Annotated in this window: 50 protein-coding genes (2 of these 50 cut by a window edge); 40 read left to right on the top strand and 10 right to left on the bottom strand. The window is 47.7% G+C overall.

Annotation, left to right across the window (positions count from 1 at the left end):
• The 3 genes in view from V3C10_19665 to V3C10_19655 are tightly spaced (at most 52 nt apart) and all read left to right on the top strand, a layout consistent with a single transcriptional unit that may run on beyond the window.
• Positions 1-354: the 3' portion of an NAD(P)-dependent oxidoreductase gene (locus V3C10_19665; protein WVP61494.1), read on the top strand. 609 nt of this gene lie to the left of the window's left edge; the window shows 354 of its 963 coding nt (coding positions 610-963); its start codon lies beyond the left edge, outside the window; its stop codon occupies positions 352-354.
• Positions 355-406: 52 nt separating this feature from the next.
• The gene (gene panB, locus V3C10_19660) at positions 407-1267 is read left to right on the top strand and encodes a 3-methyl-2-oxobutanoate hydroxymethyltransferase (protein WVP61493.1); all 861 of its coding nucleotides are present in this window, start codon (positions 407-409) and stop codon (positions 1265-1267) included.
• Positions 1268-2143, top strand: coding sequence for a bifunctional 5,10-methylenetetrahydrofolate dehydrogenase/5,10-methenyltetrahydrofolate cyclohydrolase (locus V3C10_19655; protein ID WVP61492.1), 876 nt, complete (start codon positions 1268-1270; stop codon positions 2141-2143).
• A gap of 200 nt (positions 2144-2343) precedes the next feature.
• On the opposite strand, the gene V3C10_19650 is transcribed toward V3C10_19655, so the two are convergent.
• The 3 genes from V3C10_19650 to V3C10_19640 all read right to left on the bottom strand — a co-directional run bounded on the left by V3C10_19650 (position 2344) and on the right by V3C10_19640 (position 4237).
• Entirely contained in the window at positions 2344-2889 is a 546-nt protein-coding gene (locus V3C10_19650) for an NADH peroxidase (protein WVP61491.1), read from the bottom strand.
• A 154-nt stretch (positions 2890-3043) separates the two neighbouring features.
• Positions 3044-3439: a transcriptional repressor gene (locus V3C10_19645; GenBank protein WVP61490.1), complete on the bottom strand. Its 396-nt coding sequence runs from the start codon at positions 3437-3439 to the stop codon at positions 3044-3046.
• 117 nt (positions 3440-3556) lie between these two features.
• Positions 3557-4237, bottom strand: coding sequence for a TIGR00266 family protein (locus V3C10_19640; protein ID WVP61489.1), 681 nt, complete (start codon positions 4235-4237; stop codon positions 3557-3559).
• A gap of 761 nt (positions 4238-4998) precedes the next feature.
• Between V3C10_19640 and V3C10_19635 the strand changes: the two genes are divergently transcribed.
• From V3C10_19635 to V3C10_19580, 12 genes are all read left to right on the top strand, one after another.
• On the top strand, positions 4999-9846 hold the full coding sequence (locus tag V3C10_19635) for a cytidyltransferase-related domain protein (protein WVP61488.1): 4848 nt from the start codon (positions 4999-5001) through the stop codon (positions 9844-9846).
• Between the two features lie 18 nt (positions 9847-9864).
• On the top strand, positions 9865-11115 hold the full coding sequence (locus V3C10_19630) for a lactate dehydrogenase (GenBank protein ID WVP61487.1): 1251 nt from the start codon (positions 9865-9867) through the stop codon (positions 11113-11115).
• Positions 11116-11159: 44 nt separating this feature from the next.
• Entirely contained in the window at positions 11160-12257 is a 1098-nt protein-coding gene (locus V3C10_19625; protein ID WVP61486.1) for an NAD(P)H-dependent oxidoreductase, read from the top strand.
• Entirely contained in the window at positions 12254-13702 is a 1449-nt protein-coding gene (locus V3C10_19620; GenBank protein ID WVP61485.1) for a phospholipase D-like domain-containing protein, read from the top strand. The genes V3C10_19625 and V3C10_19620 overlap by 4 nt, the downstream gene beginning before the upstream one ends.
• Positions 13703-14554: 852 nt before the next feature.
• Positions 14555-15856 carry a sensor histidine kinase gene (locus V3C10_19615; protein WVP61484.1) on the top strand — a complete coding sequence of 434 codons (1302 nt, stop codon included), beginning with the start codon at positions 14555-14557 and terminating at the stop codon, positions 15854-15856.
• A 3-nt stretch (positions 15857-15859) separates the two neighbouring features.
• Complete coding sequence (locus V3C10_19610) at positions 15860-16705, top strand: DNA-binding domain-containing protein (protein ID WVP61483.1); 846 nt, start codon at positions 15860-15862, stop codon at positions 16703-16705.
• 150 nt (positions 16706-16855) lie between these two features.
• Positions 16856-18043: a sodium/glutamate symporter gene (gene gltS / locus V3C10_19605; protein ID WVP61482.1), complete on the top strand. Its 1188-nt coding sequence runs from the start codon at positions 16856-16858 to the stop codon at positions 18041-18043.
• Positions 18044-18397: 354 nt separating this feature from the next.
• Positions 18398-19750, top strand: a complete 1353-nt coding sequence (gene gdhA, locus V3C10_19600; GenBank protein ID WVP61481.1) for an NADP-specific glutamate dehydrogenase — start codon at positions 18398-18400, stop codon at positions 19748-19750.
• 224 nt (positions 19751-19974) lie between these two features.
• Positions 19975-20919: a D-2-hydroxyacid dehydrogenase gene (locus V3C10_19595; protein WVP61480.1), complete on the top strand. Its 945-nt coding sequence runs from the start codon at positions 19975-19977 to the stop codon at positions 20917-20919.
• 345 nt (positions 20920-21264) lie between these two features.
• A complete protein-coding gene (locus V3C10_19590) occupies positions 21265-22344 on the top strand; it encodes a TAXI family TRAP transporter solute-binding subunit (GenBank protein ID WVP61479.1) in 1080 nt (359 codons plus the stop codon).
• A gap of 121 nt (positions 22345-22465) precedes the next feature.
• Entirely contained in the window at positions 22466-24415 is a 1950-nt protein-coding gene (locus V3C10_19585; GenBank protein WVP61478.1) for a TRAP transporter permease, read from the top strand.
• 266 nt (positions 24416-24681) lie between these two features.
• Positions 24682-25194, top strand: a complete 513-nt coding sequence (locus tag V3C10_19580; GenBank protein WVP61477.1) for a hypothetical protein — start codon at positions 24682-24684, stop codon at positions 25192-25194.
• Here V3C10_19580 and V3C10_19575 read toward each other — a convergent pair.
• Positions 25184-25918, bottom strand: coding sequence for a phosphatase (locus V3C10_19575; protein ID WVP61476.1), 735 nt, complete (start codon positions 25916-25918; stop codon positions 25184-25186). The genes V3C10_19580 and V3C10_19575 overlap by 11 nt on opposite strands.
• A gap of 286 nt (positions 25919-26204) precedes the next feature.
• Here V3C10_19575 and V3C10_19570 point away from each other — a divergent pair, with 286 nt between their 5' ends.
• The 14 genes from V3C10_19570 (at position 26205) to V3C10_19505 (ending at position 41440) form a co-directional block, all read left to right on the top strand.
• Entirely contained in the window at positions 26205-27209 is a 1005-nt protein-coding gene (locus V3C10_19570; protein ID WVP61475.1) for a S1 RNA-binding domain-containing protein, read from the top strand.
• A 74-nt stretch (positions 27210-27283) separates the two neighbouring features.
• Positions 27284-27940, top strand: coding sequence for a GTP pyrophosphokinase family protein (locus tag V3C10_19565; GenBank protein WVP64673.1), 657 nt, complete (start codon positions 27284-27286; stop codon positions 27938-27940).
• Positions 27941-27995: 55 nt separating this feature from the next.
• On the top strand, positions 27996-29813 hold the full coding sequence (locus tag V3C10_19560; GenBank protein WVP61474.1) for a glycerophosphodiester phosphodiesterase: 1818 nt from the start codon (positions 27996-27998) through the stop codon (positions 29811-29813).
• Positions 29814-29829: 16 nt separating this feature from the next.
• Positions 29830-30294: a D-aminoacyl-tRNA deacylase gene (gene dtd / locus V3C10_19555; GenBank protein ID WVP61473.1), complete on the top strand. Its 465-nt coding sequence runs from the start codon at positions 29830-29832 to the stop codon at positions 30292-30294.
• 58 nt (positions 30295-30352) lie between these two features.
• Positions 30353-31765, top strand: a complete 1413-nt coding sequence (locus V3C10_19550) for an aminopeptidase (protein ID WVP61472.1) — start codon at positions 30353-30355, stop codon at positions 31763-31765.
• 170 nt (positions 31766-31935) lie between these two features.
• Positions 31936-33048, top strand: coding sequence for a trigger factor (gene tig / locus V3C10_19545; protein WVP61471.1), 1113 nt, complete (start codon positions 31936-31938; stop codon positions 33046-33048).
• Positions 33049-33118: 70 nt separating this feature from the next.
• Positions 33119-33700: a xanthine phosphoribosyltransferase gene (locus V3C10_19540; protein ID WVP61470.1), complete on the top strand. Its 582-nt coding sequence runs from the start codon at positions 33119-33121 to the stop codon at positions 33698-33700.
• Positions 33693-34484, top strand: coding sequence for an HAD family hydrolase (locus V3C10_19535; protein ID WVP61469.1), 792 nt, complete (start codon positions 33693-33695; stop codon positions 34482-34484). Before V3C10_19540 ends, V3C10_19535 begins: the two co-directional genes overlap by 8 nt.
• Positions 34485-34560: 76 nt before the next feature.
• On the top strand, positions 34561-35214 hold the full coding sequence (locus V3C10_19530) for a carbohydrate-binding family 9-like protein (protein ID WVP61468.1): 654 nt from the start codon (positions 34561-34563) through the stop codon (positions 35212-35214).
• A 573-nt stretch (positions 35215-35787) separates the two neighbouring features.
• Positions 35788-37665 (top strand): DNA helicase RecQ, encoded by a 1878-nt coding sequence (gene recQ, locus V3C10_19525; protein WVP61467.1) that lies wholly within the window; start codon positions 35788-35790, stop codon positions 37663-37665.
• Between the two features lie 121 nt (positions 37666-37786).
• Positions 37787-38425 carry an orotate phosphoribosyltransferase gene (locus tag V3C10_19520; protein ID WVP61466.1) on the top strand — a complete coding sequence of 213 codons (639 nt, stop codon included), beginning with the start codon at positions 37787-37789 and terminating at the stop codon, positions 38423-38425.
• Positions 38426-38782: 357 nt separating this feature from the next.
• Positions 38783-39601, top strand: a complete 819-nt coding sequence (locus tag V3C10_19515; protein WVP61465.1) for an N-acyl homoserine lactonase family protein — start codon at positions 38783-38785, stop codon at positions 39599-39601.
• Positions 39602-39629: 28 nt separating this feature from the next.
• Complete coding sequence (locus V3C10_19510; protein ID WVP61464.1) at positions 39630-40856, top strand: Tm-1-like ATP-binding domain-containing protein; 1227 nt, start codon at positions 39630-39632, stop codon at positions 40854-40856.
• Positions 40853-41440, top strand: coding sequence for a class II aldolase/adducin family protein (locus V3C10_19505; protein WVP61463.1), 588 nt, complete (start codon positions 40853-40855; stop codon positions 41438-41440). Before V3C10_19510 ends, V3C10_19505 begins: the two co-directional genes overlap by 4 nt.
• A gap of 200 nt (positions 41441-41640) precedes the next feature.
• Here the strand turns inward: V3C10_19505 and V3C10_19500 are convergent, their stop codons facing one another.
• Positions 41641-42300 (bottom strand): GntR family transcriptional regulator, encoded by a 660-nt coding sequence (locus V3C10_19500; GenBank protein WVP61462.1) that lies wholly within the window; start codon positions 42298-42300, stop codon positions 41641-41643.
• Between the two features lie 262 nt (positions 42301-42562).
• Here V3C10_19500 and V3C10_19495 point away from each other — a divergent pair, with 262 nt between their 5' ends.
• The 4 genes from V3C10_19495 (at position 42563) to V3C10_19480 (ending at position 46396) form a co-directional block, all read left to right on the top strand.
• Positions 42563-43714, top strand: coding sequence for a C4-dicarboxylate TRAP transporter substrate-binding protein (locus V3C10_19495; protein WVP61461.1), 1152 nt, complete (start codon positions 42563-42565; stop codon positions 43712-43714).
• 37 nt (positions 43715-43751) lie between these two features.
• Positions 43752-44288, top strand: coding sequence for a TRAP transporter small permease (locus V3C10_19490; protein ID WVP61460.1), 537 nt, complete (start codon positions 43752-43754; stop codon positions 44286-44288).
• Positions 44285-45613: a TRAP transporter large permease gene (locus V3C10_19485; GenBank protein ID WVP61459.1), complete on the top strand. Its 1329-nt coding sequence runs from the start codon at positions 44285-44287 to the stop codon at positions 45611-45613. Before V3C10_19490 ends, V3C10_19485 begins: the two co-directional genes overlap by 4 nt.
• Positions 45614-45751: 138 nt before the next feature.
• A complete protein-coding gene (locus V3C10_19480) occupies positions 45752-46396 on the top strand; it encodes a cysteine hydrolase (GenBank protein ID WVP61458.1) in 645 nt (214 codons plus the stop codon).
• Between the two features lie 116 nt (positions 46397-46512).
• Here the strand turns inward: V3C10_19480 and V3C10_19475 are convergent, their stop codons facing one another.
• A complete protein-coding gene (locus V3C10_19475) occupies positions 46513-46731 on the bottom strand; it encodes a helix-turn-helix transcriptional regulator (protein ID WVP61457.1) in 219 nt (72 codons plus the stop codon).
• A gap of 207 nt (positions 46732-46938) precedes the next feature.
• Here V3C10_19475 and V3C10_19470 point away from each other — a divergent pair, with 207 nt between their 5' ends.
• Positions 46939-47178, top strand: a complete 240-nt coding sequence (locus V3C10_19470; GenBank protein WVP61456.1) for a hypothetical protein — start codon at positions 46939-46941, stop codon at positions 47176-47178.
• An 87-nt stretch (positions 47179-47265) separates the two neighbouring features.
• Here V3C10_19470 and V3C10_19465 read toward each other — a convergent pair whose 3' ends face one another.
• The gene (locus V3C10_19465) at positions 47266-48117 is read right to left on the bottom strand and encodes a LuxR C-terminal-related transcriptional regulator (GenBank protein WVP61455.1); all 852 of its coding nucleotides are present in this window, start codon (positions 48115-48117) and stop codon (positions 47266-47268) included.
• A 277-nt stretch (positions 48118-48394) separates the two neighbouring features.
• Between V3C10_19465 and V3C10_19460 the strand changes: the two genes are divergently transcribed.
• The 4 genes from V3C10_19460 (at position 48395) to V3C10_19445 (ending at position 52349) form a co-directional block, all read left to right on the top strand.
• A complete protein-coding gene (locus V3C10_19460; protein WVP61454.1) occupies positions 48395-49729 on the top strand; it encodes a Na+/H+ antiporter NhaC family protein in 1335 nt (444 codons plus the stop codon).
• A gap of 18 nt (positions 49730-49747) precedes the next feature.
• The gene (locus tag V3C10_19455) at positions 49748-51376 is read left to right on the top strand and encodes an amidohydrolase (protein WVP61453.1); all 1629 of its coding nucleotides are present in this window, start codon (positions 49748-49750) and stop codon (positions 51374-51376) included.
• A gap of 109 nt (positions 51377-51485) precedes the next feature.
• The gene (gene spoIIID, locus V3C10_19450) at positions 51486-51755 is read left to right on the top strand and encodes a sporulation transcriptional regulator SpoIIID (protein ID WVP61452.1); all 270 of its coding nucleotides are present in this window, start codon (positions 51486-51488) and stop codon (positions 51753-51755) included.
• A 165-nt stretch (positions 51756-51920) separates the two neighbouring features.
• A complete protein-coding gene (locus V3C10_19445) occupies positions 51921-52349 on the top strand; it encodes a protease complex subunit PrcB family protein (GenBank protein WVP61451.1) in 429 nt (142 codons plus the stop codon).
• 135 nt (positions 52350-52484) lie between these two features.
• Here V3C10_19445 and V3C10_19440 read toward each other — a convergent pair whose 3' ends face one another.
• Positions 52485-52757: a GNAT family N-acetyltransferase gene (locus V3C10_19440; protein WVP61450.1), complete on the bottom strand. Its 273-nt coding sequence runs from the start codon at positions 52755-52757 to the stop codon at positions 52485-52487.
• A gap of 676 nt (positions 52758-53433) precedes the next feature.
• Here V3C10_19440 and V3C10_19435 point away from each other — a divergent pair.
• Positions 53434-54375 carry a hypothetical protein gene (locus tag V3C10_19435; protein ID WVP64672.1) on the top strand — a complete coding sequence of 314 codons (942 nt, stop codon included), beginning with the start codon at positions 53434-53436 and terminating at the stop codon, positions 54373-54375.
• 118 nt (positions 54376-54493) lie between these two features.
• Here V3C10_19435 and V3C10_19430 read toward each other — a convergent pair whose 3' ends face one another.
• The gene (locus tag V3C10_19430; GenBank protein WVP61449.1) at positions 54494-55714 is read right to left on the bottom strand and encodes an Nramp family divalent metal transporter; all 1221 of its coding nucleotides are present in this window, start codon (positions 55712-55714) and stop codon (positions 54494-54496) included.
• A 50-nt stretch (positions 55715-55764) separates the two neighbouring features.
• Positions 55765-56682: a glutaminase A gene (glsA, locus tag V3C10_19425; protein WVP64671.1), complete on the bottom strand. Its 918-nt coding sequence runs from the start codon at positions 56680-56682 to the stop codon at positions 55765-55767.
• A 688-nt stretch (positions 56683-57370) separates the two neighbouring features.
• On the opposite strand from glsA, the gene V3C10_19420 reads away from it, so the two are divergent.
• Positions 57371-57671 carry the 5' end (the start) of an IclR family transcriptional regulator gene (locus V3C10_19420; GenBank protein ID WVP61448.1) on the top strand. It continues 470 nt past the right edge of the window, so the window shows 301 of its 771 coding nt (coding positions 1-301); the start codon lies at positions 57371-57373; its stop codon lies beyond the right edge, outside the window.

Here is a 57671-nt window from a genome sequence, read left to right as displayed (position 1 = left end):
ACACCGCTGACCGACGAGACGCGTGGAATGATCTCGACGAAAGAATTTGAGCAGATGAGAGATGGAACAATCCTGATTAACTGCGCCAGGGGCGGAGTCGTGGACGAATCTGCGGCCAAAGCGGCTCTGACAAGCGGCCGGCTTGCCGGTTTCAGCACGGATGTGCTGGAAAATGAGCTGGCGGGAAAAGGATTGGGCGACAATGCAAAACTGGAATCCGAACTGTTTGGCTCAAAGGGATTTACCGTCAGCCCGCATATCGGCGGCAGCACCCATGAGGCATACGACGGGATAGGGGAACACATTCTGAGCGGGGTTGTGGAATTCTATGGGCTGGATGACAAGGTAAGATAATCAAACACAAAATGAAATAGGACTGAGAAAATATATGAGGAGGAGTACAGGGATGGAAGTAAGAAAAAAGGTGACGCTGAGCTATATTCTGGAGAAGAAGGCGAAAGGGGAGAAGCTGGCGAGAACGGCGCTCTATGATTATCCGATGGCCGTATTAGCGGAGGAAGCCGGAATTGAGATTATCAATATGGGTGATTCCATTGCAACCGTTATGCTGGGACACAAGACGACAAATGAGGCGGATTTGAATATTATGATTGAGCACGCAAAGGCAGTGCGCGCAGGAACGCCAAGCGCATTTATCATGGGAGATATGCCGTTCCTTTCCTATCAGATCAGCGACGAGGAAGCCATAAGAAACGCCGGACGCTATATCCGTGAGGCAGGCATGGACTGCGTTAAAATCGAGGGCGGCATGGAAATCGCCCACACTGTTGCGGCGCTGACAAAGGCAGGTATCCCTGTCATTGCCCATACGGGACTGACCCCGCAGAAGGCGCTTCAGCAGGGAGGATACAAAACCCAGGGACGCGACATGATGGCGGCGGTTGAGCTGATCAAAGAAGTAAAGGCATTTGAGGAGGCGGGAGCCATCGCAATCGTGGTGGAAGCAGTACCGGCCGAGGTTGCCAAGATTATTTATGAGCGCAGCAACATCCCGATCCTGGGAACAGGATGCGGACCTTACAGCGACAGCCCGATGATTAATTTTTATGATTTACTGGGCTTCTATGAGAAAAATGCGAAGTTTGCAAAAAAATATGCCGACGTAAGAGGAATAATCCTGGATGCAGTGGGCCGTTTCGTAGAGGAGTGCCATGACGGCACCTACCCGGCCCCGGAGCACTGCTATAAGATGAAAGCGGGCGAGGAAGAAAAACTTCAGGAACTTTTGAAAGAGCAGGGAGTTTAGATGGCATTTCTGTTGAGAGGAGAGCCGGTCGCGGAAAATGTGCGCCGGAGAATCGGGAAAAAATGTGAAATCCTTCAGAAAAGGGGAGTGGTTCCCACCCTTGGAATTGTTCGGGCCGGCAGCAGGGGAAACGACATCGCCTATGAGCGGGGCGCAATGAAACAGGCGCAAAAGCTGGGAATAAAGGTAAAGCAGATTACGCTTGCAGAAGAAATTTCCGGAGAAGAACTGTGCCGGGTGCTGCAAGAAATCAATACGGATTCCAATATTCACGGCTGTCTGATATTCCGTCCGCTGCCAAAACGGTTCAATGAGGCGAAAATACTGGAGATTCTCAAACCGGAGAAAGATGTGGACGTCATAACAGCAGCCTCCATGGGCAGGATGGTCACGGGGGCGTATAATGAATACGCTCCCTGTACGGCGGCGGCCTGCCTGGAACTTCTGAAGTATTATCAGATCCCTCTGAAGGGCAGAAGAGTAACCGTAGTAGGCAAAGGAATTAATGTAGGCCTGTCGATTTCCCTGCTTTTACTGAACGAGGAGGCGACAGTATCCGTCTGCCATATATTTACGGCACCGGAGGAAGTAAAACGTCTCTGCAATGAAGCGGACGTGCTTGTATCCGCGGCGGGATGCGCCGGGTTGATTGGGGCGGAACATGTACGTCCGGGGCAGATTGTGATCGATGTGGGCGTAAATATGGGAAACGATGGAAAGACGTGCGGCGACGCAGATTTTAATGCGGTTGAGCCGATAGTGGAAGCTATTACACCGGTTCCCGGCGGCGTTGGAGCCGTCACATCCTGCATCCTGATGGAGCATGTGGTGGATGCGGCTCTCCGGGAAACAGAGGATCCGTCAGAAGATGCCTGAACATAGTTTCCCCTGCACCAAATTTTAAATAACAACGAAAAGCACGCTCCGCGGACTTTTCATTGCCACCCAATAAAAAAGTCTCAGAGCCCGGCAGGTAAACCGGTATACTCTGAGACTTTTCTATGTTTAAATGGTGGAGGAGTATTTCACTTTATAAATTGCAAGTTGTTTATAGTAATTGCGCTGTGGTGCTAAAATTATTTACCAAAGTATCTGTTTAACAGACCTTCAAATGCTCTGCCGTGACGGGCCTCGTCTCTGGCCATTTCATGAACTGTGTCATGGATTGCGTCAAGGTTGGCAGCTTTCGCACGTTTTGCAAGGTCAAACTTACCTGCTGTAGCGCCGTTCTCAGCTTCTACACGCATCTCAAGGTTTTTCTTTGTGCTGTCTGTTACTACTTCGCCGAGTAACTCTGCAAATTTAGCAGCATGCTCAGCCTCTTCGTAAGCAGCTTTTTCCCAGTATAAACCAATCTCAGGATAGCCTTCTCTATGAGCAACTCTTGCCATTGCAAGATACATACCAACTTCTTTACATTCGCCTTCGTAGTTAGCTCTTAAGTCCATCATAATATCTTCACTTGCGCCCTGTGCTACGCCTACAACGTGCTCAGCGGCCCAACTCATATCTGCTGCCTGCTCTTTGAACTTCTCAGCCGGTGCATTACATACTGGACATTTCTCCGGAGCTGCTTCACCTTCATGAACATAACCACATACCATACATACAAATTTCTTCATCGTTAATCTCTCCTTTTCTTTACATATATTAATATTAATTTAATTGGTGTTGTGTCTATCAGTAATCAAAATCAATAATGATAATGATTACTGATATTAAGATACCACAACTTGTTTCATCTGTCAATACAGATTTTAAAGATTTTTTTAAATATTACTGGCCGGATGCAGAAGAGCAGTCACCGCAGGTACCATAGAAGAAAATAGTGTGATCTTCAATCGTTCCATTAACATGCTTGCCCGCTTCTTCCTCCAGTCCCTTTGCCGCATTCATAGAGATATCCATGATTTTTCCGCACTGTTTACATACGAAGTGGTAATGAGGGGAGGTATCATAATCAAAGTGGTCAGTTCCATCCCCACAGGAAAACTTGCGTATTTCGCCTAAATCCACCAGGAGATTCAGATTCCGGTACACGGTACCAAGACTGATATTGGGAAACTGTTCCCGGATGCAGGTGTATAAGGCGTCAGCGGTAGGATGATCCTTACGCCCCATCAGGCAGGTTTTAATGGATTCCCTTTGGCGGCTGTACTTGAGTGTTTTCATAAGCAGCCTCTCTTATTGTGATATTAATAATAGTTACTGTTTATATTATGATCCATTCAAGCAGATTTGTCAAATGTTTTTTATTGTTTTACTTTCAATGGCGTCCTCATTTTCTCCTTAATTACTGGAGTGAGGCATATACTGATACATGCACATAGCAGTCTTAGAAACCGGCATAGTCTGTAAAATAATATGCCCTGGCCCCGTAATCACGGTATTAAAAAAGCCTTCGCCGCCAAACAGCATATTTTTTGCCCCCTTTACGGCCTGCAGATCAATGGAGCAGGTTTCGGTCATGGCGGCAAGATAACCGGTATCAATAATCATCTTTTGGCCTGGCGCAAGATCATATTCCACCGCAGCCCCGTCAATTTCAAGGAACGCAGTACCCTGGCCGGACAGCTTCTGCATAATAAAACCCTCGCCGCCGAAGAAACCGGCGCCGGCTTTCTTCTGGAAGAAAACAGAGAGGTCAACCCCAGCTTCAGCCGCCAGAAACCCTGCTTTCTGTACAACAAGTGCAGAATTGGGAGTAATATCAACAGCTCTGATAGAACCGGGGAAAGAAGAAGCAAACGCGATCATCCCGTTGCCGCCGCGGGCCGTATAGATATTCTGAAACATATTCTCACCCGAGAACATCCGCCCAAACATCTTCCCAATCCCACCCCCGGAAGTATTCATCTCCATATTAGGACTCATCCAGCACATAGCCCCGCTCTCATTAAACATAGACTCCCCATTCTCCAGCGAACAGATAACAACAGGAAGATTCCCGCCCTTAATTTCATACTGCATAAAAGACCTCCTTATAATATGTAAAGATAATAAAAAGTTAAAAATAAAAGCATACTGACATTATAGCAGAAAAAGAAGCAGGAAGAGAGAAATTAAGAAAATGGTAAAAAAGAGCTGGTAAAAAGTTACTGTTCACTCCGTGCCCAGTAACACGCTGCGCGATGCACAGAAACGGCAAAAAACGCTGTTGATTGTAATGAAAAGTCCGCATCGCGCATTTTTCGTTGCGTCGCGCCGCAACCCTCGGGTTTTCTGTGACTTTCGCTACGCTCCACTCACAAAATACTACCTGTGGACAGAAACGGTAAAAAGCGTCAGCAAAAGCCATAAAAAGAAAAAAACTGGATTGAGGAGGGGGGAGGTGGTATAATGTACGCGTAAGCAAAGAGCAGGGCCACCAAATATCCAGAACACAATTTGTCTGGGAGCCAGCTCACAAGCAAATTGTGTTCTGGATATTTGGTGATAGGGCGAATGCCCGTGAGTGAGATGGAGCGAAGCGGAATCGAACTCCCCTGCGGAGTAGAGGAACGCCCCAGAAACTCCCGGGAGCCAGCTCACAAGCAAATTGTGTCTTGGATATTTGGTGATAGGGCGAATGCCCGCGAGTGAGATGGAGCGAAGCGGAATCGAACTCCCCTGCGGAGTAGAGAGAAGCAACATTCCCCCCACAGCGTCCCTGGGCCCCGTCCCAGGCAGCATCCCCCCCATCCCCCCCTCTCACGCTTACCCCCCAATCCCACCCCAAGGAGGATCCCCGAATGAGCAAAAAACAAATCCGTCAAATCATCACCGATTTAACCGAACGGCTGTGCCGAAAAGAATTCCTGGAGGAATCAGGGCTCAGCAAGAAAAACATTCTGATGTTAATGAATAAAGAACACTGGGAGGAGCAGCTCACGCGTCTCATCCCGATTAAAAAGCGGGTTTCCTGCCGCACGGTATACGAAATCTGTGAGGAGCCCCTCGCGCTCTTAGGACGCGAACCCGAAGAGGGCTGGATGAAATTCACTTATCAGTATGTCTGCCACATTCTCTATCCCGATGAGGCATTCACGGAAGCCACGGGCAGATTCTCGGCCGGGGCCTTATTCTACCTGGAAGTTCTCCAATATTTCTTCGATATGGAGCGGGAGGTAATTCCTTTTGATTCCCTCTATGATTTTGGCTTCCTGAGCGATGAAGAAGCGCATAAATTTGAATCATTCGAGGAATATATCCGGTTTAAAAATACATTTGCCAAAGAATATATCTACGAAATGATGCGTTTGAACGCGGAGGTAACTCCGTTCAGAACGTTGGAACATATTGCAGGAGTCCACTATGTGGCCATGACGGTCGGACGGGGACTTGCCGAAGCGGGGCTGCCAATCGATTTGACACTGACTTCGGGAGCTGCCGCAGGCCATGATCTCGGTAAATTCGGCTGCAAGCCCAACGAGCGTGTGCCTTATCTTCACTATTATTATACAAACCAGTGGTTCAACAATCACTCCATGGAATATACCGGCCATATTGCGGCCAACCATTCCACCTGGGATCTGGAGCCGGAGAACCTGTCGGTGGAATCCCTGGTCTTAATCTACTCCGACTTCCGGGTCAAACAGAGCCGCGGCGAAGACGGACGGGAAATCACCTATATCTCCAGTCTGGACGAGGCGTTCAATGTCATCCTTTCCAAGCTGGACAATGTGGATGAGACAAAGCTGAACCGGTACCGTTTCGTCTACTCCAAGCTGCATGACTTTGAGGACTACATGCGCTCACTGGGAGTCGATGTAAACCTAGACGGCCACCCGCAGAAACGCGCCGCCCTTCCCGATATTTCACTCAGAAATACGGAGCAGACGATAGAATCCCTGGTATTTATGGGAATTGAACATAATATCGAGATCATGCACCGCATGGCTGCGGAACGGCAGTTCGGAAACCTGCTGGAGGCGGCCAGGAGCGAAAAAAGCTGGAAGAATATTCGTGCATACCTGAATATTTTTGAAGAATATTTCACCTATACAAACGACAAGCAGAAAGAGCAGACACTGGGATTCCTTTATGAACTCCTGATGCACAGAGAGGGCGATATCAGGGCTCAGGCCGCGAAGCTTCTCGGCCATGTCATTGCCCAGTTCAATGCAGGATACCGGAAAGAGAGACCGGCCGATATGCCAGATATTGCCGAAGCCAGGGTGATGGAACTGTGGAATGAATATCTGGAAATGATCATCCGTCCCGACCACAAGCTCACTGTCCAGCAGAAACGCCGTATACGCTATAACCTGAAGGTGGTTCTGGATTCAATCGTAGAGTATGCGGGTGCCGCGGACTTCCATCATTTTCTCCGGGCATTTTTAAAGTGGTATGAGAGGGGAGAGGAACTGGAACCGGGGGAGGCCTTTGTCCTTCTCGACACGGTGCACTTTATGCCGTTTGAACAGTTTAACGAGGAAGAACTGGGCCGCGTCGGAAACTTTGCGGTTTACGAGGCCGGGGCGGACGAACTGGAGGTTCGGATTGCCGCGTGGAGGGCGTTTAAGCTGATTACGGCATACCAGCCGGCCCATCCATGCTGTGAGGCGATCGCTGAGTGCGTGATGAATGCGACCGTGGAAGGAAACATTACAATGACATTCCTTCAGTACCGCGTTTTAAACAATCTGGGTTACGATACGGAGCTTCAGCAGAAAGAGCTTTACGAGCGGGACGTGGTTTCCGATATTTTTCTGGATAACCTGAAGACGTCTACACCCTGGATCATCAAGGCGGTTAACATAAAACTGCTGGTAGATCAGATAGACCACGGGAAATATGAGCACATTCTCCACATTGCCGCCCATTTTTCCAACCTGATCAAAGTCAGTGAGCACGTTGTCGTGCGCCACGATGCGGGCCAGGCGCTTTTGCGGATTATCGAACTTCTGACGCCGGATCAGCGGAACGAAATTTCCGTCGAGCTGGTGAAAGGCCTGGAGGTGGGAGAATATGAATTCTCCAAATACATTCCCCGCTATCTGGGAGAGTCGGCCCTGTGGCTGCCGCCCGAGCAGCTTGATGAGATCCTGGTGTATCTGAGCAGCCTGATGGCCAGCCCCAACGACAGGATTGTCTCGGTGGCTCTTGACACGGTGGGAATTCTGCTGGAATGCTATCCGTGCTACAGGGAGCGGTTTAAGGATGAGCCGGAGCGCTGGGAGCGTCGTCGCAGAAGGTTCCTGGGCATGCTGTTAAACGGACTTGCCAACTACAGGGAAACAGTGCGCCAGGAGGCCCTGCTTGTAATCGGCCAGACCGTGTTTGGGTCAAACCGCCTTACATGCAGTGAAAAGAATGAGATTTTCTCCCTCTGTTTCAGAAAACTGCTGTTCCTGCTCAATGAAAATAAAGGGGATGAACTGACCGCATTTTACCGTGCGGCAGCCCTGTCCAATATCTGCCGTTTCATTACGGCATACCGGCTGAATGAAGGGGAATTCCAAATTGAGGAGAGAAATGAGGTGGCATTTTTCCCGGGAACCTTTGACCCCTTTACGCTGTCCCACAAAGAGATTGTCCGTGAGATTAGAAATATGGGCTACGAGGTGTACCTGGCCGTGGATGAATTCTCCTGGTCTAAAAAAGCGCAGCCCCACCTGATCCGCCGCCAGATTGTCAATATGTCGGTGGCCGACGAATTCCATGTGAACCTGTTTCCGGACGATATTCCGGTCAACATTGCAAACCCGGCGGACTTAAAACGGCTGAAAGAAGTGTTTGAAGGCAGGGAGGTCTATATTGTAGCAGGCAGCGACGTGATAGCCAATGCTTCTTCTTATAAGAAGAAACCCTGCGAACATTCCATCCATACCATGAACCACATTGCGTTCCGGCGTGTCGGCGACAAGCGTTCGGACAACAAATATAACAGAAAGATGATGGAATCCATTACCGGCAAGGTCTTTGAACTGGAACTGCCGGAGCATTTAGAGGATATCAGTTCCACGAAAATCAGGGAAAATATCGATATGAACCGCGATATTTCCAACCTGATCGATCCCTCTGTCCAGGAGTACATCTATTATAACGGATTGTATTTACGGGAACCGGAATATAAACCGATTATACGGGCCAGAGCTATTGCTTTCGAGGAGGTAAAGGAGCCGGAGGAAGCGCTGTTAGAAGAAATTTCGGAGCGTATCCTGAAGGAAGAGGATCACAGGGAACAGCTTATGGAATCGATCCGTATTTCAGGGGATCACCTGCTGCTTCTGAGAAATACCGTGGACGATAACAGGCTGGTGGGAGTGGCAAGGTTCCGCTCTCTGGCGCCGGATGAGCTGTTTACGGTGCTTAAAAAAGTAGATCTGGCAGACTTGGTCCGCCGCCACACATCGGGGGAAATTCTCCTGATATCGGGAATCCATGTGGAAAAGGATCCGATGATATACGATGCGGAACAGCTTCTGCTGGCGGAAGTGATTGCCCGTTCCCTGCCGCTGCGGTGTGGCTACGCCCTGTTTTTCCCGTATGAGGGACGCTGCCCTGAGCGTGTGCTCTCGGCTATCGAACGCCAGGGTTTTGTGAAAGCGCCCGAGTTCCAGGAGGAGGCGCCGCTGTTCCTGGTCGATATGCATGCGCCCCTTCTGTTAATGCAGAACCTGGAGACGACCTTAAAGGAGCCGTTTTCCAGCAATCCGCGCGTGCTGAAGGCGATCTACAAGGCACACCAGGATTTACAGATGGCAATGACCGGATTTTATCCCGGGCAGCTCGTGCTGTCGCTTTCGGCCAGCCTGATTTACCACCGTCTGGTGGATATGATTACTTCCCTGAATGAAGTTCCGAGGGAGCCGGTGGTTCCAAGGAGCCTTGGAGAGGCCATGTGTGTGCCGTTTGGAAAAATCCTCAGGGGAAAGGTCATCCCGAATACGGTTACAAAAACGCTCCATACAGATAAGGTTTTTTCGCCGGACCTGAATGAAGATGCCATCGAGGCATTCCCTTACTATTCACCGTTAAGCAGCCAGATCCGGGCAATTAAGTCGTTTGACCGCCCCGTTATCCTGGTGGATGACCTGCTGCACCGCGGAGGCCGTTTTGAGGCGCTGGAACCGATGCTCAGCGAGGCGCGGGTAGAGATAAAGAAAATCATTCTGGGTGTGATTTCCGGATATGGCCGGGATACGCTGGCAACAAAAGGCGTGGAGGCAGACAGCGTTTATTTTGTGCCGAACCTCAAATTCTGGTTTGTGGAATCCACACTCTATCCGTTTATCGGAGGCGACACGGTGCGCCGCGATACGGTGCAGGTGGCGGGGCTTACGCCTTCCATCAACCTGATACTGCCGTATGCCGTTCCGCCGCTTAAGGACTGCAGCAGTGAATCATTGTTTGAATTTTCCGCCTGCTGTATCAGGAACGCGCGTGATATCCTGCTGGTCCTCGAGGCGGAGTACCGGGATCAGTTTGCAAGAAACCTGACTCTGAGCCGTCTGTCGGAAGCGGTTATCCTTCCGCTCTGTCCGGATAAGGGAGACTGTGTAAGCTATGACCCGAACCTGGCTGCGTCCGTCTATCTGGAAAATGATCTCCAGATGCTTTACCGGACGAAGAAAGCCATAGGGCGGGAATTATAATAATAAGGAGGAGACAGAATGTATTATTATAAAGTGGAGGGACAGCTCTGCTGTTCACTGGAGAAAGATCTGCCCTATGAGAAGGCGGAAAAACCGGAGAAAATCACATCTCTTATCTATCTGTTCGACAGGGAGCCGGGAAGTTGCCGGGCATCCTTCCGGGTAAATGATCCGGCCATGCTGTTTGCAGAGAGTGAGAATGTTTCCTGGCTGAGCAGCGTAAAACTGGCCGAAGCCGCAGAGGGAAAAGAAGTGGATGAAACGATCCGGGAAGTGATCCGGGAAGGTAAGATGCGCGCTGTAAACATGCGTCATCCCCAATTTGCAGAGATTGTAAAGGAGAAGCAGGAAGGCGGCAAAAAACGCGTCAACGTGCTTGCCATCGGTGATGTGGGCAGCACGCTCCTCACGGGGCTCCATCTGCTGGGAGGTGATGTGATAAGTTCCATCGGAATCTGTGATATTTCCGATAAAGTGACGGCAAGATGGGAATTTGAAGAAAACCAGATTGCTTATCCGTGGGATTACGATGCCCTTCCGGAGGTTGACATCGTAAAGCCGGAGGATCTCTTCAAATGTGACGTCTTCGTATTTGTGGCCTCCAAGGGGATTCCTCCCGTTGGCTCCGGTGTCAAGGACGTGAGAATGTACCAGTTTGAAAACAATTCCAAGATCGTCGCCCAGTACGCAAGACAGGCCAGGGCGGAACATTTTAAAGGACTGTTTGCCGTGGTTTCCGATCCGGTGGATCCTCTTGCCAAGACGGCATGGCTGGAGAGCAATAAGAATGAAAACGGGGTTCTGGATCATCAGGGCCTCCGTCCGGAACAGGTCCATGGATTCGGCCTGGGTGTAATGAACGCCCGCGCCGCTTATTATGCAAAGCGCGATGAGAGGTTCAGACAGTTCCTGACGGAAGGACGTTCCTTCGGCCCCCACGGCCAGGATCTGGTTGTTGCGGATTCCATTGAACACTACAATGACGAACTGTCAAAAGAACTGACCGAATTGACCGTGACGGCGAATCTTCATATGAGAGCCATCGGTTTTAAGCCGTTCATTGCACCGGCGTATTCTTCGGGGGCAATCTCTCTTGTGCTGATGATGCGCGGCGCCTGGCACTGCGGCTCCGTTTTCCTTGGCGGCGTCTATATGGGAGTGAAAAACAGGTACACTGCATCCGGGCTTGAGACGGAAGTGCTTCCTCTGCCGGAAAAACTTTATGAAAGAATCGTGTTGGCCGAGGATAATTTGAAGAAAATTGTATAACCTGACATTGATAAACGAATTCCCGTAAGAAAGGAAGCGGTTTTTTGAACAGTTCAGATATAACAGTGATTAAGCTTCAGGGAGAATCCGGCGAGGAGTCCGGACGGCTTGAAGAGGTGCTTTTGGCCGCACTTGACGGACTTAAGGTCCATTTTATCCACAGCGCGGATGAGATGGGATATTTTACGGATAAGACGGCGCAGTACGGCACAAAACGGCTGCTGTTTGCCGTCTGTCTCGGTAAGACGGGCATCAACCCGGAGTATTACAGGGTGTTGCGCTTCCTCAGGGAGAACCCGGAAAGCCTGAACGGCTGGACGGGGGGCGTTGTCATGGACGGTGACAGCGACCTTTACACCAAATCGGCGGCCAGAGAACTTACCTTTACCGCAAACTGCTGTGGCTGTACCTTTGTGGGACGCCCCCTGGTGGAGGGGACGAAAACGCTGTCCAATTTTACCATCGTAGCCGGCAACATGGAAACGGATCTGAAAAGCGCATACAAAAAAAGCGTTGAAATCCTGGTGCATGAAATCATGGAATTTGACCGGCCCCTGTCGGACCGGCCCAATCTCCTGGTTCTTCACGCATCGAGCCACCAGACTTCCAACACATTTGCACTCTGGAATGCGGTCAGGGAACGGCTGGACGGTTTTGACATCACGGAAATCGGGCTGAGAAACGGAACACTTTCCGACTGTTCCGGCTGTCCGTACAAAATGTGCCTTCACTTTGGCGAGAAGGGAAGCTGCTTTTACGGCGGAATCATCGCGGAGGATGTTTATCCGGCGGTTAAGAAAGCGGATGCCCTCGTGATGCTGTGCCCTAACTACAATGATGCCCTGTCCGCCAATCTGACGGCATTTATCAACCGGCTGACGGCTTTGTTCCGAACGACGCGGTTTTATGACAAAGCGCTGTTCGGGATTGTGGTTTCAGGTTATTCCGGAAGCGATATTGTGGCGGAGCAGTTGATTGCCGCCCTCAATATGAATAAAACCTTTTATCTTCCGGGAAATTTTGCGATGCTGGAGACAGCCAACAACGCGGGCACCGCGATGAAATTACCCGGTATCGAAGAGAGAATTGAGCAGTTTGCAGAAAATATTACAAAAACACTGAAAAAAGAGGCAGCAGAATGAAATACCGCAAAAAGGGACGGCTCTGGCTTCTTCCTCTGCTGATCATCCTGTATCTGGCCGTCGGGGCCGTAGTTCCATTCCTCACCTATAAGGAAGTGGAGGAAGGAACGGCGCTGCTTCCGGGACTTGAGGCAATGGTGAGCGGAGAAGATAAGGAAAACAGGTTTTCCGACCGCGCCATGATTCTGGAGACGAATGCAAGCGCCTGGGAGGAACGGCTTCGTCTGATGGATCAGGCGAAAGAGCGGATTATACTCTCAACCTTTGATATGAGGGACGGAGAGAGCACGAAAGATCTGCTCGCCCTGATCCTTGAGAAAGCCGACCAGGGAGTCCATGTACAAATCCTGGTCGACGGATTTTCCGGTCTGGTCAGGATGACGGGAAGGAGCCTGTTTCAGGCCGTCGGCTCCCATCCCAATATTGAAATACGCCACTATAACCCGATTAATCTCCTGGAACCCTGGAAAACCCAGGGACGGATGCATGACAAATATGTGATTGTGGATGACATCGGATATATTCTGGGGGGCCGCAATTCATTCGATTATTTTATCGGGACCTACGGCACGGAGCATGAGAGCCTCGACCGGGAGGTGCTTATTTACAATCCCGCCCATGGGACCGGGGAGGGAAGCGATAGTTCCCTGTATGAAGTTGAGAAGTATTTTGAGGGTGTCTGGAACCTGGACGTGACGAAACCCTTTGCCGACAGCGAAAAGCTGGCAGAAAAAAAGAGTGTGTCAGACGAAAGGGAAATGTTGAGGGAGAGGATGAGAACCCTCAGGAGAGACAATCCGCAACTATTCGAACAGACTGATTATGAAGATCGCACCGTAGAAACAGAGGGAATCTGCCTTGTGTCAAACCCCACAGGAATATATGGGAAGGAACCCATGGTATTTTATCAGCTCACAAAGCTTATGGAGGCCAGGGGAGAGGAGACCGCCATCCACACGCCCTATCTTGTATGCAATACATATATGGAGAAACGTCTTAAAGAAGTAAAAGCGGCGGTCCCAAATATGAAAATCGTCTTTAATTCAGTGGAAAATGGGGACAACTTTTTTGCATCCAGCGATTATCTGTACCGGAAGAAGTCCCTGATTTCCATGGGAATCCCGCTCTATGAGTATGACGGGGGAATTTCGACCCACGGAAAGTCCTTTACGTTGGGGGATGATATTGCGGCGGTCGGGTCCTACAATTTTGATCTGAGGAGCACCTATCTCGACACGGAGCTGATGCTTGTTATCAAGAGTAAAGATCTGACAAAGGAATTGAACGGGAATCTTGAGGCGATTGAGAAGGGATGCCGGAAGGTGATCGATGAGACGGAGTATGAGGTTCCATCCGGAATCACGGTGGCGGAGATTCCAGGCTGGAAAAAGCTTGCGATGAAGGTGACCGGGATTGTGATGGCGCCGTTTCGGTTTCTTATTTAAGGGGGATTAGTTGAGGGAGGAGAACGCCGCCGGTTACGGCTAGGGGGCGGGATGGTGAGAGGGAGGGGGTGAGTCTTCAGTCCCGGTTTGTAGGTTGTCGCGGGTGGGGAATCCGGGCAGAAAAAGTTCCTGCGGGAAACGCTTGCGCTCTTCGGAGTACATAATGGTACTAACCTCGAAAAGACCTCGGTAAGTACCAATGAACTCCCAGGTTCCCTTCGGAATCTTTTTCTCCCTCCTCCCCCATGGGCAGGTTATGGACCGGGACTGAAGACGCGAAGGTTTTTGCCATCCCGATCCTTGGCCTGCGGCCGCTGAATTGTTCTATTTAAAAGTATCTCAACCATGTAGTGGCTGCGACAATACCCCCCCCACACACTTGAGGAAAGAGACAATCAGCTTCTGAAGATGACGAACGGGGCCGACCCCCTTCGCTGGTCTTCAGTCCCGGTCGATAACCTGCCCTGGGAAGGAGGGAGAAAACATTCCGAAGGGGACATTGGAATCCGCCGGTGCTTGCTGAGGTCTTACACGAAGCTAGCATCCGCTGCGCATTCCACAAGCGGGAGCGAGTCCCCGTAGGAATGTTTTCTCCCGGATTCCCTTTACGGTCCCCTAAAATACGGGACTGAAGACTCGCCAACAATCCGCTTCCCCCGTCCGCCATCTTACAGAGGCGTCCCCGCCCCAACTAAATCACTTTACAGACAGTTTGAAAAGAAGTATACTAAAAAACAGGGGTTTGTCCAATTACAGCCGTAAATACTGCAAATGAACCGGGCATCCTGCTTGATAACGGTGAGAAGTTTCCGAGCTTTTACATCATTTTAAGCCGTTAGGAGGACATTACAAATGAACACAGTGGAGATGAATATGAAACCGTGGAAGCGGACACTCGCGATAGGAGTGCTCATAGCTCTGACCTCTCAGCTTTACTGGAACGTATTTGTAAATAATTTTCGTATTTCTACATCGGTAATTCTGTTACCCGTCCTGATCATGACGGTGGGAATTCAGATTCATACAAGGACGATCTGTTTTGTGACGGCCTGTATTATCTATGTTTTCCGGCTTGTCATACTGCTGTTCCAGGGAATGCCGCTGGAACCCAGCCTGATACAGGTGCTCCCCGGAGCTCTGTTCTATATCTGTTATGGACTCATTTTTAAACTCCAGATTAAGAATAAGCATATCGTTCAGATGGAACGTCTGATCGTTGCGATCTTTTTCTGTGATTTCGGTTCCAATGTCTTTGAGGTTTCCCTGCAGGAGCTTCTTCAGAAGGGAGTGCTGCCGGCCTTGTCCGTCATCAAATATCTGATGATGATAGCCGTTATCCGCACCCTGTTTGCCGCGGTTGCGCTGATTGGGGAGCGGCAATACCGTGCCCTGCTTAAGAAAGCGGAGCATGAGAACCGTTATCAGAGGCTGTTTCTTATGACAACGGGCCTTAAGAATGAGATCTACCTGATGCATAAGAATACCGAGGAAATCGAGAGGGTTATGAGCAATGCTTACCGCCTCTATGAGAAGACCCTGACCATGGAAGAACTTCCGAAAGAGATGCAGCAGATGGCTTTGGAGATTGCCAGGGATGTCCATGAGATTAAGAAGGATTATATCAGAATCATTCAGGGGATTGAACAGGAAATAGATGAGGATTACGATGAGGAGAAGATGAATTTTCAGGATCTTCTGCAGATTCTGGAGGCATCCACATATCATATGCTGGCGGAGAAGCGGCTGGACGTGCGCCTATTATATGACTGTCAGGAGAATTTTGTGACGAAAGAGCATTATATCCTGATGGCGGTGCTTAAAAATCTTGTCAATAATGCCATAGAGGCCATTGAGACAAAGGGACGGAGCGGCACAGTCCGCATCGCGGAGAAAAAAGAAGGTGACAGCTATCTGTTTGAAGTGACGGACGACGGTCCGGGTATTTCAGAAAGACAGCTTCCGAATATTTTTAAAATGGGGTATTCAACGAAGTTTGATGAAAAAACGGGTAACATTTACCGTGGGGTGGGACTTGTTGGTGTGAAAAACGCAGTAGAAGAGCAGTTTAAAGGTAGTATCGATGTGGAGTCGAACCCGGGCAAGGGGACGAAATTCCGTATTGTGATACCCGCTGAAATGTTAGAGGAGCCGTAGAAAATGGAAATTTATATTGTAGAAGATGACGTAACCGTAATCAGCATTCTGGAAGATATTATTGAAGACAATGAACTGGGAACAATCTGTGGAACGACGGAGGGAGAGCCTGCCAACGTGGATGAGATCCTGGCTCTTGAGCCCGATGTAATTCTTGTGGATTTCCTGATGCCGGGCAAGGACGGCGTCGAGCTTGTGAGAGAACTGAAGGAAAAGGGATGTAATGCTAGATGCATCATGATATCCCAGGTATCCGCCAAAGAGCTTGTAGGTAAGGCCTATGATGCAGGAATGGAATTTTTTATCAGCAAGCCAATCAATATCATTGAAGTGAAGTCTGTCATCCAGAAAGTGGAGAAGCAGATTGAGAACGAGAAGACCCTGTCCAATATCAAAAAGATGTTCATGGCTGAGATTGCCGACATGCCGAAGGAGAAGAAGCCGGACGACGGTTATGGCAGAAAGGTCCAGTACATTCTCAACAGACTTGGAATGTCGGGAGAAAAGGGCGGAGACGACATTATGAGAATCTGCCAGTATCTGCACAGCAATAAGAGGCCGATTTCCCAGGTGAGCATCGGACAGCTCTGCGAGATACTCAGCGACGCCCCGAAGAATATGGAGCAGAGAATCAGAAGAGCCATAGCGGTGGGCATGTCCAATCTTGCGCATCTGGGGATTGAGGACTTTATGAACGACACGTTTACGGCCTATTCAAGCACGCTTTTCCCATTTGAGGAGATCCGGGCGGAGATGGATTATATCCGTGGAAAGAGAAAGTACGGCGGCAAGGTGAGCATCAAGAAGTTTATAGACAGCCTGATGCTGGCGGCAGACCGGGAAATCTAACGTATTTATACCGTTTCTAAACACGTTATAAACAAAGTTAAAAAAGTGTTATAACTTTTTGAATATATTCTTGAATTATTTTGTAGTTTTTTGAGAGATGTGATTTATACTGCCTTCAACGTAAACAAATAATATATTGGAGGTAGTTGTATGAAAGTTATTGAGCTTGATATGTATCAGGCAACCGCGGTTGCGGCAATCGTTCTTCTTCTGGGACGCGTTCTTGTCGACAAAATTGCGGTTCTCCGTAGATACTGTATTCCGGCACCTGTAGTTGGTGGTTTCATCTATGCGATTCTGCATCTTGCAGTTAGAAGCGCGGGGATCGTTGAAATTTCCGCAGATATGACGTTGAAGAATGTATTTATGGTGGCGTTCTTCTGTAGCGTAGGTTATACGGCATCTTTCAGAATGCTGAAAAAGGGAGGAATCCAGACAATCGTATTCCTTCTGCTCGCAGTAGTAATGGTAGTATTACAGAACTGTCTGGGTGCAGGCCTCGCATCTGCATTCGGTCTTGACCCAAGACTTGGTCTTGCCACAGGTTCCATTCCGATGGTAGGCGGACACGGAACAGCAGGTTCCTTCGGACCGATGCTGGAAGAGCTGGGCGTTGCCAATGCCAACGTAGTGGCTATCGCTTCCGCAACATTTGGCCTTGTTGCAGGCTGTGCAATCGGCGGACCTATTGCATACAACAAAATTCATAAATTTAAATTAAGTTCCGCAGCTTCTGATACAACGGTTGAAGAAATCGTTGAAAAAGACGAAACAGGCGCAATTGATTCCAAACGTTTCCTGGATGCATTCCTTTATCTGATTATTGCAATCGGTGTAGGTACGGTTGTTTCCATGTTCCTTGGCAAGCTGATGACGTTCCCATTCTACATAGGCGCCATGCTGGTCGGCGCTGTAATCCGTAATATTATGGATGTACAGCAGAAAGAAATTCCAATGGAAGAAATCGGAACGCTCGGCGGTTCATGTCTGTCCATTTTCCTTGGCCTTGCCATGATCGATATGAAACTGTGGCAGCTGGCAGAGCTGGCTCTTCCGTTAGTGGTAATGCTTGCGGCACAGACAATCCTTATGTTCCTTTACGCTTATTTCGTAGTATTCAACGTACTCGGAAGAACATACGACGCAGCCGTTATGACTACAGGTTTCTGTGGCTTCGGTATGGGTGCAACCCCGAATGCCATGGCTAACATGCAGGCAGTTACAGGACAGTACGGCCCGGCTCCTACCGCATTCATGGTAGTGCCGCTGGTAGGAAGTTTATTTATCGACTTCCTTAACGCTTCTATCCTGACGGCATTTATTAACTTCTTCCACTAATCAGGAATAAGAATTAATAACTTTTTGATAGAAAGATTCTTTTATAAGAGTTGACTTTTACAGGACGGTGAAGGGTCTGCGGGGCAGGCTTTTCACCTCTTCCTGCGGGGAGAAACAGCCCTGCACGAGGTGGCAGAAAACACCGTTTTTGGAGAATATAAACAAAAAATAATAACAATTATAATGCTAATTCAATTTGCTTATAAATGGGAAATGCGTTATAATAAAAACAGAACAGAAAATTTCACAAAAACAAAAGGAATCGTGAGGGATTTTTGTTTAAGATTTACATAATCTGGTTCCTGTGAGTAGTGAAACTTTTAAAATCATATATCAAACAGGAGGTATATTGCAATGAGCAAGTATGTTGACAGAGTAATCGCGGAAGTGGAAAAGAAATACGCAGATGAGCCGGAATTCTGCCAGACCGTCGAAGAGGTTTTATCTTCCCTTGGCCCGGTAGTAGACGCACATCCGGAGTATGAAGAGGTAGCTCTCCTTGAAAGAATGGTAATTCCGGAGAGAATCATCGAGTTCCGCGTTCCGTGGGAGGATGACAATCACAAGATTCATGTAAACACAGGATACCGCGTTCAGTTCAACGGCGCCATTGGACCGTACAAGGGCGGCTTACGTTTTGCTCCAAATGTAAACCTTTCTATTATGAAATTCTTAGGATTTGAGCAGGCATTCAAAGACAGCCTTACAACACTTCCTATGGGTGGTGCAAAAGGTGGTTCCGACTTCGATCCGAACGGAAAGAGCGACAGAGAAGTTATGAGATTCTGCCAGTCCTTTATGACAGAGTTATATCGTCACATTGGACCAGACGTTGACGTTCCAGCTGGTGACCTTGGTGTAGGCGCTCGTGAAATCGGTTATATGTACGGACAGTACCGTAAGCTCGTTGGTGGTTTCTACAACGGCGTTCTTACAGGTAAAGGAAGATCCTTCGGTGGTTCCTTAGTTCGTCCGGAAGCTACAGGTTTCGGTTCCGTATACTATGTAGAAGCAGTTATGAAACATGAGAACGATACTCTTAAAGGAAAGACAGTTGCACTTGCAGGCTTCGGTAACGTTGCTTGGGGCGCTGCTACAAAGCTTGCTGAATTAGGCGCTAAGGCTGTTACACTTTCCGGACCAGACGGATACATCTACGATCCAGACGGCGTTGTAACAAAAGAGAAGATCGACTACATGCTTGAGATGAGAGCATCCGGACGTAACAAAGTTCAGGATTACGCAGACAAGTTCGGCGTTCAGTTCTTCCCAGGTGAGAAACCATGGGGCCAGAAGGTTGACATCGTTATGCCATGTGCTACACAGAACGACGTTGACTTAGAGCAGGCTAAGAAGATCGTTGCTAACAACGTTAAATACTACATCGAAGTAGCTAACATGCCTACCACAAACGAAGCTCTTAGATTCTTAATGGAGCAGAAGAACATGGTAGTAGCTCCTTCCAAGGCTGTAAACGCAGGTGGTGTTCTTGTTTCCGGTCTTGAGATGAGCCAGAACAGCGAGAGACTTTCCTGGACAGCAGAGGAAGTTGACTCCAAACTTCATCAGATTATGACAGATATCCATGATGGTTCTGCAGCAGCAGCAGAGCGTTACGGCTTAGGCTACAACCTGGTAGCAGGCGCTAACATCGTTGGTTTCCAGAAGATCGCTGATGCTATGATGGCTCAGGGTATTGCTTGGTAATCTGAAGTTTTAAAAGTTATTACATAACAATTGCATATAGCGGTTGTCTGAATGAATGGGCTGCTGCATTAAGCAGAAGAATGCCGGATTGGCATAAGGCTTAAGGCAGCAGCCCATTGTTAAAAATCAGGACAGAGTGGAAAGTACCCGTGGGGGCTTTAGCTGCTGGCCGGAGAAAAGCTGGTATAATAACATAGACTTAAATTCTGAAAGGAGTAATTATTATGAAATGTCTTATCATTGACAGAGTATACGCAGGTATCGCAGAAGAACTCGGCAAGTACATGACTGTAAAAACAGCAGATAATCTTCCATCCTCCAAAGAGCAGCTTATTGCTGAGATTGGTGATGTAGATGTGCTGATCATGCGTGTTGACCCGAAGATTGACAAAGAAGTTCTGGATGCAGCAAAGAACTTGAAGATTATCGGCGTTTGCTCCGTTGGTTTAAACCACATCGATACAGAATATGCGAAAGAAAAAGGAATTCAGATTTTCAATGCACCTGGCATGAACGCTAATGCAGTTGCAGAGCTGACATTCTCCAAGATGCTTGACATTTCCCGTGGAACTATCACAGCAAACTATGATGTTAAAGTAAAACATGAGTGGGATAAATACAAATTCGTTGGCCGTGAGCTTCGCGGAAAGACACTGGGCGTTATGGGCTTTGGCCGTATCGGACGCCGCGTGGGCGAACTGGGACGTGCATTCGGCATGACAGTTGTTGCATACGATCCATTCCTTAAACCGGAAGATTTCGAAAAAGAGCATGCTACAGGCATGACAATCGAAGAGATGCTGAAAGTTGCCGACTTCGTATCCATCCATGTGCCGCTGACACCAGAGACAAAGGATCTGTTCAATGCAAAATCCATCGCTGAGATGAAAGATGACGCAGTTGTTCTTAACATGAGCCGTGGCGGTATTGTAAATGAGAAAGATATGTATGAAGCTCTTAAAGCAGGCAAAATCGGCGGATATGCTTCCGACGTTATGGAGAACGAACTGGCAGGCAGCGGCCTGACAGGCAATGATTCCTTCGTAAGCCCACTGTTTGAGTGCGATAATTTCATCGTATCTCCACACATCGGCGCTCAGTCGGTAGATGCCTCCAGAGATATCGGTATCCTTATTATCTCCAAGATTAAGGAAGCTTTAAGTCTGTAATCCATAATTATTATATTAAAATTTAATTCTGACATAAGTGACAGGTGGTAATTGACAGTTCGATTATCACCTGTCATTTTTTTATCATTATGATCTTCGAGCTTTCGAAAAATCCTTTTGATAAATATGCAAGTTATTCTATTTTTACAAAAAAAAGGAGTCTTTTTTATAGTTTATTTATTGATTTGTTATGAAATGTAAAGGAAAAATAGAAAATAATAATATTTTGTATTGTAATTGGTTAAAAATACCTGTATAATGAAAGCAGCTGATATCCTTTCACATTGTTGTAAAATAGACAAAAAGAAAGGATGTTTAATAATTCACATAAGGGAGGAATTATCTATGAGAAAAAAATTAGCACTTGTACTCGCTGCGGCTATGGTCATGGGAACTGTTTTATCAGGTTGTAGTTCAGGCGGTAAAGAAAGCACTCAGGCAGCTGCTCCAGAAGCAGCCACCGAGGCAGCCAAAGAAGCTGAGACAGAGGGAGCTGAAGCAGCAGCGGCCAGTACTGTCAAAGGAGGAATGGAAGGCGGCACCAGCCTTAACTTCACGACAGGCGGAGATCAGGGTACCTATTATGGTTTTGGCGGCGTTTTAGCCGGTAAGATAGGCGAGAGCACCAGCACGAAGGTTACCGCAATCACCTCCGGTGGTTCTCAGGCTAATATCGAGGCTATGGATGCCGGTGACGCCCAGCTCGGATTTGTACAGTCCGACGTTATGGCATATGCATATAACGGCACCAATCTTTTTGAAGAATACGGCAAGGTAGAGAACTTCTCCACAGTTGCAGCTCTGTATATGGAGCAGGTTCAGATCGTTACTCTGGATCCGAATATCAAGTCCGTTGCAGATTTGGCAGGTAAGAATGTTTCCGTCGGTGCAGCAGGCTCCGGTGTATATTACAACGCAGTAGATGTACTCGGTGCTTACGGAATGGATATCGAGAAAGATATTAAACCTACATATCAGTCATTTGGCGACAGTGCAGAGGCTCTTCAGGATGGCAAGATCGACGCGGCGTTTGTAGTTGCAGGAGCACCTACTACAGCCATCACATCTCTGGCAGCAACCAAGAAGGTTTATCTGGTTGGTCTGGATGATGAACATATGAGCATTCTGCTCGAGTCATCTCCATACTATAGCAAGAATGTAATCCCGGCTTCCGCATATGGCACAGACGGCGACATCACAACAGTAGCAGTAGGTGCAGTTGTAATCGCACGTGACGATGTATCTGAAGCAGATGTTTATAATTTCCTCTATGGTATTTTTGAAAACCTCGAAGGAATCACGGCAGCCCATGCAAAGGGTGCTGAACTGAGCCTTGACTTTGCATCTTCCGTTACTGCAGTTCCTTATCATCCGGGCGCAGCAAAATACTTCGCTGAAAAAGGAATTGAAGTTCCCACAAAGTGATAATGATCTTTCTGAGTGAATGGCAGCTGCGGTGGGCGTGAGCCTGCCGCAGCTTTTATAAACGGTATAACTCATTTTATTGTGATGACTGGGCATGAAAGAGAAAGGGGAGAACGAGAACATGAAAGATGAGAACAAGAAAGAGCCTGTTCCGGTACAGGATATTGATGTAGGAACAGCAGCCGACGTGGAAGCAGTCATGAAAAAGTATGACAGGGAGTCCAACGTCCGTATATGGGAGGGAAAGCCGCTAATTGTCATACGCTGGCTGTCAGTGCTTTTCTCTATCTACTGTATCTACGTGACACTGTTCAGTACAGCGCTTCCGGAGGTTCGACTGACTACCTTCCTCGGGATGATTTTGATTCTTGGCTATCTGAACTATCCGATTAAAAAGGGAGTTACCCGGGTTAACTATATGCCGTGGTATGATGTTGTTCTCATGGTGGCAGGTTCAGCGCCATTTTTCTATTTTGCTCTCCATGCACAGCAGATTATCAAGCTGGCAACCCGCGTTACAAGGGATCCTGTGATGGTGGTAATCGCAATCGTGGCCGTATTGGCGCTGATGGAACTCTGCCGCCGCTGCGTTGGAATACCGATTCTGTGTGTTGTCGGCGCACTGCTGGTATACACGTTTGCAACCGTCCGTTTCGGAAAGGTGATTTATGATCTCTTTTACACGACAACCGGTGTTATGAATACTCCGATTAATGTCTGCGCTAAGTATATAGTGGTGTTTATTATCTTCGGAGCATTTTTGGAACGGACCGGAATATCAAATTTCTTTATTGACCTGGCGAACAGCCTGTGCGGTTCCTCGGCCGGCGGACCTGCCAAGGTGGCGGTTATCTCCTCGGCTCTTTGCGGCATGGTGTCCGGCTCCTCAGTCGGCAACACGGTGACAACAGGTTCGGTTACAATACCGATGATGAAGAGATGCGGCTATAAACCGGAGTTTGCGGGAGCCGTAGAGGCCGCTTCTTCCACCGGAGGCCAGATTATGCCCCCTATTATGGGAGCAGCCGCTTTCCTGATGGCAGAGTATATGGGAGTGCCCTACGCTACAGTAGCAGTGAAGGCAATCCTGCCAGCAATTCTTTATTTTGCCGGAATCTATATTGCAGTACATCTGGAGGCCCAGAAGCTTGGCCTTAGGGGCATTCCAAAAGAAGAACTGCCAAAAATGAGAGTCCTGATTAAGAAAATCTATCTGCTGGCTCCGCTGGTAGTGCTGGTGGCCTTGGTGTCCACCAATACCTATACTATGCAGTTTTCAGCATCCGTTGCTATTTTTATCGCAATCGGTGTAGGTCTCATTAATAAAGATAACAGGATCAATTTTACTAAGATTATCGATGCCCTGGAAGCCGGAGGAAAAGGCACAATCACAGTGGCTGTAGCCTGTGCAATGGCGGGTCTCGTTGCTGGCTGCATCACATCAACCGGTCTGGCATCCAAACTGATTACGGCCATTGTTACGGTATCTCAGGGTAAACCGATTATAGCCCTTTTCCTGACTATGCTTTGCTGTATTGTACTCGGCATGGGCGTTCCAACAACGGCAAACTATAGTATCATGGCTGCGATCTGCGCACCGATCCTGATTTCGCCGGAAATCGGCATCAATCTGGTATCCGCGCATTTCTTTGTATTTTACTTTGGTATTGTGGCGGATATTACACCACCGGTTGCCTTGGCGGCGTACGCCGGTTCGGCCATAGCAAAGGCCCCGCCGATGAAGACGGCCTTCAACGCGACCCGTCTGGCGATTGCGGCCTTCATTGTGCCTTATATTCTGGCCTTTAACCCGGCGATGTTATTCATCAATACGAATGTGGTCCAGGTTATTCAGATTTGTGTGACATCCCTGCTTGGTATTTTCGGCATTGCATCAGCATTGAACGGATTCCTGTTCGGAAAGTTAAATCCGGTATTCCGGGTGCTCCTGATTGCCGGAGGCCTCTGCATGATGGATCCAGGCGCCATGACTGATATGGTGGGGCTTGTTCTGGTAATTGGAACAACATTCTGGCAGTATATGAGTTCTAAAAAAGCTGTATCTGCATAACAGGCCTATGAAACCACTGAAAGATACGAATGTTTCACTGTAATACATAGTATCGTAAGCAACGAAAAGCATGGTTCGCGAACTTTTCATTGCCACTCAATCACAGTACCTGCCCGGCGGGAGCGTATCCTGTCCGGTCGGGTACTTTTGTATTATAGAAAAGTGGCCTTATGATAATATTTGGTAAAATAATTGACAGGTGTTTCAAACCGTGCTATTATCGCAAAATGACTCAGGAAAAATCCTGGGTATGCAGGAGGCAGATTATGAAGAAAAAATTGATTGCAGCAGTTGTGCTGGCTTCGGTGATGGGACTTGGCGGATGCGGCGGTATTGGAAACAGTACAACAGAAACAGTTCAAACAACAGAAGCGCAGACTGCAGAGACAACAGCAGAGGAAACGAAACACGTGGAAGATACAACTCTGTCGGCAGAAGAAGAAAAAAAGATGCTGGAGACAGAGTATAAAGCTCTGGCCAAAGGCGTTCAGAATATCATCGGGGAACGGGATTTGGAGAAGTTAAAGGCAGCGGTCGTTTATCCCTGCTATGTGGGGGTAGGAGACGGGGTGACGGTGGACAGTGAAGAAGAATTTATGGATCTGAACCCGGATGAAGTTTTCACCGACGAGTTAATTGAAGCGGTAAAAGGGGCTGACATAGACTCCCTGAATGTCGTGAAGGCCGGACTTGTAGTCGGCGATCCGTCAGGAAAGCCCAATATTACGATTGGGCCTGGCTCTGACAACCGCGTTGGAATTGTTGGAATTAATTATTAACCTGAAAGGACTTCATGCAGGGGAGATACTCTGCAAGCTTCTTTAAGGATGTGTTAACAACAAGCTCCTCGGGGAAATCCATCTCTTTCAGAAGTTCTGCCGCATAATCGTGGCGTCCGGCGTCCGAGGCACAGTGGGAATCACTGTTCACGATAATGGACACATTGTGCCTGCGGCAGAGCTCCAGCATGATGTGGTAATTCTCCTTTGCTCCCGGCCGTGGGGAACCCGGTTTCAGGGAGCTGTTATTTACTTCCAGAAGAACGTGGTGCTCCTTCGCTCCTTTTACAAGCTCCGTGTAGTCGAGGGGAATATTGGCATTATCGGGATGACCGATAATCTGGACAAAAGGGTTCTTCATGGCGCCTATCGTGGCGGCCGTATTTTCTTCCCTGGTACCGATTTTGTAACAGAGATCATGAATGCTGGCAATGCCGTAATCGATGCGTTTTAAAAGCCATTCCTTCAAATCCAGGGTGCCCTTATAGTCCAGGATATTCAGCTCGCAGCCCATAATCAGTTTTATCCCGTAAAGCTCATTAGGGATGGACTTGAAATTACAGAAGTACATTTCATGGCAGCTTCCGGGAAGGGCCGGTCCGTGATCGGAGGAGCCAAAAAGTTCCATTCCGTTATCGGCCGCAGCTTTGACCATCTCGTACAGGGTATTGTATGCATGGCCGCTTGCAATTGTGTGAGTGTGCAGGTCAAGAATGTCATTCATTTACAAAGCCTCATTTCTAAAATATAATTTCTAAATGTATCAAGTTCTGGCTATCGCCTTGAAACCATGTGTGTTTCATGAATTCCAAATATGAAATCGCTAAGTTCCTGAAACGGCGCTGTTGCCGTTTATGTGCAACGCGGAACGTGTTACTGTGCACGGAGTGAACTGTAACATCTAAATAAAAATATATCATACTTTTTGTCAGAAAACTATAGAAATATGAGGTGGGATATGGTTAAATAGACTAAGGAGAGTAGACCAGCACACAAAAGGAGGAAAAATTATGACTGATGAAATGATATATGGGGCAGAGATGGAAGAAAAAGAACAGAAGGGCACCGAAGAAATACTCGAAGACCGTGAGAATGTAGCGGAAGCGATCGAAGAAGAGCAGAGCCAGGAAACGATGGATGATTATGCGGCGGAACTGGAAGCTTCTTTTCAAAAGGTGCGGGAGGGTGATATATTAACCGGAACCGTAATCGGGGTAACCGATACCGAGGTGCTTCTCGATCTGAAATATTATGCCGAGGGAATCATCGAGAAAGAGAATATGAGCAATGATCCCGATTTTAACATGAAAGAAGAAATCCATGTAGGCGAAGAAATTACTGCTACCGTCATCAAGACGGACGACGGCGAAGGCAACATTGTACTCTCCAGAAAAGAAGCAAATGACAAGATGGCATGGGACAGACTGAGGGCCATGCTGGAAGAGCGCACCATCGTTCCGGTAAAGATCACGGAGATTGTAAACGGCGGAGCCGTAGCCCAGATCGAGGGAATGAGAGGATTTATCCCGGCTTCCCGTCTGGATGCCGCTTATGTGGAGAACCTGGAAGAATGGAACGGCAGAATGGTGGATGTTACCGTTATCACGGCCGATGAAGAGCATAACAAGCTGGTTCTGTCCGGAAGAGAAGCTGCCAGAGAAAAGCTCCAGGAAGAGAAGAAGAAAAAAATTGCCAAATGCGAAGTCGGCGCAATCATGGAAGGCACCGTTGACAGTATTAAGCCATACGGGGCATTTATCAGCCTTGAGAACGGACTGTCCGGTCTTGTGCATATTTCCCAGATCAGCAGCAAGAGGATTTCACATCCCGGCGCAGTGCTGAAAGAGGGCCAGACCGTAACGGTAAAAATTATATCAACAGCCGACAATAAAATCAGCCTCAGTATGAAGGCAGTGGAGCTGGGTGAGGCGCCGGATGAAGAGGTATTCAATTACCATGAGTCGGGTGAGGCTACCACGGGACTGGGAGAGCTGTTTAAGAACCTCAAATTTTAACAGTGACTTAAAGGAGAGGGAAAACATTGAACATTCCCAAATCATATGATCAGCTTGACCAGTGGAAGACGGTCATGTTTTTGTATAATTCGGCTTTAAAAGCGATTAATACAAAGATCGAAATTTTAAATAATGAATTTATCCATATTTATAACTATAATCCCATCGAGCACGTAAAATCCAGGCTGAAGACACCGGAGAGCATTGTAAAGAAGTTAAAGCATGATGGCCGGGATGTGACGATTCCGAATATGATTGATTTTCTGAGCGATATTGCAGGCATCCGGATTATCTGTTCTTTTACTTCCGATATCTACCTGATTGCCGATATGCTGGCCAGACAGTCGGATATTACGGTTCTCTACATCAAGGACTATATAAAGAATCCCAAGCCCAACGGGTATAAAAGCTATCACCTGGTAGTCACCATCCCGATTTACCTGAGTGAGGGGCCGGTGGAGACAAAGGTGGAGATTCAGATCCGGACGGTTGCCATGGATTTCTGGGCGAGCCTGGAACACAAAATTTACTACAAATTTGAAGGGCACGCCCCGGATTATCTGGAGGAGGAGTTAAAAGCCTGCGCTGATATGGTCGATATGCTGGATGCCAAGATGTTCTCTCTGAATGAGGAGATTATGAAGATCAACCAGGACGAGATGGAAGCAGAGACAGCTGCGGAGGCACAGGCGGAGCTTCTGGCCGCGGCCGCCGCAGAGAAAGAGAAGTAAGGATAAGAGCGTTCTGAAAAGAACGGGACAGAATACAGAAAGAAGTACGGGGAAGATGAAAATAAGACGGGAATTTGAGGACACGAAGCAGATTTTGAGCATTAACAACGGAAATATTTTTCTGTTTGAGCTGGCGTTCCGTCTTTTGACTCTTCCTCTTCTGTTGCAGATTACCGGGGCGCTGGTGCGCCTTTCCCTGAAGGCGGCGGGTTACAGCTATGTGACGGTGAGCAATTTGCAGGCATTCCTGCTGAAACCGGTCACAATACCCGTCGTTCTTCTGATCGCGGCGGTAATTATGACTGGACTCATGATAGAGATCGGAAGCCTGACAACGGCATTCCAGGCGGCGGCATATTCAAGGAAAATGAACGTGTACTCTGTCTTTCTGGGCGGGCTTGCGAAGACGGCCCATGAGATAAGGCGGAAGAACTGGAAACTTTTTCTGATTGTTGCCGTCCATTATATCCTGACCAATATATTTTTTATTTACAGGCTGCTGTGCCATTTAAAGCCGCTTAAATTTATCCTGCCCGGCCTGATGGGAGAAAACTGGGGCAGGCTCCTGATTGTGTTTTTCCTGGCGGCCTGTATCCTTTTCTCGATTCCGACCGCGTTTATCTGCTTTGGCTGTCTGGTGGAGCAGAGGACATTCAGGGACAGCCTGGAGCGGAGCAAAGAGCTTTTGAGGGGAAGGTATGTAAGGACTTCGTTTATTCTGACGGCCTGCAATCTGGCGGTTGTCGCGACGGGCATCCTTATGTACCTGTTTTCAGTTGTCATCGTGGCGGTATTTGCAGTCCGCTTCATGGACCGGAGAGTCGAACTGGCGCTGCTGCTGGCGGCCAGGGATAAAATCGAGCTGGCAATCATTTTTATTGCCAGTATCGTGTCGGTGGTGGTAAACTACGGCGCCCTGACCGTACTGTATTTCCAATATGACAGAAAAGACAGGAAGAAGAAACGGTGGGACTTCGATATCGACAGGCACGGCAGGGAGCGGTGGCTGAACCGGAGAAACGTCCTGGGGCTTCTGGCCGTTGTGACTGCGGTCAGTATGGCGACGGCGTTTGACGTGTCGAGAAACGGCAGCTTCCTGGATGAAGATCTGCTCTATGAGGTCCAGATTACGGCGCACAGAGGCAGCTCCCGGACGGCGCCGGAAAATACGATACCGGCCCTGCAGGCTGCGGTTGACGAGCTGGCGGACTATGCGGAGATTGACGTCCAGGAGACGAAGGACGGAGTGATAGTCCTGTTTCATGACAGTACCCTGAAACGCATGGCGGGAATTGACAGGACGGTTAAGTCAATGACCTGGGAGGAGTTAAAGGAGATTGACGTGGGAACGGGATTTTCAACCGAGTATGCGGGAACGACAATCCCAACGCTGGAAGAGGTCCTGGAATTCGCAAGAGGCCATTTAAAGCTGAATATTGAAATCAAGTATATGGGAGCCACCTCCGGCCTTCCGGAGAAGGTTGCCAAGCTTATTGAGCAGGCGGGATGGACAGAACAGTGCGTTGTGACGTCCACCAGCTACGGTTATTTGAAAAGAGTGAAAGAGGCGGCGCCGGATATTTACACGGGATATATCGTATCGGCGGCCTATGGGAATTACTACAGGGATGAGGCGATAGACTTTATCAGTATGCTGTCAAGCTCCGTCAATCAGAAGCTGATTGACGATGCCCATGAAAGCGGTAAAGAAGTCCATGTATGGACGGTGAACCGAAGGAGTGAGATGGAGCGGATGAAGATTCTGGGGGCGGATAACGTGATTACGGATAACCCCCTGATGGCCCGGGAAGTCCTGTACGGAGAGAAGGCGACGGAAAATCTCCTTGCGAGAATCAGGGAGATGTTAAAATAAACAGGAGGAACTGAAGATGAGAATTGTGCTTCAGAGAGTGTCAAAGGCAAGCGTATCGGTGGAAGGAAAGGTGCTGGGAGCCATAGAAGACGGCTTTCTGGTGCTTTTGGGAGTCTCGGATACGGACACGGAAGAGATTGCCGACAAGATGGTTGATAAATTATGTAAACTGCGTATTTTTAAGGATGAAAATGGGAAGACGAATCTGTCTTTGTCCGATGTGGGCGGACAGATCCTGGTTGTGAGCCAGTTTACCCTGTATGCGGACTGCAGCGAAGGGAACCGTCCCAGCTTTTTCAAGGCGGGGGCGCCGGAGCTGGCCAACCGCCTTTATGAACATGTGGTGGAACGGTGCCGGAAGTACGTGGATAAAGTGGAGCACGGCGAGTTCGGAGCTTATATGCAGGTAGAACTTTTAAACGACGGGCCATTTACGATTGTCCTCGACAGTGATATGATGGTAAAGAAGAAAAAGGGATGACATATATATGGAAGAAGTCATGGTAAAACCGATACAGAAGAAGGAGGAAAGAAAGGAAATGGAACAGGCAGAAAAGACAGCGGGCGAAAGAGCAAAAGAACTTCAGAAAGAACTTACATGGAAGTTTCCGAATATTGCACAGGAGGCGCCTTCCCAAAAGGAAGAGGCATTTGCTTACTGTGAAGGATATAAGGAATTTTTAAACTGTGCAAAAACAGAGCGCGAGTTTGTGGCGGAGGCGGTGAAACGGCTGAGTGAAGCAGGCTATACTCTTTTTGAAAAAGGCAAAGCATATCAGGCCGGAGAGAAGGTATATTACGTCAACAGAAAGAAATCTCTGATAATGACTACTTTCGGGCAGAAAAAGCTGGAGGAGGGCGTCCGCCTGAACGTGGCGCATATTGATTCCCCACGCCTTGATTTAAAGCCGAATCCAATGTATGAGAAGACGGAGCTGGCCTATTTTAAAACACATTATTACGGAGGAATCCGTAAATATCAGTGGGCGGCAATTCCCCTTGCCATGCACGGCGTGGTAGTCAGAAAGGATGGGGAGGTTGTAAACATCAGCATTGGTGAGAATGCGGGCGATCCCGTCTTCTGCGTGACCGATCTGCTCCCCCATCTTGCGGCCGATCAGAATGAGAGAAAATTAAAGGACGGAATTAAGGGGGAAGAATTGAATGTGGTAATTGGCTCCCTTCCGTTTGTCGAGGATGAGGAGATTAAGGAGCCTGTGAAACTTCTGGCCCTTTCTATTCTGAATGAGAAGTATGGTATGACTGAGAAGGATTTCATCCGCGCGGAGATCGAGATTGTTCCTGCCTTCAAGGCAGTGGACGTGGGACTCGACAGGAGCCTGGTGGGAGCGTACGGACAGGATGACCGCGTGTGCGCTTTCACAGCCCTTACGGCCGAACTCGCTGCAAAGAATCCGGAGTACACGACGGTTACGGTGCTGGCCGATAAGGAAGAGATAGGTTCCGTAGGCAATACGGGCCTGGATTCCGATTTTGTACTCCATTATATTGAAGATCTGGCAGAGATTTCCGGCGTTGACTGCAGAGAAATTTTAAGAAATTCCATCTGCCTGTCATCCGATGTCAATGCGGCTTATGACCCGACATTTTCACAGGTTTACGAGGAGAGAAACGCCTGCTTTATCAACAAGGGCTGTGTCCTGACCAAGTATACCGGTTCAAGGGGAAAGGGCGGAAGCAGTGACGCCAGCGCAGAGACAATGGCGAAGGTTGTGGAAATTATGGACAGAGAGGGAGTATACTGGCAGATTGGTGAGCTGGGGGCCGTGGATGTGGGAGGCGGCGGAACCGTTGCCCTGTACGTGGCGGGTATGGACGTGGACGTAGTGGATCTGGGCGTTCCGATTCTTTCCATGCATTCTCCGTTCGAGCTGGCTTCCAAGCTGGATATCTACAATACATATAAGGCGTTCTGCGCATTTTATAAATAGGATCTTTTTTTCTGGGGCCGTTTGTGGTATTATGTCTGTTATACGCATCGGCTCCAGAATGCGTTAGACGGGGGCGTGCAGCCGGACACGGAGTGCACGGCAACGGATCTGCAGCTCGGATCTGCCGTCGTATTGCAGTTGAATAAAATAAGAAAAGATGAGGTTTTTTAATGAGAAAATTTTTAACAGTAGGACTTTGCGGCGCAGCGGCCCTGATGCTTTTTGCAACAGGATGTTCAGGACAGAAGAGTGCGACAGGCACTACGGCTTCAGAGGCGGAGAGCACTGCCGCTGAGACGGAGACGGAAGAGTATGTGGCAGAGGGAAGCATTACCCTTGGGGACTATAAAGGAATTCCGGTTACGGTGACAGAGCCGGCGGTGACGGACGAGGAAGTGGATGCACAGATTCAGCAGCTTTTGAATTCCAGCGCCAAGTATGTGGAAGTGGATCGCGAGGCAAAGCTTGGCGATCAGGTCAATATTGATTACAAGGGAACAAAAGACGGAGTGGCTTTTGACGGCGGAAGTGCGGAAGGATACGATTTAATTCTCGGTTCCAACAGCTTTATTGACGGGTTTGAGTCCGGCCTTGTGGGGGCGAAAAAGGGAGATAATGTATCCCTGAACCTGACTTTCCCGGCAGATTACAGAAATACGGATCTGGCAGGCAAGGAAGTGGTATTTGAAGTAACCGTCAATAATGTGCAGGAGAAGACGGTACCGGAGCTTACGGATGAGTTTGTTACCGAAATTTCACCGGAGGATGGAACCGTTGAGAACCTGAAGAAGAATATGAAGGAATTTATCCTGGAGAATAAGCAGGCTCAGATTGACAATCAGAGAAATACCGATATCCTTAACGCAGCTATCGACAATTCCGAGATTGTCTGCGCTACGGATGAAGTGAATACAAACTTTGACAACCAGGTTCAGTACTATACAAACCAGGCGGCGATGTACGGGATGGATCTTGCTACATATGCAGGGCTGATGGGAATGGATGAAGACGGATTAAAGAGTGAGCTTAAGGCGATTGCAAAGGATATGACAAAGCAGGAGATGCTGTTAAAGGAGATTGCATCCAAAGAGAACATTACGATCTCGGACGAGGACAGGGAAGCTCTGGCAAAACAGTACGGATACGACGATCTGGAAAGCTTTCTGGAGACTGCTGATAAGGAGATCGTCGATGATACGGCTCTGATGCAGAAGACACTTGATTTCCTGGTGGAGAATGCGGTTATCACAGTCGCTGACGCAAAAGAGGTTCCGGCGTCATAAAAGTATAATACAAAGTAACAGTTCATGCTGTCTGAACTGTTATAATACAAAAGCAGGTGGGGAATATCATATGCAGATTTTATTGGACCGAATCCGCAAAGACGGGGTAGTGAAAGCAGGCAATGTCCTGAAGGTGGACCGCTTTTTAAACCATCAGATGGATATAGGGCTCTTTAAAGAGATTGGCAAAGAATTTAAGAGACGTTTTGAGGGTACGGAGATTAATAAAATCCTCACAATCGAGGCGTCCGGCATCGGAATTGCCTGTATTGTGGCGGAATATTTCGACGTACCGGTTGTGTTTGCAAAAAAGACGAAGACCAAGAATATAGCAGGGGACGTATACACCACGAAAGTGGAATCCTTTACCCACGGAACGGTTTACGATATCATTGTATCCAAAGAGTTTCTGGGAGAGGGGGACAAGGTCCTCGTGATAGACGATTTTCTGGCCAACGGAAAGGCACTGGAAGGCCTTACGGCATTGATTCAGGATTCAGGGGCAGAGCTGGCAGGCGCCGGAATTGTCATTGAAAAGGGATTCCAGGATGGCGGTAAGCGTATCCGCGAGAATGGAATCCGGCTGGAATCGCTGGCTATTGTGGACAGCATGGATGATAAGACAGGAGAGATCGTGTTCAGAGATGAATAGGAAAGCGCTATTTTTTGATATTGACGGAACATTATTCAGTGAGATTACAAGGCAGGTACCGCAGAGCGCGGTACTTGCCTTAAAAAAAACCAGGCAGAGGGGAAACCTTGTGTTTATCAACACGGGCAGGACGTACTGCCAGACAGAGGGAATCAGAAGCGAGGTGGAACTGGACGGGCTTCTGTGCGGCTGCGGCACCTATATTACAGTGGGGGATGAAATTCTCTATGACCGGAGAGTTTCGGCCGAAAGGGCGTTACGCCTGAAGGAGGATATTATCCGTTTTGGACTGGACGGCGTGCTGGAAGGAGTCGAGGGCTGCTATTTCAATAATGGAAAATCCAGGATGCCCGTGGTGGAGCGTATGATTCGTCTTCTGAAAGCGTCGGATGCCTATATTCCTCTGGGATGGGACGACAACTCCTATGAGATCACAAAGTTCTGCGTTGTGGCGGATGGAGAGAGCAGAAGAGAAGAATTCTTTGCCACGCTGAAGGATGAGTTTGAAGTAATCGACAGAGGCGGGGATTTTTATGAATGTATCCCGGTTGGACATTCCAAGGCAACGGCCATCGAAGCAATCCTGAAACGGTACGGGATTGCGAAGGAAGACGCATGGGTGTTCGGTGACAGCATGAACGACCTTTCCATGTTTCAGTATTCACTCAACTCGGTGCTGATGGGAAAACATGACAGCGGGCTGGAGCCTTACGCCACTTTTACGACGAAGACGGTCGAGGCGGACGGGATAGCCTATGCCCTTGAAACACTGGGGATGCTGTAAGAAGGGAAGAAATTTGTTACTGTTCACGGTAGTGGACAGTAATAGAAATTACGGAGTAAACAGGGGGAGTTACAAGATGAAGGAATACAAAATCAGAAAAATCAAATCTCCGATGGAGATAGAATCCTGCGTGAAAGCGGAGATTACAGAGGTTCAGTGGAACTGCAGAATGCAGCCCAAATCATGGGCGTATATGGGATACCAGGAGGGAAAAGGTCTCCTGGTCCGCATGGCCTGTGAGGAGACAAACCCTCACAGAGTCCATGTCTACCATAAGGGACCCGTATGGACGGACAGCGCCCTGGAATTATTCCTGGCATTCCCCATCCATGAGGGAGGCGTACCGGGGGAGATTGACGGCAGGTGCCTGTATCTGAACTTTGAACTCAATGCCAATGCGGCAATGTATGCCCAGTATGGCTATGGCAAAGAAAACAGGGAATTTATACCGGACCAGGTATACCGGGAAAGCCGCTGCAACGCCGTCATCGGCCGGGACGGCTGGAGGGTGGATTTTCTGATACCGGAGTGGTATCTTAGGGAATTGACAGGCAGAAAACTGGAGGACTGGCTGGCAGCAGGAGATGGGGCAGGACGGATGCGCTGTAATTTCTACAAGATATCCGAGAGTCCCGAGATCGAGCATTATATGAGCTATTCAAGGATAGAGAGCGATGTGCCGGATTTTCATCTGCCTTCCTATTTTGCGGAGGCGGGATTTGAGAGATGAGAACGCCGCCGGTGTCGGCTGGGATTCGGGATGGGGAGGTTATGAGTCTTCAGTCCCGGGCGTCAGGTTGTCGCGGGTGGGGAATCCGGGCAGAAAAAGTTCCTTCGGGAAACGCTCGCGCTCTTCGAAGTACATAACGGTACTAACCTCGTGAAAAACCTCGGTAAGTGCCGATGAACTTCAGGTTCCCTCCGGAATCTTTTTCTCCCTTCTTCCCCACAGGCAGGTTATGGCCGGGACTGAAGACGCAAAGGTTTCCGCCATCCCGAATCACGGCCTGCGGCCGCTGATTTGTTCTATTTCTTCAAATGGGGAGGGGATTGTCGAAGTCACTGAATATCTTTAAAGGCCAGGGGAATGACACCTGGTCTGTTTTAGTGGTTTTGTCTGGAATTTAGCAAGGAATTTAATTATTAAATTCTGCTTTCGATTTTGACTAAATGCCATCATAATGTATAAGTATCATAACCCCCAAAAAAGAAAGTAGAAAATCTATTCCCGTCATGATATGATAAAGAGGGTTTAGACGTTCTGTCAGAATGCAGATGACGGAAAAGGAGATTTTATATTTTTATGGATAAATATCAGGTATTAAAACACTATTTTGGATATGAAGAATTCCGGGAGGGGCAGGAAGCGTTGATTGACAGTATCCTTTCCGGACAGGATACTTTGGGGATTATGCCTACCGGCGCCGGAAAGTCGTTGTGTTTTCAGGTTCCGGCCCTGATGATGAAGGGAATCACGTTAGTCATTTCACCATTAATTTCTTTAATGCAGGATCAGGTATCAGCCCTGAACCAGGCCGGCGTTCATGCCGCGTATCTGAACAGTTCCCTGACGGTAAGCCAGTATTATAAAGCGCTCTCCTATGCGAGAGAGGGAAGGTATCCGATTATTTACGTTGCCCCCGAGAGGCTGGTGACGGAGGAATTTCTTGATTTTGCCACGCATGCCGAGATTTCGATGCTGGTCGTTGATGAGGCGCACTGTGTGTCACAGTGGGGACAGGATTTCAGGCCGAGCTATTTAAAAATTATGGAGTTTGTCGATAAGCTTCCGAAGAGGCCGGTCATCAGCGCCTTTACAGCGACTGCGACAAAAGAGGTGAGGGATGATGTGATTGACATCCTGATGCTGAGGGAACCGACGGTGGTGGCGACCGGGTTTGACCGGCCGAATCTGTGGTTCTCGGTGCAGTCGCCGAAAGACCGTTATGCGACGATGAAGAATTACATAGAATGCCATCCGGATCAAAGCGGAATTGTCTACTGCCTGACCAGAAAGACAGTGGAGGAGGTCAGCAAAAGGCTGGCCGATGAAGGTTTTGAGGTGACACGCTATCATGCGGGGCTGAGCGATGCGGAGAGAAAACGGAACCAGGAAGATTTTATTTATGACAGAAAGAATCTGATGATCGCAACGAATGCATTTGGCATGGGAATTGATAAATCGGATGTACGGTTTGTCATTCATTACAACATGCCGAAGAACATCGAGAGTTACTACCAGGAGGCGGGGCGTGCGGGCAGGGACGGTGAACCGGCCGAGTGCATCCTGCTGTATGGCGGCCAGGATGTGATTACCAACCAGTTTTTTATTGATAATAACCAGGACAACCAGGAGCTGGACTTTGTGACCAGGGAACTGGTTCAGGAGAGGGACCGCGAACGGCTGCGCAAGATGACATATTACTGTTTCACCAATGAATGCCTGAGAGATTACATCCTGCGCTACTTTGGGGAATATGGTGGAAATTACTGTGGAAACTGCTCCAACTGCCTGAGCCAGTTTGAGACGGTGGATGTTACGGAGACGGCCAAAGCGGCAATCGGCTGTGTGGAAGACTGCAGGCAGAGATATGGCGTCAACGTGATTCTTGACACGGTGCGCGGCGCCAACACGGCCAAAATCAGGCAGTACCATATGGACGAGAATGCATGGTATGCCGCGGCAGCCAAGGTTCCGGCGTTTAAACTGCGCCAGGTGATGAATTACCTGCTTCTCAACGATTATCTGCGAGTGACAAATGATGAATACATGCTTGTGAAGCTGACGGAAAAATCAATGGCCGTCCTGAATGACGAGGAATCCGTTGTCATGAAGATGGCAAAAGAACAGGAACACGAAGCAAAAGAGAGGGGCGCAAAGAAGAAAAAAACCGGCAAGGGATTTGCGGCCGGACTTTCCGGTGGGGAATTTACCGAGGAGGACGAGAAGCTGTTTGAAAAGCTGCGGGCACTTCGGATGGAGATTGCCAGAGAGGCTAAGGTTCCGCCGTATATTGTATTTTCCGATAAAACGCTGACCCATATGAGCATTGTGAAACCTCAGTCAAGGGAGGAGATGCTTAACGTGTCCGGCGTCGGTGAAGTCAAGTATGAAAAATACGGGGAGAGATTCCTGGAATGTGTGCTTGAATCTGCCGCAGAACCAACCGCCATGAATTGATAATATCTGATATCTTATAAAAGATTCGTAAATGTACAGATTTTATCTTGTTATAGTCCCGGGTTTTTAGTATAATAAAGATAAGTTACAGTTGAGACTTTCTTATGAAGGGGGCGTTTATATGGAGAATAAGTATACCAAGATTAAGACAGCAGGAACCGATGTCGCTTTAAAGGTACTGCCCGGACATTTCGCAACCAACCACGCCCATATCAATTACTACATTGATATGACTACAATGAAGACAAGAACCAGCGAGGCGCAGGAAGTAGCCAGGGATCTGGTAAGCATGTATCTCTATGACACGGTGATTGATACCATCGTGTGTATGGAGGAGACGGAAGTAATCGGAGCATTTTTGTCGGAAGAACTGACAAAAGGCGGTTTTCTCTCCATGAATGCACACAAGACAGTTTACGTTGTGAGTCCTGAATTTAACAACAACAGCCAGATTATCTTCAGAGAGAACCTGCTCCCGATGATTAGGGGAAAACACGTTATGATTCTGATGTCCACGGTAACAACAGGACTTACGGTTAATAAAGCCGTTGAGTGCATCCAGTATTATGACGGCATCCTTATGGGCGTATCGGCAATCTTCAGCGCACTTGACGAGGTTAACGGAGTTCCGATTAAGTCGGTATTCGGCAAGAAAGATTTACCGGACTATGCCTATTCAGACTACAGAAACTGCCCGCAGTGCAAGGCCGGAAAGAAACTGGATGCGCTTGTAAACACGTTTGGCTATTCGCTATTATAAGAGAACCGGCCGCTGCCTCTGCATTATCCCGCGAGGCGAAACACGGTAACAATTAATCAAAGAATTAAATTATTAGAAAAATTGATTGACAGCCTGTATGGCTTGCTGGTTAAGTTTATTTCAATAAGATTGAGAGGGCATGTTAAAAAATACATGTCCTCTTTTTTGAGTGGCAATGAAAAGTTCGCGAAGCTTACTATATCCCTTCCATAAAGCCGGGACAAATTAACCCGCGTCACTCCCAGCCGCGTCCCCGCCCCGCAACTAAATCCTCTTGACAAAGCCTCCCCCCTTCGATATAATGATATTGGACACTGGATACAATTGGATACCCCATCAAACATCAGGAGGTATCACATGAGTAATCTAACAATAAGACCCATCAATACAGGCTTTGTGACAATGATCCCGAAGCAGTATCTCTACCACCATTCAACGGTGGCATTCTATCCGGAGGCCTCTGATCAGGAAGAGGAGTATCCGGTCTTTACATACCTTGTAGAAGGCGGCGACAAGCTATTGCTGGTAGATACCGGCATGGCCTATACGGAGCGCGCCGATCAATATCACCACCACGGTTCACGCCAGCCGGAAGGGATGGCAATCACGGAGCAGTTGGCTGCTTTGGGATATAAACCGGAGGATATAGACATTGTAGTGTTTACCCATCTGCACTGGGATCACTGTTTTTACATGGAGAAATTCACCAATGCACAATTTTATGTTAACCGAAAAGAGTATGAATTTGCAATGAACCCCATTCCGCTGTATTACAAATCGTATGAAGCGCCGGAGCTTGGAATCACCAGGCCTTTTGAGGGAATCCAGATGAATCTTGTGGAGGGTGAGACGGAGATTATGCCGGGAGTCCGTGTATTTGAGACGCCGGGGCATTCCGTGGGCCATCAGTCCGTTGAGATCGATACGGCCGCCGGTAAATATATCTGCTGCGGTGATTCTATCTTTATTATGGATAATGTGAAACCAATCGAAAAACTGCACTATGACATCACGCCGCCCAACCGCTTTTCTGATATTGTTTCCACATGGAAGAGTATTGAGCTTATTAAAGAGCGGGCGGAGAGCCTGGATCGGATCCTCACATGCCACGACAGGGAGATACTTGATCGCGCTGCCGCGTCGCCTGTACTTGGAGTGAAAGAGGAAGGCAGGTGAAAGAAGAAGTCCGGGTGACTTCGAGAATATGGCAGTGATCGCGGTTATAGCCTGCTGTGATACAAAATATCACGAGATAACATTTGTGCGGGAAAAGATTAGAAAGAGCGGTAACCAGCCTCTTATACTGGACATCAGCACGGGGCCATGCATCCCTTTGAAGGCTGATATAACACGTGAGGAGGTGCTGGCGGCCGGAGGTTATACCTGGGAGCAGGTACACGGATTTGATAAGAGCGGAGCTATCTCCGCGATGACGGAGAGCATAGCAAAGACAGTGACGAAGCTGTATCAGCAGAAGAAGATAGACGGTGTGATCGGGATGGGCGGACTGCAGAATACAGTTGTGTGTTCGGCAGCCCTGAGACTGTTACCCATCGGGTTTCCCAAGATGATATGTTCCACAATTGCGAGTGGTTCCCGCTGTTTCGATACGGTAGTAGGTGATAAGGACATCGCCGTAATTCCGTCTATCGTCGACTTTGCAGGAATGAACCCGATCAGCGAGGCAGTGCTGGGCAATACGGTCAGCGCCATGATAGGTATGGTTACCCATGGAAGCAGAGGGATTGATACGAAAGGGGAATTGTATATCGGCACCACTCTGATGGGCATTACCAATGATACCGTCATGCAGGCATCCAATGAATTGGCGGAGAATGGGTTGAAGACCATCAGCTTCCATTCCACGGGGATTGGAGGAAAAGTGATGGAAGATTTAATCCGGGAGGGAGTCATCACGGCCGTGATGGATCTTTCCCTGCATGAGATGACGGCGGAGTATTTTGGCAATTACGGATACAGCAAAGGCGCCGTAAACAGGCTGTGCGCCGCTGCGGAAATGGGGATACCGGCACTTGTCTGCCCAGGAGGAATTGATTTTGCCTGCCTGCGTCCGGAAGAACTGTTCGATGACCAGGAGGAGCGGGGATATGTGTGGCACAATAAAGATTTGACCCATACCCGCCTTTACGAACACGAGATTTTAGATATAACCAGAACAATTGCAGAACGGCTCAACCACTCAACCGGAAGGACAGAAGTGGTGCTTCCGATGGGAGGGCTGCGTACGCTCAGCTATCCCGGAGAGTTTTTCAACAAGCCGGAAACAATCCGGAAGATGAAAAAGATCTTTGAGGAGGAACTCAAACCGGAAATCACGTTTAAAACATTTGACCTGAACTTCTGTGATCCGGAGTTTGCCCATATCTGTGCGCATGAAATGATGAATCTTTTAAATGGAGCGGATCAATGATGAGATATAATGAATATGTGAATCTGGCGGAGGATATTCGGAAGGCGGCAGCCAAATTTTATGCGCTTCGTTACCAGATGAGTAACGGAGGCAATCTGAGTGTCCGGATACCGGAAAAAGACTGGATGCTGGTAAAAGGAACCGATGTTGCTTTTGATGAGGTCGGTCCCGATACGCTTGTCATCACCGATTTTGACGGCAATGTAATCGAGGGAGAACTGCGGCCATCTAAAGAAGCGCTGCTCCACGGAGCTATCTATAAGGAGGTGGCCGGGGCAGGCGCAATTATGCACTGCCATTCACCATATGCCACGGCTTGGGCGGCCGGGCATGAAAAACTTCAGTTTTCCACGCACCATTCCGGGATGAAGCTGAAAGGCCTGGTGCCGGTGTTCGATACCCATTCCTATGCGGTGCCGAAGGAGTATTTCCCGCAGATCGTGAAATTCTTTAAAGATAATCCGGGGGCTAATGCCTTTTTGCTTAGAGGACACGGTCAGGTGACGATTGGGAAAGATATGAGAGAGGCGGCGTACCTGGCGGAGCTGGTGGAGGAGACGGCGCAGATCTCTATTTTTTCCTGAAACTCCGGATATTGAAGCATCGGGATGCATGCAGCGTGGATTTTCCATCGCCGGTAAATGACGGCCTGAGCGAAGTCTGACCGCAATGCACTCCTGTACGGAGAGTTTTTTATTCTAAAAAAGGTGTCTCTGAATCTCCGTTAACCGGAGAAAATCAGAGGCACCTTTTCCTGTCCAGGGAAAAGCTCCCGGCAGATAAATCAGGAAAAATTCACATGCGTGCTGACGCTGTTGACGACATCCTTCAGGTGATCTGAGATTGCTTCTTTTGTTGCTGTGATATTCCGCTTTCTCAGGCCCTGGACGATGCGCGCATGTTCGGACAGCGTGTCGTTGGCCCGTCCTTCCAGGGAATAGTAGATGGATTTGAATGAATCACATTTATTCCAGAGGCCTTCCAGAATCTCCACGGTATTCGTACATCCGGACAGGGAGCAGAGCAGAGAGTGAAACTGACGGTCAAGCTGCATGAATTCTTTCGAGGTATTGGAGAAGCTCAGCATGCGCAGGTTGATTGCGTCTACGGCATCAATTTCTTCATCGGACGCTTTGATGCAGGTTCTGGCGGCGCAGTACTGTTCCATGAGAATCCTCACTTCATAAATTTCATTGAGATGTTCCCTGGAAAGTTTGAAGACCACGGCTCCGCAATGGGGTTTGGTAATCAGCAGTCCCTCCGCTTCGAGACGTTTCATGGCATCCCTGACGGGGGTGCGGCTGACACCTAATTTTTGAGTAAGACTTTCCTGGGCAATATGTTCACCAGGTTTAAAATCCCCCTGGATGATTGCATTCTTTATCCAAAGATAAACGGAATCAGAAACAGTTGTATATTGGATTAATGGTTTGGTGTTCTCCATAAGCAGCTCCCCTCTTTGATTTAGAAATAATTACCAGTTTTAAATATACCCTAAATTGAGTACATTGTCAATCGATTGGACAATGTATCCAATGTTGGATGATATTATTGCAAGATATAGATAAAATATTGTCAAGAAAATAATTATTTATTGACAATATATACAATAAGATGTACAATGTGGCTATAGTAATGTATCCAATATCCGGTGTCCAACGGAAAAAGGAAAAACTGTAACGGTAAAATGAGAAAGGATGGAGAAGATGAAAAAAAACAGATTATTTGCATTGGGGATGGCGGCAGCAGTAGCAATTTCAACGATGACAGGATGTGGAAGCAGCAGTACACAGACGAAGGAAACGACGGCTCCGGCTGAACAGGGAGGCGCGGAAGCGGCGGCCCCATCGGAAAAGAAGGAGAAAATTACATTGAGGATTGGATCGGGTCATTCGGAATCGAATCCATGGATTACGGCGCTGGAAGATTATTTTGTTAAAAATGTTTCAGAGCGCGTAAGCTCCGAAACGAATTATGAGATCGACTGGGTTAAATCTTACGGCGGCTCCGTTATTTCCCTGGGCAATGAGCTTCAGGGAGTACAGGACGGTCTGGTGGATATCGGATGTACAATCCTTGTATTTGAGGCATCCAGGCTTCCTCTCCAGGATATGGTTTACAGCATGCCGTTCTCCTGCTCCGACCCGCTGGTAGTTGCGGAGACAATCAAGCAGATGTATGCGGCTTATCCGGAATTTACTTCCATTTATGAATCGGATTATAACCAGAAGTTTCTTGGTATCGGCGTGTCGGATCCTTACGGTTTCTACAGCACAAAAGAAGTAAAATCACTGGATGATGTAAAGGGAATGAAGATTGGCGCGGCCGGCATCAACCTCTCCTGGATTGAAGGCTCCGGAGCGGTAGGCGTCCAGACCTCTTTAAATGATACATACCAGAACCTGCAGACCAACGTTTGCCAGGCAACCATACAGCCGACACACTCCTGTGTCAATTTAAAGGTTTATGAGGTGGCTCCTTATTATCTGGATGCCAATTTCAACGTAGTTCCTTTCAATGCAATAACGGTTAATATGGATACATGGAAGGATCTTCCGGCGGAAGTACAGACTATCCTCACGGAAGTGGGAGAGGGATATCTGGATTACGAGGCTAATTACATTAATGAGATCCATGAAAAAGATCTGGCAGATTTACAGGAAAAAGGATGTACAATCGTCACTCTGAGCAGAGAAGAGCAGGAGAAATGGGCTGCCAGCTTACCGGATATTGTCAATGGTCTTGTAAAGAACCTGGACAATGCAGGATATAAGGGAGCCGAGATTGTGGAGAAATACTACCAGATTCTTGAATCACAGGGAATCGAAAGAGTACGTGACTGGAAGATAACAGACTGATTGACAGGGCAGAGATATTGTAGGGAAGGGTGAACACATGGCCATTCTGCGAAAAATTGACAAAATACTGGAGCGCTTTCTGAGCATTATGGATGGAATTGCGTCTATTTCCATCTTTGTAATTATGATTTTAATCACTGCGGACGTACTCAGCCGGCTGCTGCTTAATAAGCCGTTTGTGGGCACCGCGGAGATTGTCTCAAGCATCATCATCATTGTGTGCTTTCTGGAAATTCCCTATGTGGCGGTAAAGGGAGCGCATGTGCGGACGACGATGCTCTATGACAAGGTTGGGACAAAGGGAAAGCTGGTCATTGATATCATAGCGGCGTTTCTGGGAATCCTGGTATATTCTTTTATCATCAAGGCAAGCTGGGGAAACCTGCTCCATGCAATCAGCATCGGCGAGGCGGAGATCGCGGGTTCATTCCGTGTCACAACGATTCCGGGAAGATTTGCGATTATCTTTGGATCCGGGTTAATGATTCTGGAATTTATCGACCAGATTGTAAAATTTGGCTACAGGCTTGTTACAGGAAAAAGTTTTTATGGAGAAGGGGGGAATAAGCGGTGAGTACAGGCGTTGTTGCAGCGTTTTCGCTGATTCTTTTGCTGGTGCTGATTTTCTGTGGCGTGCATCTGAGCACTTCCCTGATGTTTACCAGCACCCTGAGCGTATTCCTGTTTACGGGGAGATTCTCCACTGCGATGAATGTATTGAGCCAGTCGGCCTGGGGAGCGGTCAGACAGTATATGTTTGGCGTAATTCCGCTATTTGTACTGATGGGACTGTTGGCCAACTTATCTGGTGCGAGCCAGGATCTCTATGATTCGGCCAGCCTCCTCCTGAAAAAGGTGCGCGGCGGCGTCGGAATCGCCACGGTAGTGGCCAATGCAATTTTTGCGGCAATCACCGGCGTAACGGTTGCTTCGGCAGCGGTATTTACAAAGATTGCCCTGCCTCAGATGCTGAGGCTGAAATACGACAGGAAGATAGCACTGGGAACGATTTCCGGTTCTGCTATCCTCGGAATGCTGATTCCTCCGAGCCTGCTTATGATTGTGTACGGTTCACAGGCGGATGTGTCCATCGGAAAACTGTTTGTTGCCGCCGTATTCCCCGGTGTGCTCATGACCATCGCATTTATCATTGTAATTCTGACGGTGGCGCATGTGAAGCCGGATTATATTCCCGAGGTAGAGGAGTTGACAGAGGATGAGAAAAAGAATTTCTGGAAAATCGTCCTCCGTCCATGGCCGATTGTGCTGCTCATCATTATCTCCCTTGGAGGCATCTGGTGCGGCTTTTTTACACCGACCGAGGCGGGCGGCGTGGGAGCGTTCGGCGCTTTCCTGATTGTGGTTTTCAAGAAACGGTTTAACAGAAAAGATTTCTGGGAGACACTTCTCTCAGCCGGTTCCACTTCGGGAAGCGTACTGATACTTCTTGTTTCCGCATCCACCTATTCGAAGACACTGGCAATGTGCGGCGTAATTAATGTCATCAGAGGATTTGTAGAGAGTTTACATATGCCTCCGATTGGAGTGGTTATCCTGTTTATCGTCATCCTGATGATACTCGGCTGTATCCTGGATTCCACCTCCATCCTGCTTCTGACAACGCCTCTGATGTGCCCGATTATGGCGGATCTGGGGTATGATCTGGTGTGGTTCGGGCTTGTTATGATTATTGCGATCGAGACAGGTATGATTACGCCTCCGTTCGGAATGAATGTATTTACGGTCAAGTCGTCGCTGTATGGGATGGAAGGCGTGGAGGACATCACGGTAAATGAAATATTTGCCGGCTCCATGTGGTTTCTGGTGGCAATTATAATTGTAGATTTATGCTGTGTATTCTTACCGCAGCTCGTGCTGTTCCTGCCAAATGCCATGTAGGAGAGAGGCAGAGGCGGAGGTACCGCAGACTCAGCGTAGGAAACAGGCTATGGCGCCGGTGCGTGAAATGTTCCGGTAAGACAAAGAAAAATGCAAAGCGGAGCCGTTTTAGGCTGCCGCCAATGAAAGGAGTTATATATGGCAAATATGAAAATTCCAAAAGAGAAGACGGCGATCGTCCTGATTGAGCCACAGAATGATTTTCTGACGGAGGGCGGCACCATGTACGCCCATATCAAGGAGCAGCTTGCGGAGAGAAATGTAATTGCAAATCTTCAGGATTTGCTTTCACAGGCGCGTGGAAAAGTGGCGAAAATTTTCTATTGTCCATTCCATCCCTTTGATCCCGGATTTCCGGAGTTAAAAAAGGGAGGACCAGCCTGTGAAGGACTCCGCGGCCTTGAAATGGACATGGAGGCGGACTGGGGAACCGGAGCCTGGCTCCGCGGCACTCCGGGACCGGAAATCATCAAAGAACTGACCCCGCAGCCTGGTGACGTGATTGTGGAGGGAAAGAAAACACTGGATGCATTTCATTCCACAGGTCTGGACTATTATCTGAGGGCAAATGAGATTGAGTATGTGGTATTCACCGGTTTCCATACGGACTGGTGCGTGGAATCTTCGGCCAGATCGGCTTATGATAAGGGATACCGCGTGATCGTGCTCGGCGACTGCACAGCCACTGACACACAGGAAGAGCAGGACTTCTGCGAGAAATGGATTTTCCCTAAGATTGGGAAATTGATGGGTTATAAGGAGTTTTTGGAAGCGCTTGAATAGCCGGATTATTTGTATGGAATGGTGAAAGGGTACTAAAAGAGACCAGCTTCGCATGAGACGTCCCCATAAAGTCAACTTTTGGGGACAGTTCGGCGGGCTGGTCTTTTTGACTGATTTTATAAAGGCTGATCTGTTTCGGAAGGGATATATACGGCGATATCCTCAATTTGGCAGTCCAGTATCCGGCATAGATCATTAATTGTCGTGGTGGTCATCGGTTTGTTGTTTCTCAGGCGGTCGATCGTACCGCTGGAAAGGTGATGTACTGTAATAAGAGTATAAGTTGATTCGGAAGAGGCCATGAGTGTTTTCCAAAACGGGCCATAATCAATCATTTATTATACCTTCTTTCTCAGCAGAATTTTTGTCGTTTAATATCAAAAAAAATAGAACACAGGTATCAATATTATTAGGATAAAATTCTATTTTATTCTTGACTATAGTCATTATTATGACTATAATTCTAGAGAAAAGAGAGACTGATTTATCAGGAATTATAATCGCAGGCACCGGTACGATAGAGAGGAAGAAGGGATAATGAGATGGCTGAACCGCAAAAAAAGGAAACCAACAGGAAAAACGAAAACTTCCTCCGTTTATCGAAAGAGCGCGTGAATAAAGTAATTGACGCAATAGAGCGTCTGGAGAATCTTTCTAATAAAAATCAGTACAGTTACACGGACGAACAAGTGGAAAAGATGTTTACAGCCATTGAAGAATCACTGGATTCGGCTAAAAAATCATTTAAAGATAAAAAACCGAGACAAAAATTCGACTGGTGAAAACCGGTTGATTCATTACCGAACAATAAAAAGGAATTGACACAATGCCGGGAGGGCTTTGGTCAATTCCTTTTTATTGTTGGTGTTTTATAAATGGCAGTAATCAGTATGTAAATTATTCATGTTAATTTCAGCGCAGACAGATTGCGATTGATCTGAAAGACGGTTTAAATATGAGAGTAACTCCCAGCGGGAGGAAATATTCAATTTCCTGTAGATATTTTGCAGATGTTTATTGAGAGTATGCTCCGTGATGTTTAATGCCCCGGCAATGTCTGCATTACCACAGCCTTTCTGAACGTAATCCGCAATTTCATGTTCCCGTTTTGTTAGAAGGCATTGAATTTGAGGATGGCAGGAACCGTTTGGTGAGCTATGTATTTCCAATGCGGTTTCTTTTCGGGACTCCGGTGACGAGGCCAGATAGTAACGATGATAGAATACACAGTTCAGATGAATGCTGAGAAGTCTCAGATACAGTACATCCAGATCGGTGAACTGAGACTCATGTTTCGTCCTGTAGAGGGTCACACATCCCAGAAAATGAGAATTATAAGTCAGATTCATCTGTAATGTATCAAAAATATCATAGTGAGAGTAACAGTCCCTGTAGATTCTGGAGGACAGCCGCTTCGAGTCTGAGAGAGCCTGGCTGTCCCTGAAGACCATAGTCTGAGGGGAGTAACTCATCCAGAGCAGGTGATCCTGCTCTTCGTACTGAAGATAACGTTTTTCAGCCTCGATAAAGCTCTCCGGTTCGCAAATCGGATGGCAGAGATGGCCTTCATGATTCAAATCGGCTAAAAGAACACTGGCATAGGAGCATTTAATAAAATGTTTCAGGCGCTTTAGCAAGATCCGGCACAGCACCTCAAAATTTCCCTCTGTATAGATACTGTATATTAATTCATTCAGCAGGCAGTATTCGTTAAGTTCCATGACAATTCCCCCCCCGGTTGGAAAGACATCCAAACTGATAAATACGTAAGTAGAAAATGAGTATTTTAAGTATAAAAAATAATTATTTATAGAAATAAATAATAATTATTATATGAAATAATTATAAAATAATAATTGAATATTTACAGAAAATATTGTAGCATAAATTACAACAAATTGCAATTTAATAAAAAAGTGGTAATTTATTACATAATAAACCGGTTCCAGTTTTATATTAGTTGCAATATAAGTAGGGAAAAAAAGAGGAGGTATTTGTATGGGGTTTGGTATCTTATCGTGTATCCCGATTGTAGTATTGCTGGTGGGGGCCACAATTACTAGGAAAATGCCGGAAATGCTGTTACTTTCATCATTTATCGGCGCAGTCATTTTGTATGGGAAAGGGTTTTTTACAGGCTATATCAACATTATGTATGAAGCTCTGGCAAATGGTTCTTTCCAGTTTATTCTTCTGATTCTCGTAGGTTCCGGCGCGCTCATTGCACTGCTGGAAAAATCCGGTGCAATGCTGGGGTTTAGAAATATGATCCGGAAAGCAGCGAGTACCAAAGACAGAGCTTTATTATTTACCTGGATTCTCGGCGTAATCGTTTTTATCGATGATTATTTAAACGCACTGGCAGTATCCTCCGCTATGAAAAATATAACGGATGAATACAAGGTGCCGAGGGAGCATCTGGCATACACGGTCAACTGTACCGGCTCTTGTGTCTGTGTACTGATTCCGTTCAGCAGCTGGGCAGCCTTTGGAATCGGCGTTTTCAAGGATTACGGATTGGAATTTTCCGATTATGTAAAGGCTCTTCCTTTTATGTTTTACCCGATAGTTGCACTGATTATCTGTCTTTTATTCGGCTATGAGCTGCTGCCCAAATTGGGAGGAATGAAGGAGGCATATGACAGAGTGGCGGCAGGCGGTTCAACTCTGGTGCCTTCTGATGAGGCAAGAGCGGAGGAGAGCGACGGGGCGGTTCCATCTTCACCTATTAACTTTTTACTCCCAATGCTTGTGCTGATTGTCACGATGATTTTGTGTGATAATGAACTGATTCATGGCCTTCTGGCGGCATTAGTAGCCCAGGCGGTATTGTATATCGGTCAGAAAATCATGTCTCCGAAAGAATTTATAGAAACTGCATTTAATGGAATTTATTCCATGGCTAGCGTGAGTTTTGTCGTGGCCCTGGCGTTCATGATGACGGCTGTAAATACGAATCTGGGCTTTTCAGAATACATGATTGATATACTGGGGGCGCTAATACCGGCTACAGTATTACCGGTTATCGCATTTCTGCTCGTTGCATTTATTGCTTTTGCATCGGGAAGCTTCTGGCCTCTGGTTGTAATTGTAGCTCCGATATTTATGCCGATGGCACTGAATTTCGGAATGAATCCTTCCCTGATTATTGCGGCCATTATGTCCGGGATTGCATTTGGAAGCCAGTTCTGTTTTTACTCGGATGCGGTATTTATGACGGCTGCCGGTACGGGAGTTCCCAATGTGAACCAGATTAAGGCCATTGCGCCCTATGTCTTGTCAGGAGCGGTGATTGCGGCCATTCTTTTTGCAATAGCAGGTTTTATCAGATAGGGACGGAAAGGAGAAAATATGGAATTTGCAGATAAATTATTAAAGAGCAGGGCAGTTTATGACTGCAGAGGAAGCAGACCTTTTGCGGGTTCTGTTGCAGTTAAAGGAAACAGAATTCTTGCGGTGGCCCATGGTGATGAGATTCCCGACTGTGTGGGGGAAAATACACAGATTACCGATTACGGGGAGCAGATGATAATGCCCGGTTTTGTAGATGCACATGTCCACTATTTTATGGGAGGAATGTTCGGCAGTAAACATGTCTGCACGGAAATTACCAATTCCAAATCAGAGGCTGAATGCATTGCAATGATCAAAAAGTTTGCGGATGAAAATCCTGATGAGATAAGAATTATCGGTCTCGGGTGGTTTCCATCCTATTGGGGTAATGCACCGCTTCCGGACAAGCGTTCCATTGATGCGGTCATTCCGGATCGGCCGGTATATCTTCTCAGCGCGGATATCCATACAATCTGGTGCAATACGAAGGCGCTTGAAGAGGCAGGAATCTACGCCGACATGCCGATCAAGAGCGGTGAGATAGGCACCTTTGAAAATGGGGAACTGAGCGGCCTTTTATTCGAACCTGAGGCATATCAGCCTGCGATGGATAAGGTGATGGAGCTGCCAAAAGAGCAGATGAAAGAGGTACACAGAGACTTCCTGAAAGAAATTGCTTCCTGTGGAATTACGACAATCAGTGAAATGACAGCAAATGATTATACGGATAAGACACTCCGGAATTTCCGTATCATAAAGGAGCTGGAGGAAGAAGGGGCGTTGACGGCCAGGCTCCATCTGTATACAAAACTTGCCGGTTATACCGATTTTAGTAAGGCGCTGGAATATAAGAAGGAGTTCTGCTCGCCCAAACTCAGAATGCAGGGAATTAAGGGATTTATTGATGGAGTGGCCTCAACGTATACGGCTCTGACGCTTGAACCGTACAGTGATAAACCGGACTGCTGTGGTATTGGAGTTCCGCTGGTTCCTAAGGATGAAATGCAGTTATCGGTCAATGCGGCAAATGCAGCCGGATTTCAGGTGAGAATCCATTGTATCTCAGACGGAGCGGTAAGAATGGCACTCGATTTATATGAGGGCTCTATCAGGGCGAATGGCAAACTTCATCTGAAAAATGCGGTGGAACACATAGAAAATATTAATCCGGATGATATAGGAAGATTTAAAGAACTGGATGTAATTCCCTCCATGCAGCCGATGCATCTTTTACTGGACGCGGATGAGCAGATCCTGAGAATGGGAGAGGAGCGCGTGAAATATGAATGGGCGTTCAGAAGTATTCTGGATGCAGGCGGAAAACTTGCATTCGGCACGGACTATCCGGTTGTCGGCTTTGACCCATTCCCGACGATTTATGCGGCGGTGACGAGAAAGAACCTGGATGGCAGTCCGGCCAGCCACAATCCATGGGAATGTCTGACCCTGGAGGAAACCCTGAAGGCATATACCATCGATGCGGCCAACACATACGACCGTGAGGATGAACTGGGGACACTGGAACCGGGAAAATATGCCGATATTATTGTAATAGACAGGAACCTGTTTGAGTTAGAGCCGGATGATATTCTGAAATGCTCTGTTGTAATGACCATGATGGATGGCAGGGTTGTATTTGAAAAATAGCCGGATTTAACCCTTGTAAAAAGAAGTGTTAATAATTAGTATCTGTGTATTCATACTTGGCTAAGACCCTGCATACATTGTAAAAACAATGATTTCAGGGGGCAACCTTTTGAAAGAATATATTGAAGAGCGGGCGGTAGCTATAGCGAATTACATCATCGATTACAATGCAACAGTGCGTCAGACGGCAAGAAAATTTGGGATTTCGAAGTCAACGGTACATAAGGATGTTACTGATCGCCTGGAGCATATCAATCCCTCTCTGGCAGCTCAGGCCAGGGTAGTTCTGGATATCAATAAGGCCGAACGCCACATCAGAGGGGGCATGGCTACTAAGGAAAAATATCAGCATCAGCTTCAGGCATGCAGCAGAAAATAGGCTCATCACATAGCGTAAGTTTTGAAAGGCTGTGCACCGGCAGGGTGCGCAGCCTTTCGGTCTGTAAAGGGACGCGGGGGAAAGAAGGCTTTGGGGACGAAAAGGTAATAAAAAGAAAAGCTTCCTAATAGAATGATAGTAACCAAAAGAACAGGGAGCTTTTTTATGGGAAAAATTCTGAGTGGTAAGCGGTATGGCATCATTTTGGCCGCAGCGCTCTTTCTGTCAGCCGCTCTGATGGCCGGATGCGGCGGTGAGAAGGAAGAGGAGAAAGTCCGTGATCTGGAATTCACGGTAGTTGGTCAAAACGAGATACCGCAGGAGCTTCAGGAGATAATCGAGCAGAAGAAAAAGGAACCTTTCAGACTGACATATTCGGGTGGGCAGGATCTGTACATAGCAGCCGGATATGGTGAGCAGAAGTCGGGAGGATACAGTATTGCCGTTCCGGAGCTGTATCTGACGGAAAATTCCATCACAATCAGGACTGAACTGAAAGGACCGGAAAAGCAGGAGCAGACAGGTCCGGAGGCATCCTTCCCATTTATTGTGGTGAAGATGCCGTTTATGGAAGAACCGGTGGTGTTCAAGTAGAAAAACTGATCTTAAGCTGTAACGAAGCAGACAGTTGGAAATGTAAGAATACGTTTCCAACTGTCTTTTTCTTGAGTGGCAATGAAAAGTGCGCGAAGCATGCTTTTCGTTGCTGGATATTTTCAGGCGTCCGGTCTATTTCAGGATGCTGGCGTATTCCGGATGTTTTCCGAACCATTTTACGGCATAGGAACAGGTCAGCACGGCTTTCTTGTCCTCGGCAAGCAGGTGTGCCGCCGCAGCGCCCATCAGGCTGTCCGCCACGTTTTGTCCCCTGAGGGACGGATCAACAAAGGTATGGTTAATATCCACGGTATTTTCATCAATAGCCGGGAAAGTTACCTCGGCGAGCATCTGCTCACCTTCACCCTGCAGGGAGATTCGGTTGGGACTGTAAGTAAAATCCATCTTTGTACTCCTCCGTTTCTAAAATGCAATATAAGTATTATATACGGGTGGGACTCAAATAGCAATTGAGAAATAAAAACGGCGCCCCGCATCTCAATTTTTATACTTGCTTTTTGGAAACCGCTGGTGTATAATAACCAAACTATCTTAAAATCATGCTCCAGATAAAATATCTATTCTGAATTCCAGAATGCAAATCGCGGGAACTTCCATAACGAACGATGGTTTTAGAATCATTTATGAATATATTTAACATTTTTCTGTTTTTTAGCATATATAACAGGGAGTCTGCTTTGACGGGCGCTATGGCGTTTGAAAGACAGGTTTTTCTTACAATATCTGTAGATCAAAAATTCTAAAGAACTTCTGAAAAATCAACATGTATTTTACAACTGAAAAACAGCCGGATCGGAAAACAGTCCCCGGCAAACTTAAGGAGCCGTACATCGGCAGGAATAGACAACAGGGAGGAGGGACATTATAACGAAATACAAAATGCTCGAACAGGCATACAGTGAAATGATATTCTGCTGGCAGGAGACATCCAGAAATTATTGTCAGCAGGGAAGTGCGGCGGGCGTGGGAAAACTCCCGCCTGAGATGGCCAATCCGGAGCGATTGACTGCAAAACAACTGATTACGAAAGAGGAGCAAGGCGCGGAGGTGTGCTGTGAAGATGAGGAGAAAGGCAGAAGTCTTGCACGCAGGAGTTATGTGTCTTCTGGCGGTATTTTTATGCCGGGAGGGTGCAGGGCAGGCTTGGGCACAGGAAAACATACAGAAGTATTCAGAAGTATTTGACGCTCCCGGGGAGATCCCGGGGCCGGAAAAATTGATACGTGACGAAGCCGGAAGAGAGTACCGGTTAAAGGAACAGGAGATTGCCGCCGTGCCGGTTTCAGGACGCACGGAAAAACTGTCCGGGCAGACGGTTTACGAGGGTGTGAGCCGGGCAGATACAATACCGGATACGGCGGTAATAACGGTGAGAGATGAGGAGAGCGGAACCGAATTTGAAACGGAGCTTTCTTTAGAACGGATTGAATATACGGATGAAAGGTGGCAGGCCGGTCTTTCCTTCATTGCAACATTTCACGAGTATGGAGCCGACTATTACATATTGGGGGAAAACAGGATTCCCCACCGGGAGGACAGGCCGGAACTTTCTGAGTTCGGCGATAAGCTTTTGGCGGTGATTGGCCTGGAACCGGAAGACTGTCTGCTGGATGATTTTACCTGGTTGGGAGAACCATACAGAGATGGGGAGGAAACAGTGTGCCGTGACGCCCTGATAAGCGGCCGGAGGAAGGTATGGGACTGTACCGCCTTCTATGGCGGTGTCGTAAAGATGCCCGATTATGAGCGCTACCGTATGATTATGACATACGAAGAGCGTAGGGAGAAAGGCGAAGAAAACGGGGAATCAGTTGAGCCGGCAGATGTTCCCATCAGCGCAAAAGAGAACGGGGAAACTTTGTGGCAGACATGGTGGGACAGGCTGAAGCGAATAATCAGAAGGGGAATCCAGGTGTCGGTTGGAATTTTCTGTATTGTGGCGGCTGTTTTAGTTCTGAGATTTTTATTAAAGATGGCAAAAAGCGCAGGTAAGGAAGAATAGCGGGGAAGCGTATCAGGGGACATTAATACTGAAGAAAGCCGGAAATTAAATACGATGCAAGATCTGCAGGGCAGACCTTACACCGTATTGGTGATAAAAAGACAGCAGAGTGGGCATCTTAGAACAGGGACATAACGCTGCTGACACCGATAATCAGGGAGATGATTGCCACACATCCTCCGAGCAGGTTGCGCACCATGCTGTTTTTGTACTGTCCCATTGCTCGGGCTCGGCTTGTGATAAATACCAGGGCAATAACGATAATCGGAAGGAAAATTCCGTTAACGGCCTGGGCCATCATGATGATTGAAATCGGGTTGTAGCCGGTAGCGGATACGATGATACCGATTACGACAACGATGATGTTGGTTGCAAAGAAACGTTTATCTTTCTTATCCATTCCCCAGTGGAACAGCCCGGCAAATACGTAAGATACGCCCAGTGGCGTAACAACTGCAGAGGAAACTCCGGCAGCGATTAATCCGATGCTGAGGAAAGGTTTTGCAAAACTTCCTAAGAGTGGTTCCAGCTGGTAGGCCATATCAGCTGCCGATGAAACGCTCATACCGCGCATAACGGTACCGGCTGTAATTAATACGGCGCCAGTGATAAGTCCGCCGATAATCATGGAAACCGTGACGTCAAAGCGGGCAAGCGGAAGTTCTTCCGGGTCATGCCATGTTTTTCTTGCACTTGTAGCATGGATAAACATATTATAGGGTACAACAGTAGTACCAATCATGGCCACGCAGGTCATAATCGCATTCTGAGGAACGTTCGGAACAGCGCCTTTTATCAGCTCACCAAGATCCGGCTTTACAATGATCATGGTAATGATAAATACGATTGCCATAACACTGACACAGACGCTTAACAGTTTTTCAAGGGATTTAACAGCATCTCCGGTGCTGGTGAGAATCAGGACACCGACACCCCAAAGAGGTGCAACAATATGGGAGGGAATTCCGGTCAGGGAAGAAATACCGATTGCAGTTCCTGTAAGGTCACCGCCCATATAGGCAACGCCGCCGAGTCCGATGGCGGCAGCAACAAGGGCAACCATAGCCCATTTCAGAGGCGGGCGATCCGACAGTTCTTTGACTAACTCTTCTGCGAGTCCGTTCTGGGTAACGATTCCCAGACGGGCGGCCATTTCCTGCATTACAATAACTGCAATGACAGAGAATATAACGGTCCAGAGAAGGGAGTATCCGTAAGTTGCACCTGCTTTCGTTGCGCTGGTGATGGTACCTGGGCCGATGAAGGATCCCACAACCAGGATTCCAGGGCCTAAAGCTTTACATTTCTCTTTAAAAGTATAAGTTTTTTTTGTTTCCATGTACTGCCTCCATTTCCAAAATGAGTTTCTTGAATTAGTTTTATAAAGCTTTAAAATATACTGAGGTACAGGATTTCACTTAACTTTTCAAGCATTTTGATGCCGGCCAGGCTATTCCCCTTTTTATCAAGGCCGGGTGAGTAAATGCCGATTCCCATACGCGTGGGAGATACGGCCATGATGCCGCCGCCCACTCCGCTTTTGGCAGGCAGGCCTACCTTAATCGCGAAATCACCGGAACCGTCATACATACCGCAGGTAGTGAGGATGGCATTGACAAAGCGGGCATGATGTCCAGAAAACAGAACATCCTCCGGCTTTTTGCCTCGTCCGTGGTTGGCCAGAACAAAACCGATATTTGCCAAATCCTTGCAGGTAACGCGGATAGAACAGGCGCGGAAATAAATATCAAGGAGCTCTTCAACATCATCGTCAATGATGCCGGAACTTTTCAACAGATAGGCCAAAGCACGGTTTTTATTTCCCGTTTTCTTTTCTGAAAGATATACGGCCTGATCCACATCAATTTCCGGATTCCCGGCTATCCTCCTCGTAAAGGCCAGAAGGCGTTCGAACCGCTCTTCGTAGCTTTCCCCGTGAATCATGGAACACATCTCAATAGCCCCGATATTGACCATGGGATTGATATGTTCTTTCAGGATCAGCTGCTCTGAATAATCTATGGCATTAAAAGGTTTCCCGGTGGCTTCCACACCTATGTATTGTCTGACATACTCGGTTCCATTATCCATGAGTGCCAGTAGAAGCAGGAGAGGTTTGACAATGCTCTGGATGGTAAATCGCTTGTTATAATCACCGGCAGAAAATTCTTTGCCGTCACTGCTTACCAGATAGACGCCAAAGTCTTCTTTATCCGCTTTTGCCAGTTCCGGGATATAATCCGCCAGTTCACCGAGACGGGTATAGGAACGGCATTCTTCCAGGAGACGCTCCAACAATTCTTCCATACGTGTCACATTACCTTCCTTGTGTTTTTTGCTGCTTTGCATCTTTTTTTGACTCCCAAAAGGGAATCAAATGATAATGAAATGATAATATCGTTTAAATAACTATATTGTCATTATAACGGACTGCTTCTTATGTGTCAAGAAAAATTATCATATTCATTGTTACTTTTGTGTAATTTTTCAGAAAAAGCCGCGAAAACTCAGCAGAGTGAACAAAAAAGGGATTTTGTTGAGGAACGAGAACGCCGCCGGGACGGTCGGGGTTCGGGATAGTGAGAGGGAGGGTGTGAGTCTTCAGTCCCGGCCTGTAGGTTGTCGCGGGTGGGGAATCCGGGCAGAAAAAGTTCCTGCGGGAAACGCTTGCACTCTTTGGAGTACATAGCGGACACTAACCTCGAAAATACCTCGGTAAGTGCCGATGAACTCCCAGGTTCCCTCCGGAATCTTTTTCTCCCTTCTTCCCCACAGGCAGGTTATGGACCGGGACTGAAGACTCATAAATAACCTCCCACTCCCCCGTCCGCCATCTTACAGAGGCGTCCTCGCATCTCAATTAAATCCCAATCTATGTCCAATCAGTAACAAATCATCGAGAAAACGCGGACAATAAATTGGGATACATTGCATATTTTCCAAAAATGTTGTAGTATAAATCTATCTTGTATCGAAGAGAAAAGGAGCCTGTATTATGGAAAAAGAAGTGCGTCTGATCCAGTCTATCCAGAGGGCATTTGATATTATCAACTGTTTCAGTGATCAGACACCGAAGTTGACTTTACCGAAAATCAGTGAGATGCTGTCCCTGAATATCAATACGACCAGGGGAATTGTCAATACGCTGGTGGCTAACGGTTATCTGGAGCATGATGGAGAAGCAAATATTTATTCGTTGGGGCCTGTATTTATTCCCAAGGCGGATTTGGTGAGTTCCAATGATATGGATCGCGTCAAGAAACTGGCCAGGCCGTATCTGGAGCAGATTTCCAATG

The sequence above is a fragment of the [Clostridium] symbiosum genome (assembly GCA_036419695.1).
Lineage (GTDB): Bacteria > Bacillota > Clostridia > Lachnospirales > Lachnospiraceae > Otoolea > Otoolea symbiosa_A.
Note: the sequence above shows the minus strand (reverse complement) of the source record. Positions and strands in the feature narration are given on the sequence as shown.

What these genes read in the sequence shown, in the direction of transcription:
- panB (WVP61493.1), top strand. Translation starts at nt 407, where the DNA reads ATGGAAGTAAGAAAAAAGGTGACGCTGAGCTATATTCTGGAGAAGAAG.
- V3C10_19655 (WVP61492.1), top strand. Translation starts at nt 1,268, where the DNA reads ATGGCATTTCTGTTGAGAGGAGAGCCGGTCGCGGAAAATGTGCGCCGG.
- V3C10_19650 (WVP61491.1), bottom strand. Translation starts at nt 2,889, where the DNA reads ATGAAGAAATTTGTATGTATGGTATGTGGTTATGTTCATGAAGGTGAA.
- V3C10_19645 (WVP61490.1), bottom strand. Translation starts at nt 3,439, where the DNA reads ATGAAAACACTCAAGTACAGCCGCCAAAGGGAATCCATTAAAACCTGC.
- V3C10_19640 (WVP61489.1), bottom strand. Translation starts at nt 4,237, where the DNA reads ATGCAGTATGAAATTAAGGGCGGGAATCTTCCTGTTGTTATCTGTTCG.
- V3C10_19635 (WVP61488.1), top strand. Translation starts at nt 4,999, where the DNA reads ATGAGCAAAAAACAAATCCGTCAAATCATCACCGATTTAACCGAACGG.
- V3C10_19630 (WVP61487.1), top strand. Translation starts at nt 9,865, where the DNA reads ATGTATTATTATAAAGTGGAGGGACAGCTCTGCTGTTCACTGGAGAAA.
- V3C10_19620 (WVP61485.1), top strand. Translation starts at nt 12,254, where the DNA reads ATGAAATACCGCAAAAAGGGACGGCTCTGGCTTCTTCCTCTGCTGATC.
- V3C10_19615 (WVP61484.1), top strand. Translation starts at nt 14,555, where the DNA reads ATGAACACAGTGGAGATGAATATGAAACCGTGGAAGCGGACACTCGCG.
- V3C10_19610 (WVP61483.1), top strand. Translation starts at nt 15,860, where the DNA reads ATGGAAATTTATATTGTAGAAGATGACGTAACCGTAATCAGCATTCTG.
- gltS (WVP61482.1), top strand. Translation starts at nt 16,856, where the DNA reads ATGAAAGTTATTGAGCTTGATATGTATCAGGCAACCGCGGTTGCGGCA.
- gdhA (WVP61481.1), top strand. Translation starts at nt 18,398, where the DNA reads ATGAGCAAGTATGTTGACAGAGTAATCGCGGAAGTGGAAAAGAAATAC.
- V3C10_19595 (WVP61480.1), top strand. Translation starts at nt 19,975, where the DNA reads ATGAAATGTCTTATCATTGACAGAGTATACGCAGGTATCGCAGAAGAA.
- V3C10_19590 (WVP61479.1), top strand. Translation starts at nt 21,265, where the DNA reads ATGAGAAAAAAATTAGCACTTGTACTCGCTGCGGCTATGGTCATGGGA.
- V3C10_19585 (WVP61478.1), top strand. Translation starts at nt 22,466, where the DNA reads ATGAAAGATGAGAACAAGAAAGAGCCTGTTCCGGTACAGGATATTGAT.
- V3C10_19580 (WVP61477.1), top strand. Translation starts at nt 24,682, where the DNA reads ATGAAGAAAAAATTGATTGCAGCAGTTGTGCTGGCTTCGGTGATGGGA.
- V3C10_19575 (WVP61476.1), bottom strand. Translation starts at nt 25,918, where the DNA reads ATGAATGACATTCTTGACCTGCACACTCACACAATTGCAAGCGGCCAT.
- V3C10_19570 (WVP61475.1), top strand. Translation starts at nt 26,205, where the DNA reads ATGACTGATGAAATGATATATGGGGCAGAGATGGAAGAAAAAGAACAG.
- V3C10_19565 (WVP64673.1), top strand. Translation starts at nt 27,284, where the DNA reads ATGTTTTTGTATAATTCGGCTTTAAAAGCGATTAATACAAAGATCGAA.
- V3C10_19560 (WVP61474.1), top strand. Translation starts at nt 27,996, where the DNA reads ATGAAAATAAGACGGGAATTTGAGGACACGAAGCAGATTTTGAGCATT.
- dtd (WVP61473.1), top strand. Translation starts at nt 29,830, where the DNA reads ATGAGAATTGTGCTTCAGAGAGTGTCAAAGGCAAGCGTATCGGTGGAA.
- V3C10_19550 (WVP61472.1), top strand. Translation starts at nt 30,353, where the DNA reads ATGGAACAGGCAGAAAAGACAGCGGGCGAAAGAGCAAAAGAACTTCAG.
- tig (WVP61471.1), top strand. Translation starts at nt 31,936, where the DNA reads ATGAGAAAATTTTTAACAGTAGGACTTTGCGGCGCAGCGGCCCTGATG.
- V3C10_19540 (WVP61470.1), top strand. Translation starts at nt 33,119, where the DNA reads ATGCAGATTTTATTGGACCGAATCCGCAAAGACGGGGTAGTGAAAGCA.
- V3C10_19535 (WVP61469.1), top strand. Translation starts at nt 33,693, where the DNA reads ATGAATAGGAAAGCGCTATTTTTTGATATTGACGGAACATTATTCAGT.
- V3C10_19530 (WVP61468.1), top strand. Translation starts at nt 34,561, where the DNA reads ATGAAGGAATACAAAATCAGAAAAATCAAATCTCCGATGGAGATAGAA.
- recQ (WVP61467.1), top strand. Translation starts at nt 35,788, where the DNA reads ATGGATAAATATCAGGTATTAAAACACTATTTTGGATATGAAGAATTC.
- V3C10_19520 (WVP61466.1), top strand. Translation starts at nt 37,787, where the DNA reads ATGGAGAATAAGTATACCAAGATTAAGACAGCAGGAACCGATGTCGCT.
- V3C10_19515 (WVP61465.1), top strand. Translation starts at nt 38,783, where the DNA reads ATGAGTAATCTAACAATAAGACCCATCAATACAGGCTTTGTGACAATG.
- V3C10_19510 (WVP61464.1), top strand. Translation starts at nt 39,630, where the DNA reads ATGGCAGTGATCGCGGTTATAGCCTGCTGTGATACAAAATATCACGAG.
- V3C10_19505 (WVP61463.1), top strand. Translation starts at nt 40,853, where the DNA reads ATGATGAGATATAATGAATATGTGAATCTGGCGGAGGATATTCGGAAG.
- V3C10_19500 (WVP61462.1), bottom strand. Translation starts at nt 42,300, where the DNA reads ATGGAGAACACCAAACCATTAATCCAATATACAACTGTTTCTGATTCC.
- V3C10_19495 (WVP61461.1), top strand. Translation starts at nt 42,563, where the DNA reads ATGAAAAAAAACAGATTATTTGCATTGGGGATGGCGGCAGCAGTAGCA.
- V3C10_19490 (WVP61460.1), top strand. Translation starts at nt 43,752, where the DNA reads ATGGCCATTCTGCGAAAAATTGACAAAATACTGGAGCGCTTTCTGAGC.
- V3C10_19480 (WVP61458.1), top strand. Translation starts at nt 45,752, where the DNA reads ATGGCAAATATGAAAATTCCAAAAGAGAAGACGGCGATCGTCCTGATT.
- V3C10_19475 (WVP61457.1), bottom strand. Translation starts at nt 46,731, where the DNA reads ATGATTGATTATGGCCCGTTTTGGAAAACACTCATGGCCTCTTCCGAA.
- V3C10_19470 (WVP61456.1), top strand. Translation starts at nt 46,939, where the DNA reads ATGGCTGAACCGCAAAAAAAGGAAACCAACAGGAAAAACGAAAACTTC.
- V3C10_19465 (WVP61455.1), bottom strand. Translation starts at nt 48,117, where the DNA reads ATGGAACTTAACGAATACTGCCTGCTGAATGAATTAATATACAGTATC.
- V3C10_19460 (WVP61454.1), top strand. Translation starts at nt 48,395, where the DNA reads ATGGGGTTTGGTATCTTATCGTGTATCCCGATTGTAGTATTGCTGGTG.
- V3C10_19455 (WVP61453.1), top strand. Translation starts at nt 49,748, where the DNA reads ATGGAATTTGCAGATAAATTATTAAAGAGCAGGGCAGTTTATGACTGC.
- V3C10_19445 (WVP61451.1), top strand. Translation starts at nt 51,921, where the DNA reads ATGGGAAAAATTCTGAGTGGTAAGCGGTATGGCATCATTTTGGCCGCA.
- V3C10_19440 (WVP61450.1), bottom strand. Translation starts at nt 52,757, where the DNA reads ATGGATTTTACTTACAGTCCCAACCGAATCTCCCTGCAGGGTGAAGGT.
- V3C10_19435 (WVP64672.1), top strand. Translation starts at nt 53,434, where the DNA reads ATGAGGAGAAAGGCAGAAGTCTTGCACGCAGGAGTTATGTGTCTTCTG.
- V3C10_19430 (WVP61449.1), bottom strand. Translation starts at nt 55,714, where the DNA reads ATGGAAACAAAAAAAACTTATACTTTTAAAGAGAAATGTAAAGCTTTA.
- glsA (WVP64671.1), bottom strand. Translation starts at nt 56,682, where the DNA reads ATGGAAGAATTGTTGGAGCGTCTCCTGGAAGAATGCCGTTCCTATACC.